Raw genomic sequence first — 57,671 nt, 5'->3', positions numbered from 1 at the left:
TCTATGTTTTTCTATATAATTGTGACTACACTTATTTCTTATTAATCCATGTCATCATTTTGCGCAGTTCTCTACCAACCTGCTCAATTTGATGATTCTCGTCATTCTTAGCCATTGCATTGAACACAGGACGATTTGCTTGATTCTCTAAAATCCAGTTGCGAGCAAATTCTCCCTCTTGGATTTCTTTAAGAACTTTTTTCATTTCCTTACGAGTTTCATCAGTAATAATACGTCTACCAATCATATGGTCGCCATATTGCGCTGTGTCACTGATTGAGTAACGCATACCACTAATTCCTGCTTCATACATTAAGTCTACAATTAGTTTCAACTCATGTAAGCACTCGAAGTAGGCAATCTCTGGTTGATATCCTGCTTCTACTAATGTATCGAATCCAGCCTTTACAAGCTCAGAAGCTCCTCCACAAAGAACAGCTTGCTCACCGAAAAGATCTGTTTCTGTCTCTTCTTTAAATGATGTTTCTAGTACTCCAGCGCGAGTCGCACCAATTCCATTTGCATATGCTAAAGCGATATCTCTAGCTTTACCAGTAGCATCCTGGTGGATAGCAAATAATCCTGGAACTCCTCCACCCTCTGTGTATACACGACGAACTAAGTGGCCTGGTCCTTTAGGAGCTACAAGCATAACATCTACATTACTTGGAGGTACTATTTGACCAAAGTGGATGTTAAATCCGTGTGAGAAAGATAATGTTTTACCTTCTGTTAGGTTCGGAGCAATCTCGTCATTGTAAACCTGTGCTTGTCTTTCATCTGGTAATAGAATTTGGATAAAATCTGCTTTTTGTACAGCTTCAGCTACGCTATATACTTCAAAACCATCAGCAACAGCAGTATCCCATGATTTACCTTTGCGTAAACCAATAATTACTTTAAGACCACTGTCACGAAGATTTTGCGCTTGACCATGCCCTTGACTTCCATAACCAATTACAGCGATTGTTTTTCCTTGAAGACTATCTAAGCTTGCATCATTGTCGTAATACATTTTTACCATTGTTATAAATCCCCCTAATTTTTGCAATTATTTTATTTTCTTACATATATAGCTGATTATGACTGGCTAGTACCGCCACGGAGTAACGATACAACCCCTGTGCGAGCTACTTCTTTAATGCCATAAGGACGTAAAAGCTCAAGCATAGCAGCTATCTTTGGCTCATCACCAACTGCTTGCACTATAAGTGAGTTCCTACTAACATCGACAACACTTGCCCTGAAAGGTTCAATTAGATTTAATACTTCAGGACGAGTACTTGGTGTAACCATGACTTTAATTAGAGCTAGTTCGCGGGTAACATTTGGTTCATTAGTTATGTTTTGAACCTTAATTACATCAATCAGCTTGTGTAGCTGTTTCATTACCTGTTCAACAGTAGGCTCATCACCATCAACTACAATTGTCATCCTCGATAAGCCAGCTTCTTCTGCTGGACCTACTGTAATGCTATCAATATTAAAGCCTCTCCTACTAAATAGACCTGAAATTCGTGTAAGGACACCAGCTTGGTCATTTACAAGTACTGAAATTACGTTCTTCACTTTTTTCATCCTATTCATCTCCCCTCATCATATTTTCAATGGGAGCACCTGGAGGTATAAATGGAAATACATTTTCTGCTTGTTCGACGACGAATTCCATTACGCAAGGACCTTCATATGCTAAGGCTTGCTCTATAACCTGCTCTGCCTCTTCAGGTGTAGTGGCACGGAATGCTTTAATACTGTAAGCTTCAGCCAACTTTACAAAATCTGGATGACCTTTGAAGATTGTTTGTGAGTAACGCTTTTGGAAGAACATTTCTTGCCATTGGCGCACCATACCTAACGCACCATTGTTAAGGATTGCTACCTTTAATGGAATCTGATGCTCAGAAATTGTAGCCAACTCCTGAATATTCATCTGCACACTGCCATCCCCTGTGATGCAAATAGTCTGTCTATCTGGACGTCCAATTTGTGCCCCGATGCAGGCAGGTAAACCATAGCCCATGGTTCCTAGACCACCTGACGAGTAGAACTGTCTACTCTCATCAAATTTATAATATTGAGCTGTCCACATCTGATGCTGACCTACGTCAGTTGCAATTAATGCCTTGCCATCAGTTTTATTATAAAGTGCTTCTATAACAAACTGTGGTCTGAGTTTATTGTCACCAGTTGTGTACTTTACAGGATAATCTTTCTTCCATACCTTAACTTGCTCGACCCATTCAGTAATTGGCAACGGCTCAACAAAATCAGCTAATGCAGCTAATACATGTTTGAGGTCGCCAACGATTGGAATTTGCGTTGGAATATTTTTGCCAATCTCAGCTGGATCAATATCAACATGCACGATTTTAGCATGCTTGGCAAATTCGTCTAGCTTACCCGTAACGCGATCATCAAAGCGGGCACCAAAATTCAATAATAAATCGCACTCATTGATTGCCCAGTTAGCTGGTACGGTTCCATGCATCCCAAGCATCCCTAGAAACAGCTCGTCTGTAGCTGGGTAAGAGCCTAGGCCATTAAATGTAGATGTTACTGGAATTCCGTATGTCTTCGCTACTTTATATAGCTCTTCTGCTGCATCTGAACGAATTAAGCCTCCACCAGTCATGATAAGTGGTTTTTTCGACTCTTTAATAATTTTTGCTAACTTCTTAATTTGTCCTTTATTCGGCATATACGTTGGGTTATAGCTACGAATATAGATTGATTCAGGATACTCAAACTCTGCTAGCTGCACACCTACATCTTTACATAAATCAATTAGTACTGGTCCAGGTCTACCTGTGCTAGCAATATGAAATGCCTCTTTAACAACCCTTGGGATATCCTTTATATGCTTAACTAAATAATTGTGTTTTGTGATTGGCATAGTAATACCTGTAATGTCAGCCTCTTGGAAAGCGTCCGTCCCCAATAAATCTGTACCTACTTGCCCAGTAAAGCATACTAACGGCACTGAATCCATGTACGCTGTTGCAATTCCCGTTACTAGGTTGGTTGCTCCAGGTCCAGATGTAGCTATGCAAACGCCAACCTTCCCGGTTGCCCTTGCATACCCATCTGCTGCATGAATGGCTCCCTGCTCGTGGCGTGCTAAAAAGTGCTTTAGACCACTATCGTATAGTGCATCATACACCTTCATGATTGCACCGCCTGGATAACCAAAAACGTGCTCTACACCTTCCTGCTTCAAGCACTCAATCAGCATTTGGGCGCCGTTCATTTTTTCTTTTGGTTGTTTACCATCTTTATCAATCACTCTCATACACCTCTTCTCATTTATATTCTCTCTATCCCTATCCATTTTTTATTTATATAAGTGTATTTTGCGATTTATTAATCATGCTTTACTTTTGAAAAACTGCTCCTGTATTAGCTGACTGTACTTTCTCAGCATATCTCTTCAGGTAGCCCTTAGTTACTCGAGGTTGTTTCGCGTCAATAGCCTCTTTCTCTGAATCTAGTCGTTCCTTCATCTCTTGCTCTGATATTTGTACATCCAACTTGCGATTTGGAATTTCAATTGCGATAATGTCACCGTTTTTAACGACCGCGATTGGACCATAAGCCTTCGCTTCAGGTGATACGTGACCTATGGATGCTCCGCGGGTTGCCCCTGAAAATCTGCCATCTGTTAACAAAGCAACCTGCTTATCTAATCCCATTCCTGCTAATGCTGAGGTTGGTGTAAGCATCTCACGCATTCCTGGTCCACCCCTAGGACCTTCATAGCGGATAACTACAACATCTCCAGCAACGATTTGTCCTGACATTATAGCTTCTACTGCAGCTTCCTCACCATCGTACACCTTAGCAGGACCTTGGTGAATCAACATTTCTGGTGCAACTGCTCCCTGTTTAACAACAGCTCCATCAGGTGCTAGGTTTCCAAACAATACAGCTATACCACCCGTTTTGCTATATGGGTCAGATGCTGGACGAATGACGTTAGTATCTAAATTTGCAGCATGCTGTAGGTTCTCTGCTAAGCTTTTACCAGTTGCCGTAATTACTGAAGTATCTAGTTTATACTCCAGTTCTTTCATTACTGCTTGGATACCACCAGCGTAGTATAAATCTTCTATGTGCTGGTCCCCTGCTGGACTTAGCTTGCAAAGCTGTGGAGTTTCACTACTTACCTGATTAATTCTTTGTAAATCTATTTCTGCTTCTAATTCATGGGCTATCGCTAATAAATGTAATATAGTATTTGACGAACAGCCTAGGGCCATATCTACAGACAGTGCATTTTCTAACGCTGCTTTTGACATGATATCCTTTGGACGAATATTCTCTTTTAATATTTCCATTATTTTAATGCCTGTATATTTTGCTAAACGCTCTCTGTGGGCAAACACTGCAGGTATTGTACCGCCACCTGGCAGAGCCATCCCAATCGCTTCCGTTAAACAGTTCATTGAGTTTGCAGTAAACATACCTGAACATGATCCACAGCTAGGGCATGCGTTTTCTTCCATTTCATACAAATCAGCTTCTGACATTTTGCCTGCTTTCACTGCTCCAACAGCTTCAAACACATTACTTAGGCTAACAGGCTTATCTTTGAATCTCCCTGCTAGCATAGGTCCTCCGCTGACAAAAATCGATGGTTTATTAATTCTAGCTGCTGCCATTAGCATACCTGGCACAACCTTATCACAGTTCGGTACAAATACGAGTGCATCGAAGTCATGGGCACTTGCCACTATCTCGATACTATCAGCGATTATTTCACGACTTGCTAGGGAATAATGCATCCCTAAATGGTTCATTGCAATCCCGTCACAGACAGCTATCGTAGAGAATTCCATTGGCGTTCCACCAGCCATGCGCACACCAGATTTTACTGCCTCAGATATTTGCTTGAGATGCTTGTGTCCAGGAATAATTTCATTATGGGAGTTTACAATGCCGATTAAGGGTTGCTTTAATTCTTCATCTACATACCCCATAGCCTTAAACAATGAACGATGTGGTGCTCTTTCTACTCCTTGGGTTACCTTATTCGTCATAATTTTCAACTCCATTCATATTTAAAAAATTAATGTTAATTGCGTTATTGTTATATTTTTGTTCCATCTGTATAAGTGATTTTGCGGAACTCTTCTAAGAGCTTTTTCGTTATTGGTCCTGGCTCACCTGAACCAATAACTCTTCCATCTACTTCAATTACAGGTATAACCTCAGCTGCCGTTCCTGTTAAGAACACCTCATCCGCTATATATACATCATGTCTTGTAAATGGCTCTTCTACCATTGGGTAGCCTAGTTCGTTTGCTATATCCATAATGGCTTGTCTTGTAATTCCTTCTAATGCTCCAAGGTAGGTTGGTGGTGTTACAATCTTGCCCTTACGAATAACAAAAATGTTGTCCGCCGAACCCTCAGCTACATATCCTTGATGGTTTAGCATGATTGCCTCACTAACTCCAGCTTGGTTCGCCTCAATTTTGACTAAAACGTTATTTAAGTAATTGAGGGATTTGATTTTTGGATTTAGTGCATCAGGATTATTACGTCTCGTCGGTACTGTAATTGTACGTAAGCCTTTTTCGTATAATTCTTTTGGATAAATACTAATAGAATCAGCTATAACTATGACAGTAGGTTTAGGACACTTAGTTGGACAAAGGCCTAAATCTCCTTTTCCACGGGATACTACTACACGAATGTAGGAGTCTGTCAGGTTGTTTTTGCGGATTGTTTCGCATATAACCTCTTCAAATTTTTCAGGGCTCATCGGAATGTCTAACATAATAGACTTTGCAGAATCATAGAGACGCTCAATGTGTTCCTTCAAACGGAATACATTGCCACCATAGGAGCGAATACCTTCAAAGATTCCGTCTCCATATAAAAATCCATGATCAAAAACCGAGACGCTAGCTTCCTCTTTACTAACATACTGACCATTTAAATAAATTTGAATACTCAACTCCATCTACCTCCAGATTATCATTTGAATGATAAATATATACTTGTTTATTATTGCTTTTAATGTAATAAAAAAACCCCGTCACTGTATACAGGATAAACCTGATAACAGGGACGAAGGCTTTGGTCGCGGTACCACCCTGATTCATCCATACATCACTGATGTATGGATCTCATTCAAACACGTATCGTGTGTTACTCGATCATCCCTACTAAGATAATATTGATTATCTTTTCAGTAGATTGCTATAAGGTGAGTTCACTAATAACTATGTGACCTGTTCTCAACTACCCAGGCTCTCTGTACACTAAAAATCATTAGTTACTTGTCCTAATCATCGCTATTTTTATAAATTCCAAATTTTCTGAATTTATTATGTTTTTCTGTTATTTTATTAAAATATTATAGAAAATTATATTCGACCAAGCCCTATTTCGTCAAGTCATTTATTCAATGTTTTTATTAGTTTCTAAAAGTTACTATGAATATTGTTATAATAAGGATTTTTACTGTTAAAGTGTATATTTGTTCCAACTAGTTTTTATGTTTTAATCTTGTCCGTTTGCAAAATGTTTGCAAATCATATCCTGTCTCATACGTATACGTTTAATTGCTAAATTAGCAGTCCTATCGCTATAGCCTGATACCTGTACCCTGGGTTTGTCATAGCTTTGGGCCCTATAAAATCTAGTTTGATTATCTAGCCACCAGTCCTGGAATGACAAGAATACTGCTCGTAATTTCATTAGCCTGCAAAATACTATGAATTTCTAATACGTGGTAAAAATCCAGCGTCTTTTGGTGAATCATAAAAGACTACTAGTGTCTTATCATAGGCCACAGCTTCAACATTAACACTTTCATCTGCAATGATCTCCCCTAGCTCTCCACTCTCAGTGTCATTGTTGATATTAGCGTCTAGACTTATTGTAAAATGCCCTTCCTGAGCGGCCGCATATTCTCGCTTTGTAATCATATTTATTTCTCTAATTAGTTTCCATCTCACGAGCTGTGCAAGACTGCAGCTTGCAAAGTCCAGAATACTATTTTTGAATAATAGAAAACTAAACCCCTGTTATTATCTAGCAGCTCATCACGTGCGCTTCTGTCTCCTGCTTTCATTTTCTCATATAGTTCCTCATTGCTCATATGCAGCCCCCTTAGCTTGTGCTACTGCCCATATATTTGATATAATTAAGCGACAAATTGAGGAACTTCTTTTAATCTCTGCATGAGCGGGGATTTTTTCTTTTTATGTTATTCCCATTTCAATTGGTATTGTCTTAAGTCATTCAGCATGTATATAAATAAATTAGGGTGCGTACCTTTAATTACTTTTTTTATTGTTTTTGAATTATAAGTAACATTGCAAAATATATTCTTAAACCTCATGTTCTCAAGTGCTTGTAAGACTTCTATCACTTCTCTAAATTTCTCTCTCCTGAATCTAGGATCATTTACATGGTCCATAAAATCAAAAGGCATCTTTATGTCTATGTTATGTTTGTTTGCTAGTCTCTGCATTCTATATCTAATCTCAAGATGGCCGCCTTTGGTGCAATATTGAATAAAATAATACGTACTGTGCTTACTACACTTGCGACATTTAAGCTTGGCGTCTATCATATATAATTTTGCAAACCTTTTACCACATGAAGGACATACTAAAAAAATCTCTCTCCGTATCCTGTTCTTTGAGTCGATATATCTACCCAATATTTTTGGCAATTATATAGAAACTGAATTGATTCACTATTATTTTGTTTTATAAACTCTTTTACTTGTTTAACGTCAATATACATAAAGAGCATCAACCCTAAATAATAAGTGTTTTGTTAGGTGTGCAATTGCACCCTTTTTAGGGAGAAGGTGTTCCCATTCTGGTAATACCTTTATATCTGTTGCACATACCATAGCATTTTTTAACATATGCTAATGGCAAATGTTAGGCTTTGTTAGGTTGCAACGCAACGGAAAAACGTTGCATAGAGTGTTGCATGATTTTTTAACCAAAAACCATAGCATAGTAAGGCTCTCCAGCTTTTGTATATTGCAACCTTTTGCATTTGTGTTCCGTTTGGGAAAATTAATATTAAGGTTGCATTTCAGATGATGGGAGAGTGTTCACAAGCATAAAAAAGGGGTGCATCCTAGTGCATACCTTTGTGATGGTTAAAGCTACTACTTTTTAAATTAGAAGTAACCACCTACCTCCCGTTAAGTTTGTTTTGGAAAAAAAGCACCTTTTAAGGTGCAAGTACATCATAATGTTCATTCCTACATAAGGCTAAAAGAGAAGAAAATAAATATTCTACAAAATTGTCAAAGTCATCAAATAGTTTCATACAATCGTTTTTTGTGACAAATACAGTATAGGTCTCGCCGCTACAATATATCCCTAATTGTTTAAATTTCTCTATATCACTTTCTTTATAAACACCATAATTATGTGCCAATACATTTCTCAATTTTCTCCATTTATCTATGGTTTTATATGAACTATGCTTTTCTATACTAATGCCTGTCGTTTTTTCGAGATAAAAAACCGCTTGATTTATACCATATTTTTTTATATCTTTATAACTTATTCCTAAACCTAACTCTCTCTGAACTACTTCGCATAAAATGTTAATTAAATATTCATATCTACCGTAAATAGTAATTACAAATGCCTCACTTAATCTTGACAATAATTCAGAATCTTCATCTCTCACATATTCAATATCATCTATTTTAGATAAATAATATTTAATAATGTTCTTTTCCCTCTCAATATCATCTTTTACTTCATCATAATATTGCATTATAGCTAACTCAAAGTATTCAACCTCAAAGTACATAGTAGACACCCCCTCTCACTCCCAAATTTCTATGAGAGAAGGCGAATTCCTCTAACAATCGTTCGACAAATTTCGACGTTAATTGGAATCATTCGTTAAAAACAAAAAACACCAACTAGCCGTTAAGCTAATCAGTGTCCTCCAGATGTCTGGCGGGACTTATTTAATATCAAATATGTCAGAAACTCTTATATTTCCTTTAAATTTGTCAATTAAAAAATTATCTAAAAAAGATGCTCCTGCTCCGATAATAGGATCGGTTGCTCCTAATGCTGTCGGTATTGCAAAACGTATTGATTTCTCAATAAAACTTCCTTTGCTTTGCAATGCATCTAAATATGCTTTCCTAATCTCGTTCTCATCAGAATCGCCTAAATTAAATAATAATTCTCTTAAGTTTTTTGCTCTTCCTCTTATTTTCATTACTTTTTTAATATCAATTTGTTTATTTTCGATTAATGCTTTAATATTTGGAATCCCATCAAGATTAATTAAAAAATTAGCTGCTGATGCTGTCTTACCACTTTTGTAATAGATGCTTTTTAATTTTCCTTGAATAACCGCTTCAGTTGATGGGTTACCCCAAATACTTGTAGCGTTACATTCTAAAGAATTGAAGGTAACTACATTGCCTCTTAAAATTGAAAAAATCCTTGCTCCTACCAAAGAGAACAACTCATTTTTTCTTTCGATACTTATATCATCATTAAATTTCATATGTAAATTATTTCCACTATTAAAAACAACTTTATAAATTGCATTTTCTAGTAATTCCTTGATATATAAATCATACATAAAATCATTCATAAGCTTAATGCTTTCAGCAATTATTTGTTTATCGTTAATCTCTTTAATTATATTGCTACTTAATGTAGATTTATCTATTTTATTAAAATTTATAGTTTGCATGTTTTGATGTAAGATACTTCTTAACTCTCTTTTTTGCCTTCGTTTCAAGCCATTACTCTGGAATATATTTTCTAATACTTCATCAATATCAAATTCATATGGTAGAATATCTGGTTTTCCAATTATAAAATCAGCATTTTTTTTATTAGACAGTTTATACGTCACATTTTCTAAAGAAAAAACTATTATATTATTTTTAAGCAAACGCAATAAATTTTCATAATTTAATAACCTTAGCAATTTATCTAAAGCACCTAATCCAGGTTCTAAAGAGATTATAATTCTATCGTAAAAAATAATTGCTTCATACAATTTTACTAAATCGATAGTGATGGCATCAGCAGCTGTTGTTCTTTGAACGTTAAACGTATCAAAATATACTGTTTTATCATATTTCAAAACCCTTCCCCCTCATCAAACTTCACGCGTTTATCTTCTTAAATTTTCTACAACAAATGGAAATTTCCTGCTAGAAAAACAAAAAAGGCTGCCATAATGACAGCCTAGAGTTATCAGATTTTACTCGAACACCTAACTTCCATCCTAATCGGCTTGCCAGAAGATTGTCTGTTGGCCGTAACCAGTGCTAGGATTATCTAAGCGTATAATAGTACAATCCTTGACAATATACACAGCATCATCCAACAAGCTAATATGTCCACTGAAGCACTCTCTAAATTGGCAACTCGCTCTACAGAGGGTTTATGTGTTTTTATTGTTTTATGTTTATTTTGGTTTGTAAAAATGCTGAATTTGTCCACTGCAGAAATACATTTTTGCCATTTTGATGCATATATTGACCTCAAAATGTAGAAAAGACTTCAAATATACTTTTCTGATGCTGCTCTGAATATGATAAATAAACTCGTTCATTTTGTAATTGTTCAAAAGCAGCTTCTATAATGTATTCAGGTGAATATTTATATTATTCTTTTACCATTTATTAGTAACCCGTCATTGGTTTTTTGCAATCTTCTTTCATCATTTTCAAGGCGTTTCAAGGTCGAATAACGTGCTCGCGGGCACTAGCTATAAAGAAAACGACACCCTTGTAGTGTCGTTTCTTTACTGTTAATCATAGTATCATCATATATTTAAACAGGTTTTCTTCGTAATGTGTGGATAGATACTTCGTGTTCACCTATAATTTCATTGATAGACTTATGGTCGTCAAGAATTTGCTTAACATCTCACTAGTTTCTAATACAGCTTGTCTAATAAAAGGTATATCCTCGATATCTTTTTTAGTAGCCATATTCGCTTCGATATAAGTAACACGTGAATTTAGCTTTTGGAGTTCACTAAGAATTAAATCTAGTTTTTCGACCATAATGAAAATCTCCTATATTTTATTAGCTACTTTTTTTCGCTGGGACAAAGGTTAATAATTGATAGCTTCCCAGGTATTGTAATGTTGAGCCTGTTTTCTTAACGTGCGCCAATGCTCTCTGAACACTAGGGTCATCAATATGCCCTTGTAAATCAATAAAAAAGTGATATGAGCCTAGTTGTTTCTTTGTTGGACGGGACTCGATTTTAGTTAAATCAATTTCTTCCTCTGCAAAAGACCGTAGCACTTCATATAAAGCACCTGGATAGTCCTTCCCTAAGGTAACTAATATTGATGTTTTCCAAGGCTCATGAGGTGTAGAAACGTATTCGACAAGCTCATCTCTCTTTTTAGTAACTAAAACAAAACGGGTATTATTATTAGTCCGGTCTTGAATGTTTGCTGCTAGTATATTTAAGTCATAAATTTCTGCTGCCAAAACAGTTCCGATTGCTGCCATTTTCGTGCTTTTTGACTCATGAATCATCTCTGCTGCCTTAGCAGTGCTGTGCACAGTCTCTGTTATAGCGCTAGGCACGAATTCACGCAAAAACTGTCTACATTGTGCGATAGCCTGTGGGTGCGACGCAACAACTTCAACATCGTGTAAAGCAACGCCTTTATTTACAAGTAGGGAGTGAGATACTGGCACGACGACTTCCTTTACAATATATAACTCTACTTGATGCGCTAAGAAGTCTACAGTTAAATTAACTGAGCCTTCAATAGAATTCTCTATCGGTACTACTGCTGCATCAACTTCACCCTCATCGGCTGCAATTAACACATCAGCTATGCTTGGATATGGAATCATTTGATGATTATCTGGCATTAGCTGTTCTGCTGCTTGCTGTGTAAATGTTCCCTTCGGTCCTAGGTAACCTATTTTGTATTCCATATCTCTTTCTCAGTTTCCTTTCCAATTTCCTTTGCACGCTCCCGTGCACTCTCAATAGTTTTCTCTATTATTTCATGCAGGTCATATTTCTCTAATGTTTTTAAGCCAGCTTCGGTAGTTCCATTTGGAGTTGTTACTTGTTTACGCAAAATTGCTGGTTCAGCGTGCAATTCTACGAGCATTTTAGCAGCACCATAAACGGTCTGAACGACTAACTTGCGAACATCTTCTTCATTTAGACCTTGGTTAATTCCTGCCTTCTCTAAACCTTCAATTAAATAGTAGATATAGGCTGGTCCGCTACCACATAAAGCTGTTACTGCATCTATTTGTGACTCCTTAACAACAACTGCTTCGCCAACTGTTTCAAATATGCGCTTTACAGTTAATATTGTTTCGTTCTTTGCGTATTTTCCACCACAGATACCCGTGGCCGATTCGCATATTGCACTTGATGTGTTTGGCATCGTTCGAATAACTTCATTGCTAGACCCTAATATTTGCTCTATGACTGTAGTCGTAACTCCTGCAGCAATAGATATAATTACATGTTCCTTAGTAAGGAAGGGCTTTAAATTTTCACAGGCAGCCTTTACTGTCCACGGCTTAACTGCTAAAAGGATATAGCGGGATTTCTTACATCCATCTTCTAATGAATCTGGGATTTTTATCTCATAATCGTCCTTAAGCTCTAGCAATCTATGCCTGCTATTCTTATTTGTAACGTATATGTGCTTAGAAGGAATGATCCTTGAGTAAACTAAACCTTTTATAATTGCTTCAGCCATTGCTCCAGCTCCAACAAAAAATATGGAGTCTTCTATTTTTTCAATTCTATGTGGCATTAGCTGTCACCTACTTTCTAATTTGTCCTTTTCCATATACTCGGTATTTATAGCTTGTCATTTCAGGTAAGCCCATTGGACCTCTTGCATGAAGTTTTTGTGTGCTAATACCAATTTCGGCGCCAAAGCCGTATTGGAATCCGTCTGTAAAACGAGTTGATGCATTGTGATAAACTGCTGCCGCATCTACGTGGTTTAAAAACTTCGCCGCTACATTGTCATTGTCAGTAATAATGGCTTCGGAATGCCTACTTCCATACGTCTCAATATGCTCAATTGCTTCATCAACTGATTGAACAACCTTTAATGTTACTATATAATCTAAAAACTCTGTGTAGTAGTCTTCATCTGATGCCGCCGAAATTCTAGCATCGAGCTTTTGACTAGTTGGACAGCCTAATATTTTAACCTGTTTCTCCACAAGTGCATCTATAAGCTTTACTAGGCTTCTGTCAGCCCAAGCTTGGTCGACAAGAATCGTTTCAATAGCATTACATACTCCAGGTCTTTGTGTCTTTGCATTAATTGCAATCTCAATTGCCATATCTATATTAGCTTCTTTTTCAATGTATAAGTGACAGTTTCCAACACCAGTCTCAATAACTGGCACTGTTGCCTTTTGTACAACCATTTGGATTAATCCAGCGCCACCCCTAGGAATAACTAGATCTAGGTATTCATTTAACGTTAGCATCTCTTCTACAAGCTTACGATCTGTACCCTCAATATACTGAATGGTATCAGGAGAAATAGCTGTTTCTTGTAAGGCTTCCTTAACGATAGCTACAAGGCATAGATTACTGTGAAATGCATTAGAGCCTCCACGTAATAAAACTGCATTTCCTGTCTTAAGCGCAAGTCCTACTGCATCAATTGTTACGTTCGGACGGGCTTCATAAATCATCCCTATTAAGCCAAAAGGCACTCGAACCTTTTGTAAAACTAAGTCAGATTCAATTTTGTTCTCAAATAACACCTCACCAATTGGATCTTTAAGTTCTACAATTTGCTTTAAGCCTGTTACCATATCAAGAATCCGCGCTTCATTTAAGACAAGTCTATCAATAATAGCTTGTGATGTGCCATTGGCAACAGCTGCATCAATGTCTTTTTTGTTTTCTTGTACTATCTTGTCAATATTTTTCTCAAGTGCTTCTGCTATGGCTAATAGTCCTTGATTTTTGTCTTCAGTGCTAACTACTGCTAGTTTTCTACTTGCCGTTTTTGCCGTCTTCGCCTTCAGTAATAGTTCTGACATAGAATCTCCTCCTAATATTATAAGTTACACTATGAATAAATCGTTTTTATGTACAACGATAACGCCTTTAGGTAGGGTCTCTTCTTTAAGTAACATTCTCAGTTCCCCACTTGATAGACCAGAAATTCCTTTTCCAATTACTAGTCCTTCCTCCGTACAGATTTCTATAACAGAGCCTGCACAGAAATCTCCTGAGATATTTCTTAAACCAGCAAGTAGTAAGCTCTTATTATTCTGATGTATTGCCTGCGTTGCCCCACTATCTATATATATTTTACCTTGTGCTTTACTTGCAAAAGCTAGCCATTGTTTTTTATGTTTCATTGTTTCTTTAGCAGGTAAAAATTTCGTACCTATAAGTTCTTTTTCTATAAATAAGCGCTTTAACACCCAAGGTAGGCTACCGTTTGCGATAGTTACTGTTGCTCCACTTAGGGTAGCTATCCGAGCAGCTTCAATTTTAGTTGCCATCCCTCCAGTACCTGCCTTAGAGCCTGCACCTTTGGCCATTTTCTGAACGCTTTCATCGATTGCTTCAATAATATCAATCTTTTTGGCGTCAGGATTTTCCTTAGGATTATCTGTATATAAACCGTCTATATCTGTTAATAGAAGTAACGCATCTGCTTCTACAACTGCTGTAACTAACGCCGCTAAGCGGTCATTATCGCCAAATTTGATTTCATCGACAGCTACGGTATCGTTTTCATTAACTATTGGTATTATGCCGTTCTGTAATAATGTTTGAAATGTGTTTTTTGCATTAATGTATCTTTTACGATCAGATACATCTTCACTTGTTAACAATATCTGTGCTACATGCAAGCCTTCACACTGAAAAAGTTGCTCGTACCGGTGCATAAGTAGACCTTGCCCTACAGCAGCTGCTGCTTGCTTTTGTGGCAGTGTTAAAGTCTCACGCTCCCAATGTAGTCGTCCTAATCCTGCTGCAACAGCACCTGAAGAAACAAGTACGACTTCAAAACCCTTACGTGTTAAATAGGCTATTTGTGTAGTGAGTTTTTCTAATTGTTCATGATTAATAGTTCCATCTATAGTAATACTACTGCTTCCTACTTTTACAACGACTCTATTCTTCATTGAATCAACTCCGGATATGTGTATAAAGAAAAAGTTTTTCATCCTGATATTTTTTCAAGATGAAAAACAAATCTTATAGATATTTGCAACAGTTTACTTATATTTACTAAAAAAGTCAATCATCAGAACCTAATTACTGGCGAAAAAAACTACTATTATAGAACAACTTCTGCTCCAGTCATGATAGGAACAAGTCGTCTTACGGTGCATCGAATTCCATATTCAGTGAAAACCTGTTGCATAGTAGCTGCCACAGCATCTGAATTATCAATTGTTAAAGCTAGCATAGTAGGTCCTGCTCCACTTAACACGACCCCAATGGCTCCTACTTGTTTTGTTCGTTCTATTAAAGCGTTCATACCTGGAATTAAATCGCTACGGTACGGTTGATGCAAACGATCCTCCATAACCTCTGATAATAGCTCATAATTCTCTGTCAATAAGGACGATACTACTAATGAAGCGCGATTAACATTAAATAAAGCGTCTTGAAATGATACTTGCGTAGGCAAAACTTCCCTTGCTTTCTTTGTAGCTAAGAAAAATTCGGGAATTGCTACGATAGCCTGCAGTTGTGCGCCTGGTTTTATTTTATGATATAGTAAGTGTTCTTTGCCCCAACCAGCAATTACAATTCCACCTATAAGTGCCGGAAGAACGTTATCTGGATGTCCTTCTATCTCTGTTACAAGTTCAGCGAGTTGTTGCTCATTTAAAGGACTGCCTAATAAATTATTGGCTGCTACAACACCACCTACTACTGCCGCAGCGCTACTCCCCAAACCACGGGCAACAGGAATTTCGTTATGCAAGTGCATTCTTAAGCCTTTACACTCCTGACCCGCTTTATCAAATACCATTTTAGCTGCTTGATAGACGATATTAGTCTCATCAGTATCAATATCATTCATACCTACGCCACTAATGGTTATATCTAAGCTGTGATGGAAATCCATTTCAACCGTATTATACATATTTAGTGCCATTCCCATAGTATCAAAGCCTGGGCCTAAATTGGCAGTTGTCGCTGGCACTTTAACCTTAACCATGATTTCTCCTCCAAGTCAAATGTAACCTTTACTTAAAGCTTATAGCTATATCTATCCTAAGATTTTTGGCTATATCTATCCTAAGATCTTCGCAAGCACTGCCTGTTTGTCAGCTTTGATAACCTCTGGCTGGTAATTTGTAACCTTCAATGCAGTGTCAGGGTCTTTAAGACCATTCCCTGTAAGCACACTTACTACGGTAGCGCCTTTAGGAATAGATCCATCCTTCACAGATTGCAGGACACCTGCTAATGATGCAGCTGATCCAGGCTCTGCGAATACGCCCTCTCTTCTAGCCATTAGCTGATATGCTTCAATAATCTGCTCATCTGTTACCATATCAATTTTACCATTAGATTCTTTAGCTGCATTTACTGCTCCGTCCCAGCTAGCTGGATTACCGATACGAATAGCGGTAGCAATAGTTTCAGGTTGTTCAATTATTTGATTTTTCACGATAGCAGCAGCACCTTCTGCCTCAAAGCCATAAACTATAGGTGTCTTAGATGATTTTTGCATCTGGTGATACTCTTTAAAGCCTTTCCAGTAAGCAGTAATGTTACCTGCGTTGCCCACAGGGATTACTAAATAATCAGGAGCATCTCCTAATTGGTCACAGACTTCAAAGGCAGCCGTTTTTTGCCCTTCTATTCTGTATGGATTAACAGAGTTGACCAGGGTAATTGGCTGCTCCTCTGTTATTTCTCGAACTAGCTCTAGTGCCTTATCAAAGTTACCTTCGATGGCAACAACCTCTGCACCGTATATAATTGCTTGCGCAAGCTTGCCTAAAGCTATATTCCCTGATGGAATTAGCACAACACAACGCATTCCCATTCTTGCCGCATATGCTGCTGCCGCTGCCGATGTGTTACCCGTAGAGGCGCACATAATAACTTTGCTACCTTCCTCAGCCGCTTTAGCAACTGCCATAACCATACCTCTATCTTTAAAAGAGCCTGTCGGATTTAAACCTTCATATTTAAAATGCAATTCAATTCCTAGCTCTTCAGACAAGTTTTTTGCATATATTAAAGGAGTGTTACCTTCATATAATGTAACTTCTGGTGTGTTCTCATTTACTGGTAAGTACTCTTTGTACTTTTTAATAATGCCTTCCCATTTCACGGCTTAGTTGCCTCCCTCTTCTACTCTTACGATATTATACACTTGTATTACCTTAGCCAAGCTGTTAATTTCATCAGTAGCTGCTTTTAAGTCCTGATGACGAACGGCATGGGTTACTAAAACTACTTCCGCTTCTCCTTGCTCGCACTCATCACATCCAGAGCTTTGGCCTCCACGTTGGATAATAGATTCAACACTTACATGATGCTCTCCTAGGATACGAGTGATACCTGCTAATACCCCTGGCTCGTCTTTAGCTAACAGACGAATATAGCTCTTAGATACAACATCGTTGACATCTTTAATGTTCTTCTCATTATAACATGTGCAACCAATACGACCATTAGAGCCACTACGGATGTTACGTATTACCTCAACAACATCGCCCATTACAGCGCTTGCAGTTGGTAGCTCACCTGCTCCGCGTCCATAAAACATCGCATCACCTAAAGCTTTACCTTTAACAAACACAGCGTTATATACACCATTAACTGCTGCTAAAGGATGGTCATTTGGAATAAATGTCGGATGCACACGAACTTCAATTTGACCATTATCTTCTCTTTTAGCTACCCCTAACAATTTAATACTATATCCTAAATCCTTCGCATAGGAAATATCTCTAGCAGAAATTTTTGTAATTCCACTAACACTTACATCGTCAAACGTTACTCGCGAACTAAAGGCTATTGAAGCTAGTATTGCTGTTTTTCTTGCTGCATCGTAGCCTTCCACATCAGAAGTCGGATCTGCCTCTGCATATCCAAGCTCTTGAGCTTCTGCTAATACATCAGCAAAATCTGCCCCCTCCTGGGACATCTTGCTTAAAATATAGTTTGTTGTACCATTTAAGATTCCCATAACCTCTGTAATCTCATCCGCTGCCAGGCTCTCTTTAACTGCACGGACAATTGGAATCGCACCAGCGACAGCAGCCTCATACATTAAATCTTTCTTTTGTTCATCAGCTACTTCAAACAGTTCCTGACCTGAAACAGCTAATAAATCCTTATTCGCTGTCACAACATGCTTACCGTTTTGTAAAGCTTTTATTATTAGGTCCTTCGTATCTTCTAACCCACCCATAACCTCAACAACTATTTGAACATCAGGGTTTTCTACTACTTCCTGTGGGTTGTCAGTGAATACAGCTTGCGGAAGCTCTATGTCCCTCTTTTTATTTATGTTTTTAACGGCTACCTTAATAATTTCAATTGCATAGCCTGTTTTTTTGTTTAATTCCTCTTGATTATCAAAAATCATCTTCGCAACACCTGTACCGACAGTACCTAATCCTAATAAACCAACCTTTATTGTTTCCATAAGAAAAACCACTCCTCTAATTAAAATCTAATTTTGATACTATTGTTAATGCTAATTGATATTTTGCTCATTATGCCCAACTACTTGTGCTTTTTTTACACCTTTAAGGTTAATTAACTGCTCTAAAAACGAAGGAATATCTATATCCATCGATTTCGTTTCCATTGTCAGTGTTACAATCGCTAGTCCTTGTAGCGGTAGTGTCTGGTTGATTGTTAGAACATTTCCCTGATGCTTTGCTACAGTCTGCAATACATTAGATAGGACACCGAATTCGTGAATCAGTTCCATAGTAATGGTAACAATTCGCTCGCGCGACGCTTCATAGAACGGTAGGATACCATCTTTATATTTGTAAAAAACACTGCGACTAATTCCTACTGCCTCAACGGCTTCTGTTACTGTAGCAACCTCACCTTTACTTAAAAGCTCTTTAGCTCTTGCTGTCTTAACGATTACCTCTGGTAGAATGTCTGCTTCTACGAGATAGTATGTGTTTTGTTTTGCCATAGCGAACCACCTTTGTGTCCTTGTATGAAGAACAAGCGTCTTTGCATGATAGACATTATAACACGATAAAAATAAAGGTCAATAGTTAATTACGTATTTTAAAAAACATTTTACAAATTTGACGAATTATCTATATAAATGTACATTAAAAACATAGCTAGCAACTGGATATAACATTATGTAATAACAAATCAAACACTATAACTAGCAGAGTAGTTATTTATAGTAGAGATAGGAGATTATTTAGATGAAGATAGGTGCTCACGTATCATTTGCAAAAGGTTTTCACGGCGCTATTAAAGAGGCGGTTGCTATGAACGCAAGCGCGTGCCAGTTTTTCACACGCAGCCCAAGGGGCGGTAAAGCGAAGGAGTTAGTTGATGCAGACATATCTAAGGGACAAGCTTTAGCTTTGGAAAATGGTATCCATACATTAGTTATTCATACACCCTACATAATAAACTTGGCGGCTCCCGTTGAGGCAACCTTTACAGCAGCAAAAGAAATCCTGAGCTTAGACATAGAGCGGGCAGAAAAGCTAGGAGTTCCATTTGTTGTTGTTCATACTGGCTCTCACGCTGGCAGCGGAGTTGAAGCTGGGATAAAAAGAACTGCACAAGCATTAAATGAGATTTTAACAGGCGAGGAACAAACAACGATTCTCCTTGAGATGATGGCAGGCCAAGGCTCTGAGCTTGGCTCTAGCTTTGAGCAAGTTGAAGAAATTCTAAGTCTTGTAGAACACTCTGACAAAATCGGTGTCTGTGGCGATACCTGCCATATGTATAGTGCTGGTTTTGACTTAGTAAACAATCTTGAAACTATATTAGATGATTTTGATGCTCGAATCGGGTTAGACAGATTAAAGGTATTTCACCTTAACGATGCAAAAATGCCACTTGGCAGTAAGAGAGATCGGCACGCAGATATTGGCTACGGAACAATGGGCGGACAATTTTTCAAAGATTTCGTAAGAAACAAGCGCCTGCAGGATGTCGCTTTTATTTTAGAGACACCTACAGGCGTATACAAGGAAGAGATTGCTTATATTCGTGATGAAGCAGACTTGCCAGTTATAGAAAAATTATAACTATAATATTTTTTGCTTTCGCATTTTGATTTCAAGAACTAACCATAAGATTAAGGGTATTAATAATTGAAATGGGAGCGCATAATATTTATATATTTCTGTCGCCCAGCTAAACATTTCAATTGTATTATTATAAATAATGACTGCAAAGCTCATCATTAATAGACCCGTAGGAAAAACAAATATTTTATTATCATTTATATTAAACAAGGCCGCAATGCCTCTTGTAGCAACAAGTAAGCAGATACTAATCTTTATCAGACCACATGCTATACATATTATTGCTGTCAGAACTTCAATTCTTTGTAGAAACGTACCAACCTCGATTAGTCTTGCAGCAGTGTGTGCTGGAAAATAGTATAAAGACGCGGCCGAACCTAATACTAAAACATTTTTAACAGATGATAGTAAAATCATACTACCAGCTATGAGCAAACTATAAAGATATACCTTACGCAATCCAACTTTACCATTTATTTTATCAAAAACCATTATAAATAAAACTGTTTCCGCAAAAGGAAATGCAAAAACAGTAGAAGTATTGCTTATAACTGGCATTATTCCGTATTCAAAAGTAGGCCTTATATAGATTGGATTCATAATAGGGATTGATAGCATGATTACTAATAGTGAAACCAAGAGTAATATTGGGAAAAATAAAACAGTCCATCTTCCTATTACTTCGATTCCGCTTTTTACAAAATATATTGTAACAATCGTCATCAATGTTAACGTGAAAATTTGCGGTGTTTCTGGAAATGATACAATTTGAATATATTCAGAAAAGTTTCTTAAAACTAGTCCTCCTAAATGAAAGGCATACCAGGTGTATAACATAATTATGAACTTACCGAAAAATGTTCCAAATACGATTTTTGATATAGTAAATAGGTTTTCCCCTGGGTAAAATTCAAGGATTCGAGCATACATAATAAGCACTGGTATCACTAATAACATAGACAGTATGATTACAATCCAAATATCTTGTTCAGCGCCCCCACCAACCCCAAAAATAATAGCACTACCTGTAATAAACATTACGATTGTAAAGATTGCTTGTTTACTATTTACTGTCTCTAACATTGGCTCACCTTATTTAAAATAATTATAGACCAAAAATCATTACGATAAATCTTTCAAGCGGTTCTGCTGGGCTAGGTATTGCTATTCCAAAGCTTATAAGCATTATTAATGTTATACCTATACTCCAAACAGTTAGATATATCCCCATCTCTTTCCATCGTTTGTTTCCATACAATGGAGGTAATTCAAAAATTGCAATTACGATATATAGAAATACAAAACCGAATGCCTGTGCCATGCTAGTCTCCCACTTGAATTGATTTTTTACTTAAAGCCGTATTAATTATTTCTAAATCAACTTCTACATTTACAGATAAATTTCTGAATTCTTCCTCCCAGTTTTCAATATCTCGCCATACCTTATGGTTTTTTGTTTTTACTAAATTACCGAATCCAAAAACATCTGCACCATAGTCTGCTTGAATCATTTTTATCAAATCGACTATATCTTGTTCTAACTTTTTATTCGCTTCCCTCTTTACGGCCTCTAACATTTCCTCGTCTATTTCTCTATATTCCCTACTAACCTCTGCTAAAGCAACCTGACCCGATACATCAATTTGAATTTCCAACTGACCATTATATTCAGGTGTCAATTTAGTACCTGTTTCTAATATTTCCAATGCAATATTTGTATCTGCTTGACCTTCAATATTTTCTATAATAATCAGACCTCCATCTATTTGATCTGTAATAAACAGAAAAGTTTTTGTTTGGTTCTCATCTAAATATCCCACTAAGATATCTTGTTTAAAAATTGCAGTTCCCTGAATTATTGAAAAATCTCTTTTGTTAAAATGTTCAGTCTGTATTACTGGCAGGGTAGCAGAAATTCCTTCACTAACTATATTATTAATTAGTTGATGAAAGCTAACTTTAGGTGCTTTTGCTAAGTTAGATTGGGACTCTAACATGCTTTCTATCTCATACGAGTGGATACCTGTAAATATCCTTTCATGCTTCAATATTTTACTAGCTGTCGAATCTTTGGCAATTAATACCTTTGTTGAGATTCTTGGTTCTGCATCTCGCATTAAAAAATCAAGTGTATGCACAATTCCCTTCTCAGCTACCTTTTCACTTATAATTACAATATCCATGTGTGGAAAATATAACTTCTTAGGGAATATCATTATCATATTCCTGACAGAATCAAATATTGTTTCACCTTCCATTTCCAGTATTTTCGATTCTGGATCCATCTCCTCTTGTTCTTTAGGTATAACAATTTTTACAGTAATAAGATAGTTTTTATTTTCCCCTTCATCAATAGCCAGCCCAGTTATTATCCCTAGCTCATCTATATCCTTATAGTTCCAACAGCCTGTAAGCAGTATGACCATACAAACTATAATAAGCTTTTTAACAGCTATTAATTTTATCATTTCGGATTTACCCTCCCAGCATTTTGCCTTTTTTTATTTCTTATGGCTATAAATTCTGGACGATTTTTCATAAACCACCACGGCATCCTAACTGCAGTGTCTTGTAAATTCTTTAAATCCATAATATTTATGTTTGTCATATAAGGCACCCCAAATGATCGCAAATTTAGTAAATGAATAAGTACAGCAGCTAACCCAAAAACAAAGCCGTACATCCCTAATAATGAGGAAACAAAAATAAGAAATACACGCAAAAGAATCATCGAGCCAGTAAGTGCTGGAAGCATAAGCCCCGTAATCCCAGACATTGCTATGACTATTACCATTGGAGCACTTACGAACCTAGCTTCAACTGCTGCCTGACCAAGCACTAAGGCACCAACGATGCTCATAGCTTGTCCAATATAGGTAGGCATTCGTGTGCCAGTTTCTCGCAATACTTCAAAGGCAAACAACAACAGCAATGCTTCCAGAATCGCCGGGAATGGTATACCCTGCCTAGCATTAAAAATATTTAATAGTAATGGTGTTGGAATCATTTCTTGATGGTATGTCGTAATTGCAATATAGAGTGCTGGTAGCGCAAAACTTATAAAATAAGCGGCTATTCTCATAAGCCTATTAAAGGACGAGTAATAGAAATTTTTATAATAGTCATCAGGTGATTGAAAATATTCAATAAACAAATGTGGTATTGTCAATGCCACTGGTGTTCCATCTACTAATAAAGCTATCCTTCCTTCTAAAATTTTAGCAGCAACTACATCGGGCCGCTCAGTTGTTCCAATCGTCTTATATGGAGATAAGGGTTCGTCTTTAATTAGCTCTTGTATATAACCTGAATCAAATATTCCATCTATTTCAATATCCTGCAAGCGTTTTCTTAGCTCTATTAATATTCCTTCATTTACGATACCTTTAACATAACATAGTGCAACTTTTGTTTTTGTTTGTAATCCTATTTCATCAAATTCAAACTTTAAGTTTGGTGTTTGTAACTTACGCTTTACCATCGACACATTTATCATTATTGCTTCTGTAAACCCTTCTTTAGGGCCTCTTAGTGTCTTTTCTGCTTCTGGTTCTTCTATACTTCTAGATTTCCAACCTTGTGTATCTATAATCAAAGCTTCGTTTGAGCCTTCTAATAACAATACTGTGTTTCCACATACTACAGCCTGTGTAAGTTTGTCGATATTCGAAGATACTTTCACATCATTAGCAACTATCACTCTGTTAGCTAACTGCTCAATAATAGTCTCTTGACTGTCAATATAAATTTGTTTGGATTCTGTTAATGGAGTTATTATATTATCGATAATGAATTGATTATCTACCATTGACTCAGTATAAATTAACTGGGCTTTTATGCTGAAAATCGTTGAATTTTCTGTTTCGTTTTCAATATAGCGATATCTTATTGTTTCATCATTAGAAAATATTTCTTTAAAATAATTAATGTTAATAAATAAACTATTGGAAATATATTTTTTTGCAAATTTAAGTTTTCTAGTTACCTTCATAAAAAACCACCTTAAGCAAGTAATGCTCTCAGTGGTAATATTTACTCATTTTTCTTTTTTATACAGCGTTAATTCTGCAACTGGATTGGCGGGAAGATGTTAGGGGCCTTCGGTCTGACTCCACTTCCCTCACCAGATCCCTCACCAATTGGTATGCCGCGACCATCATAGAAGAATTGTGGCACTTCCCCTATGTACAATGAATATGCAATTGGCAATCTAGTTTCAATGACCGTCTCTTTCGTATCAAAAGGAATAACAATCTTCACCATAGCCCTTATATCTATATAAATGACGTGTAATGTTTGGTTTATTCCAGCATCTTCAAAGCTCCATTTAACATCTGAAAAAGCAGCCCCTTGCGGAACTATTGTTATCGGAATCGTTGGCCCATACTGCGATAATATTGCTGAGTTGAATGCCATACCTAATGGCAAGCGAATAACTTCTCTTTCTATCATATTTAAAGTGTTTTGCACACGAATTGTAGTTGACGATGAAATCCTTGATACTTCTGTGAAGTTTAATTGCGCAAATGACACCCTACCTTGATTATCAATCTGTATATCTAAAAGTCTTTGATAATCAGTCTCTTCAGCAATTTTTTTACTTATAGCGTCATTAATTGCTTCAGTTGCTATTTTCTTTGCTCGTATTTCAGCTATGGAAATTAGATTTGGACGTAAATTTGTTTCTACATAATAAAATGCAGTTATAGCAAAATACATCGTAATTACTAAAAAAACAAATACTATTATAGAACGTCTTTTTGTTTTAGATAAACGAAAAAAGGGCATGCTCCAAACACCTCGCTTACAAAATTCTATGCGAAAAGTTTGGAAAACTACCCTGCTTGTTTCAATTAATATTATTTAATTTTGCAAAAAGTATTAGCGTGTTCTATTTCTCCTCGTAATCTATCATTACTTTCCCCTATCTATCATTGCCATTCCACCATATACTGTTTAAAATATGCTAAAAGCTGTAATACTGGTATTGATATATAGCTAAATCAAAAAACCCGTCACTCCAAATTATTTGTCTTTTGTCGCTATCTATAAATTATGTTATAATGAAATATGATTTTTTGCAAATTCGCAAGCCATTATATATAGGTTTATTTTGCTTTATAGAAGAGAGGAGTTCCTACATGACTGAAAGAAAGTCACCTGCACTTAGTGCAGAACGAAAAAAACAATTAAAAAAGGTTGGGAAATTATTTTGGAGTGGCTTTAAGCTATTTCTAGTATTTGCTATTATTATAGGTTTCTTTGCTGGGGGTGCCGTCACTGGTTATGTTGCTTCTTTAGTGAATGGTATGCCTACTCCATCACAACAGGAAATTAGAGAACAAGTAAATGCTGGATGGCAGGTAGGCTTTGCCTACTTTGATGACAACACTGAAATAGGTCAGTTGCGTGCTGAAGAAAACCGCAGAACTGTAACCTTAGATGAAATCTCACCTTATTTAATTGATGCATTTATTGCTACTGAAGATCGAGATTTCTTCAATCACCCTGGTGTAAATTTCACTGCAGCCGTTCGTGCTGTAAAACAAAATGTTCAGGCTGGTACGATTGTTAGTGGTTTTAGTACAATTACACAACAGCTTGCACGTAATACTTTTCTAACCCATCAACAATCAATGGAAAGAAAGGTGCGTGAGGTGTTCCTTGCATTACGCATGGAACGCGCTTTAACGAAAGAAGAAATCTTAACAGCCTATTTAAATAAAATATATTTTGGTAGGGATGCCAATGGTTCAAATATTTATGGCGTTGAAGCCGCTTCTACTGCATTCTTTGGCATTGAGTCAACTGACTTAAATTTAGCACAGGCTGCTATTATAGCTGGCTTACCACAAAATCCGCATGGACATAATTTATATCGCAACTTAGATAGTGCTATTAGTCGACAGCAGCGAGTTTTAAACTATATGCTGATTAATAATTTTATTACGCAGTCAGAATATGCTGAAGCTTTAGAGTACAATATAGAAGAAAATTTAGTAAGGCCGCAGCTGCGCGCCTATTCTAAATATCCATTCTTAATGATGGATATTGAAGATCGAGCTGCAGAGGCATTGGTGGAGTCAGGTTTGTACGATAATAGAAATGACGCACATTACGCAATACTTAGTAGTGGTGTCCATATTTATACAACGATTCAGCCTGAGATGCAAACAATAGTAGACTCAATTATTAGTAATCCTGAAAACTTCCGTGCAAACATTGATTATAATCACCCGATTACAGGTGAATTAATTGAGGATGCGTTACAAGAAGTAGGAGTAACTGTGCTTGATCCAAAAACAGGCGCTATCTGGGCCATGGGTGGAGGTCGTGATTTTAATCGAAGCCAAACAAACCATACCAGAGTTACCCGTCAGCCAGGATCATCTATTAAAACTTTAGCCGTATTTGCACCAGCCATTGAAAAGAAAATTTTAATGCCTGGAACTATTATCGATGATGTGCCATTTGTTCGCCCTGACCCATCATCTAGAACGGGAGAGTACTTCCCACAAAACTGGGATCGTAAATTCCACGGGTTAACAACTGCAAGGGTTGCCCTGCAATGGTCTTATAACATTCCTGCATTAAAGGTATTCGAACAGCTATCTCCACAGGTAGGAATGGGCTACGTTGAACAACTAGGAATAAACACAATAACAAATGGTGATAGACATCAGTTAGCATCAGCTATAGGCGGTATGGAGCGAGGCGTTACAGTAGAAGAGATGACTGGTGCTTATGCTACTTTCGCTAATAAAGGTGTGCATAATCAGCCGTATATGATTAGAAAAATCACAGACATTAACGGCAATGTAATCTACGAGCATCAACTTGATCCAACACCTGTGTTCTCTGAACAAACGACTTACATTGTCAATGACATGCTACGTACCGTAGTAAGAAGTGGTACTGGTGGTCGAGTCGGTTCTATGTTTGGTAGCAGGGACATTGTAGGTAAAACAGGTACTACGAACGAAACAAGAGATTCCTGGTTCCTAGGCTATACGCCAGATATAGCTGCAGGTGTATTTATCGGCTATGATATTCCAACGCCAATGCCTAGCAGTGAGGGTTCACGTTCGACGATAATATTTAACCTTGTAATGAAAGATATAATAGAAAAGTTTCCTGAGCGTTTTCCTGCAAGCAGTCGCTTCCAGGAGCCAGATAATATCGTTCGCGCATATATTTCCACAAAGTCTGGCAAGCTTGCAACCCAAGAATCTCAAGAAGCAGGCTGGTCAATGACAGATATATTCGTAAGGGGAACCGAACCAATTGAGTATTGTGATGTAGTAGTTAAAGCTGAATATGTGGAGGTAGATGGTAAGAAGTATTTACCTAGCCCTTATACTCCAGCTGATCAAATAAAGACTGGATATTTTATTAAGCGACCTGTACCGTATGAATTACCAGATAATAACTCAATCTATAGACCTTTAGATGCTGATTTAGAGCTACCAACGGAAATAGATCCTTTGCATAGCCCTGATTTAATGCCACCTGTATTACCTTCAGGGTTACGTATATCAGAACATTCGCCGTCATCTGTAACATTACGATGGCCGCCAAGTACAGATCCTGATTTACAGGGGTACATTCTAGAGCGTAGCAATTCAGCAATGGGTGTCTTTACTCCAGTTCACGATGGTATTTTAACTAGTACATCCTTTGTAGACCAATTAGTCTCTGATACAGTAACGTATTACTATCGTTTAAAAGCGATAGATGACCAAGATAGGGAGTCTGCACCGAGTAATGTTGTTAGCATTCGTCCTGGAGTTAACCCTCCTAGCGTACCTACTAATCCAACAATAACTGAATCACCATTGGGTATAACAATATCTTGGGACAAAAACAGTTCTGTTGACAAGATTTTCCGATACAAAATATACCGTGCTAACTCGGAGTCAGGACCATTCGAATTTATCGGAGCAACTCCTGACAGCCGTTACACTGATGTTTCTGCTGAGGTTACTGGACTTTATTGGTATTACGTAACTGCTGAGAACGATAGCGGTGAGTCTGCAAGGTCTAGAACACTAACACTAGTAAAGCCAGATACGACTCCACCTGAGCAACAACCAGAGAATGGTAACGAAGATAACGGTAGTACTGGTAACAATGGGAATAACGGCAGCAACGGTAACAATAATAATATAGAAGAACCAGAGCAAAGCGAAACTACACCAAATGATTAAAGTCGATATGCAATAACAAATTATATACTATTATAGAAGGCCAAGAAGATTAAATACTCTCCTTGGCCTTCTGTTTGATTTTCATTAAAGTTTATTTATCCATTAATGATTCCCTCTAAGGTGGAATAAATCAGTTCTTGTTTTTTATATATCGCCTGCGCCTCTTCTATGGATACCGCAGTGAAATATACATGCTGCAAATGGCGTAGCTGAGCAACCTTAGGCAGGTCTGCTGAAATTACGCAAGCAATTTTTGCGTATCCCCCTGTTGTTTGACTATCCACGCCGAGAATAACAGGTTGACCGTTCGCAGGAACTTGAATCGCACCATACGCTACGGCATCTGTTATTATTTCTTGCCCGCCAGCTTGATGGGGGGATGCCTTAAATTCAAGAGGCTTTCCTTGAAGTCGTATTCCCATTCTATCGATATCTTTTGTCACTTGATAGCTATTTGATAATAAAGCTTGCACGCTTTCTTCTGCGAAATATTGTTGCTGAGGACCAAGTATTACTCGCAATTCCACATCTTGAATATTTATGTTAGGTCTTAATTTATAAGATAACGAGTGATAATTACGCTCCTGATAGTTAAAAGCTTTCTTAAAACTATTATTACTTGCTTTGCTATTATTACTTGATCTATAGCATATTTTATCACCGACCTGTAGTCGCTTCCCAGCTAATCCGCCTAGTTTAGCTTTCGTGTAAGTAGCTACACTCCCTAAAACTTGTGGTACTTGAAAACCACCTTTCACTGCTAAATATGCTCGACAACCCTGTTTTGCTTGACTAAAAGTCAATATGTCTTCGGCTTGTATTTTTATCCGTTGCCAAAGCTTTGCTGGTTTTTCATTTATCATAGCCCGAAAATCTGCCCCTGTTATCACTATCTCAGTTGGTTGGGAAAAGCTAATTGTTGGGCCTACCATTGTAATTTCGATACTAGGGTCATTTCGATAGTTCCCTAATAATAGGTTCCCAATCGTATATGAGTAATTGTCCATAGCTCCACTCACAGGTACACCCTTAGACCGATAACCATATCGACCATTATCCTGCAGGGTGTCATATAATCCTGCTTTTTCTATAGTTGCTGTAGCGCATACATCGACACTTTGATTATTCATGACTGCAATTTCCTATTGCCTGAATCTTTACTCCTGCATTTATCAGGCCCATATTCAAGGATTTAGCAAATATAACTGCATCACGATTGTCACTATGTATACAGATTGTATCTGCTTTCAGAGTCTGATTTTCTATAATTGCTTTACATTGTAGAATTGCCGCTTCTGCATCTACTATGATTGCATTCTTCTCAGTCCTAGGTGTAAGCGTTCCATCAGCATTATAGGTTCTATCGGCGAATATTTCATTCCCAACCCTTAATCCATTCTCTTCAGCTGTACTAATTAGGATACTATTAGCTAGGCCAAAAATAATGCTCTCTGGTGTCGTATCATACACAGCTTCGACAATTGCCTTAGCAACTGCCTTATCTACTGCCGCTAGGTTATAAAGTGCACCATGAGGCTTCACATGCTGTAAGCTTGCACCTAACGCTTTAGTCATAGCTTGGGTAGCACCAATTTGATAGACTAGCATATTATATATTTCTCTGGGTGTCATAGGTATATGTCTGCGTCCAAATCCGATTAGGTCTGGATATCCTGGGTGTGCACCAATTGCTACATTATTTTCTAATGCCTTAGTGATTGTTTGTGCCATCACATTGTAGTCTCCTGCATGGAACCCACAGGCGATATTTGCTGAGGTTATATACGGAAAAATTTCATCGTCGTTGCCAAATGAATAGATTCCATAGCTTTCTCCCATATCACAATTAATGTCTATGCTGCTCATGCTCTACCCTCCCATGAATTTCTTCATACTCATCCCTATCAATTGACTTGAATATCAGCATATCGCCAGCATTGAGCAAAAAGGGTGTATCGCTTGCTGGATTAAAGATTTTCAAAGGGGTATGCCCAATTATTCTCCAGCCACCTGGACTGTCAACTGAATAGATACCCGTTTGTTGATTAGCTATACCAACGGAGCCTGCTTTCACATTCAACCTTGGTTCAGCAAGTCTTGGTGTTGCAATCTTCTCAGACATTTCACCAAGGTAAGGAAATCCAGGTGTAAAACCAATTATATATACTAAGTATACAGGCTCTGCATGGATTTCTATCACCTGCTCAGCTGTAAGCCCATTAGTGTAAGCTACATCTTCTAAGTCGGGGCCATGCTCACCACCATATAGTACAGGGATTTCTATCACTCTATCGGAAACTTTAAATGTATCTTTAGCATTAGATAAATCTTTAACATTAAGTATATCTATAGTTTCTGTTAAATTAGTAAAAGTAGAAAAATGCTGCCTCTCTAGCTCTTTGCAAATGCACACTAGCCCCTCATAAGATATAAGCAAAGGCCTATAGAAGACAGTTAGTGTGTTGTATCCAGGCACAGACTCTATAATAAATTTGTGTCCTTGAGCTTCTAATATGTCAAGGAAGCTACGAATCTTGATTATAGTTGCTCTGTTAATTTCTTTAGAAAATTCAATTCGCAGGCCACTATCACCTAATGGCTGATAGCTTAACATAACGTAATCACCGTTACTCCCATACCACCTTCATTAGCTGCTCCAAATCGAGTGGCCTTCACCCTTGGGTGATGTTTAAGATAATCCTGTACCCCTGCACGAAGTGCCCCCGTGCCTTTACCATGGATAATCGATACCTCGTGTAAACCAGCTAGAATCACCTTATCGATATATTGCTCTATTTCATAGATAGCTTCATCAATTGTTTTACCCCTTAGGTCAAGCTCCATTTTGACATTTTCATGCTCTTTTTGAAGTCTGACAATTTGCTTACTCTGGACAATCGGTTTCCCCTTGATTTTTTCTAAGTCGTCTCTTTTTAATGTTACTTTCATAATTCCAACTTGGACAAGGTACTCCGTGTCTGATACCTTTTTAAGAATATTACCCTTCTGTCGAAGCGATTTAACCTGTACTTCATCACCTAGTTCTAATTTCACTAATTGTTTAGCACGTAAAGCAGCGTTATCATTGGCGTCTTTGCTCCCTAGGTTCAGTTCGTCAAGGCCCTCAAGCTGCTTCTTTTTTTCTATTAACAGATGATCTTTAACTGCTGTAGACTGTTGTTTTTGCATTTCTCTTAGCTCATTAATCATGTCTTCTGCTGCTTGTTTTGCTTTAGCAACCTCTACCTTTGCCCGTTGCTCAAGCTGCTTAATTTTCTTATCCTTCTCAATTGCAAATTTTTCAAATTCTTTCTCGAGTAAGCTGCGTTCTTCTTCTAATTCCTGGACTTGAGCTTTTATCTTCTTTTTCTCCTGCTCTAAACCTCTGCGTTGCTCTTCTAAATCGTCTAATAATGCGTTAACATCCTGCTGCTCACGACTTAAGAAGCCTTCCGCTAATTTAATATGTCGATCGCTAAGGCCTAATCGTCTTGCTATTGCTAATGCGTTACTTTTGCCTGGAACACCAATTAAAAGCCGATAGGTCGGACGCAAGGACTGAATGTCAAACTCAACGCTTGCATTTATCATTTGCGGCATATCGAAGGCAAAGTTTTTCAATTCACTGTAGTGGGTTGTCGCAATTGTAGTAACTCTTTGCTTATGAAGGTCTGTAAGAATAGCCATTGCTAGTGCTGCCCCTTCTTGTGGGTCTGTACCAGCACCTAACTCGTCTAGCAATACTAAGCTTTTAGGCGTAGCTACCTTTAATATATAAATAATATTTGTCATGTGCCCTGAGAAGGTTGATAGACTTTGTTCGATGCTTTGCTCGTCACCGACATCAGCATATACACCGTCAAATATAGAAAACTCACATTCTTCCTCTGTTGTAGGCTGAACTCCAGAACTCACAAGTAGTGATAAGAGTCCAACCGTCTTAAGTGTTACGGTTTTACCCCCTGTATTTGGACCAGTAATAACAATCGACCTATATTCCTTACCTAATGAAATATCTACTGGCACAACTTCTTTATCAGGTAATAATGGATGCCTTACTTTAATTGCGTTAATAATTCCTTTATCATTAAGCTTTGGAAATACCCCTCGTCGATCATTTGCATAGATAGCCCTTGCAAAAACGAAATCTAGTTCCATAAGATTATTAATATTTGTGATAATTTCCTGTGCATATACGGCAACCTTATCCGTTAATTCCTTCAAGATACGGTCAACTTCATTTTTCTCTTTAACCTCAAGCTCGCGCTGCTGATTATTCAAAGCTACAACCGCCTGAGGCTCGATAAACAAAGTAGCTCCACTGGAGGATTGATCGTGGACAATCCCACCAAACACACCACGGTATTCTTGTTTAACAGGAATTACATAACGATCGTTACGGGTTGTAATAATTAAATCCTGTAGCATTTTTTGGTGATTTGAATTGCGAATTATATCCTCTAGCTTTTGCCGAGCTCTGCTTCTGACAGTATGAATCTGTCTGCGTATTTGTAATAATATTGTAGATGCCGTATCCTTCACTTGACCATTATCGTCGATGCAAGCGTCTATGTCTTTTTCTAGCTGTGGATGTGCCTGCAATTGCTCATAATAGGGATACAGTGCTGTCTTATCCGCTTGCACAAGCTTAGCATGATTCTTCCAATAGTCCTGGAAAAAGTTAATCAGTAAACGTGTTCCCCTTAACGTGCTACTAATATTTAATAGTTCCTCTTCATTTAAAACACCTTGAATATTGGCTCTATGTAGTGGCGCACGGATATCACGAATACCACCAAAGGATATTGGCCCTTTAGTATTAAGAATTGCTTTCGCTTCCTTCGTTTCTTGCTGTAAGCGGATTGCAACATCAAGTTTGTTTGTTGGGGCCATTTGTTCCGCCCGTTCTTTACCCAGACTTGTTTGTGCACGTTCTGCTATGAGTTGGATGACCTTTTTATATTCTAGTATTTCTAAATCCTTTGTTCGCATGTGTTTCCCCCTATTTTACACCACGTTGCCAATGTCCCTTTGTAATGTTTTCCCCATATTCTTTCGTAAGCTGCAGATGCATATTCCTTAATTTGTCACTGATTGCATCTGAGGCTCCCGTCTGCTTACTGTCATTGAAGACAATTCTAAATGCTTCAGCATATGTCTCTATTACTCTTAATTGTTTAGCTTCCTCTATGAAATCTCGACTTATATCTACAATGTAGCCACTGTGTTTATGCTTTTTAAGTATAGCTAATTCCTGCAGCAGGGTTGTTACCTGTGAGTTATATATTTCTACCTGGCCAAATTCATTTTCGATTGTTGGTAAATTGTAGCCTTTCCTATCTACCAAGATTTCATATTTATTGCGTTTGTTGTGTTTTTCACTAGCAGTTGAATTCTTACAGCTCTCAGATAGCAAGGAATGTTCACTTATCATTAGACGATACCTACTATGAATGTATACTTCTCCCAGCCTTCTAAACTCATTCAATTGTTGCTGATTTAGCTCCACTGACAAATTAATCGCTAGCGGATTTGTACCCATCAGCTCGCGATAAGCAAGCTTATTGAATACATTCATGCCCACATCATATACAATACTTATTTTGGGGTCAATTGTTAGTATTAGCTCCCGTTGACCAATTTGATTTACAACAAATCCTGTAACCCCAGCATTTACTGCCTGTTTTATTTGCATCCTTGCTTGCTCCAACTGCTGCTCTTTTACCATTGCAGTTATTACATAATACACTGGAATTGCGCCAGCTTTTTGAACTGCTTTTTTAAGGTTTTCTATTGTGCCAACAAAATATATCCGCTGATACTGTTTCGAAACGCTTCCCGCTATGTTCGGGTCACCTATTTTAGCAATTAATGCTGGTTCATACTTTAATGCAGGCTCATAACCCCAATTTATGCTAGTCTCACTATAACTATCAGTAAGCCCGTTATTAGAAATCTCTTGTAAGTCCTGAAACTTATAGGGTGTTCTGTCAATCCTTTGAACTGTGCACTTATCAACTGCTAGTCTTCTTAAATCGTTTAGAACACTGCTTGGAAGCATTACTCCAGGCTCTACATCCGTCTGTAGCTCCCTCAATATAAACTCTGTATTACCTAAACGTTGCAGCTGTTTTGCAATAGCTTCCTCGGTAATTGGATGCTTATGTGCCTTCTCAATAGTATAGTCAGTGGTTACTTCCCCTTTATTATTATCTTCATCTGCATATTCTAGGCAGGGTGACTGGCCTGCTTTAGCGATTAATTTGAAGTCGATTGCTATTTTAGGTGGCTGATCAGACTCCACTATTTCCTGGGAAAGTTTTTTATCAAAACTCTTATAGATAACGTCGCCTTTAGTGATTGTTTGTTTGCCAGCTACTTTGTTTTTTATTTCCCACTCACTTAATGGTAGCTCGACTTTAGTACCTGCCTTAGCCTCGGTCGTTTGCATCCCGTTAACTATCATATCAGTTACGGTAAAACCAAAGCCATCACCTTCCTTGGACTCTATATAGACGCCATCTCCTATGCTTAAATGCTCTTCAAGCCAAATAGTTAATATGCGCTGTTTCCTGTTAAATGCCTGTATTTGTCCAATTGGTATCCCTTTGTTATTATGGCGATCCAAGCTAATTAACTCTGCGCCTAAGTCACCTGTTAAATACCCTGGAGAAAATTCACGGTTAAAGATTTGTCTAATACCCTTTGATAAGCCGTCTACAGCTTCCGCAATATTGTTTGGCTGGGTATTTTGCGACAGTTTATTCAAAATTTCTCGATATGCCTTAACAGTGTAAAACACATAATCACGGTTTTTTAAGCGTCCCTCAATTTTCAATGTATGAACACCTGTGTTAACTAATTCCGAGAGCTGAGGCATGCCAAACATATCCTTCGGACTTAACAGCGTTCCAGACTTGCTGTCTAATTGGTAAGGAAGACGGCATGGCTGCGCACACTGACCCCGATTCCCACTACGCCCACCAATCAGGCTACTCATTAAGCATTGTCCGGAGTAGCTAAAGCATTGTGCACCATGTACAAACGTTTCAATTTGGATATCTGGATGTGCAGCTACAATATCAGCTATTTCACTTATTGTTAGCTCCCTTGCTAAAACCACTCTGCAAAATCCTAGGACTTTTAATGCTTGTACTCCATAACGATTAGATACAGTTAACTGCGTGCTAGCATGTAAAGGTAGCTCTGGTAATAGCTCCCGAACAACTTTCGCTACGCCTAAGTCCTGTACTATGACCGCATCTGGTGCCATTGCGGCAAGCTCCTCTATATAACGCCTTAGCTTTTTAAGCTCATCATCTCTGACCAATGTATTGATTGCAACAAATACTTTTCGGTTATAAAAATGAGCATAAGTAATGCCTGCTTGCATTTCTTCATATGTAAAATTTTTTGCCCCTGCACGGGCACTAAATGCCGGCCCGCCTACATATATGGCATCAGCCCCTGCATGGACAGCCGTTTTCAAAATATCTAACGACCCTGCTGGGGCTAATAGTTCAACGTTTTCCATATAACCTCTCCTATTTACTACTCAGTTTAATACTATTTGCTGTTTCGTTTAATCCTGTTTACTGTATCGTTTAGCGTGCAAATATTCTAGCAGCTCTTGCTTGCTTTTCGTATTTAATATATCCTTTGCCTCAAGTCCTGCTCTTCTAGCAACCGCTACTCCTAATTCCATATCATGAAGGGCCTCCTTATCATGGGCATCGGTGTTTATACTTATTAGTAAACCATATTCCTTAGCTGCTTTTCTAGCATTTTCTGCATTTAAGTCTAACCGATCAGGGCTTGAATTGATTTCTAGGCATGTTTTTGTGTTTTGAGCTTTTTTAAATATTCTATCTAAGTCAATATCGTATCCTGCTCTACGGGCAATTAACCTACCAGTTGGATGTGCTAGAATGTCAACATACGTACTATCTAAAGCTGCTAAAAATTTATCTGTCTGCCGCTCCTTATCCTGCTGAAACCCAGTGTGAATGGAAGCAACCACAAGCTCGACTTTTTCTAAAAATTCTTCATCAAAGTCTAAGGATGTATCTGTTAAAATATCCATCTCTGTGCCTGTAAGTATTTGGAATTGCTTGTCAAATTGTTTGTTTAGATTTTGTATTTCTCGCTTTTGCTGATTCCACTTTTCAACCGTAAGCCCCTTAGCTATTTTTAAGGATTGTGAGTGGTCAGTAATTGCAATATACTCATACCCTAATTCCATTGCCTTTTTAGCCATTTCCTCAATCGAATGGATTCCATCGCTATAATGGGAATGCATATGTAAATCCCCTTTAATATCTGATAGCTGGACTAAATTCGGCAGCTTATTATCTGCAATTGCATCCAAGAAGGGTAGCTCTCTAATCTCCGGCTCTACATATGGCAATTCCAGCGCCTGTAATAATTCTTGTTCTGAGGTCCAAGCTTGATTTAAATCTACATTCTTCTGTTTGGCAGTTTTGTTTATAAATTCCAAGTATGACCTAGAACCTGTTTGCTCGTGTAAAGTATAAATATAGCTCTCTGGTTTTGCAAGCTTAAATCTAACGGGCAGATATATATTATATTCCATGTGCAATGTCAAGCTGGACTTATCCTCTGTTAACAGCTTATGTATATTAGGCAGCTTCTTAATAGCTTCAACTGTCGCTTGGACATCATCACAGCTTATTACTATGTCTAATTGATTAATGGTATCCTTCATTCTTCGTACATCACCAGCAGTTGATATGTTGTTTATGAGTGATTGTTCTTTAAACGCCTCAACAATTGATTTAGCTAAAGGCAGCACAGAATCAAGTGTAAATTCCGTTGGTGGCTTTGTTAGATGCTCGATTCCAGCTGCAACCCTCATTTCAAATTTAGCTCCAATGCCTGGTATTTTACGAACCTTGCGTGCCTTCACAGCCGCAGCTAATTCCTTTAACGAGGTTATTCCTAGGTGTTTATTTAATAAGCGAATCGATTTTGGTCCTACACCATTTATTTTTAACATAGTTAAAAAGTCATCATGTGTATCTGCGCGTAATTTTTCATATTTGCTAATTCTACCAGTTTCTATATATTCCTCTACCATAGCTAGAATTTTTGATCCAATGCCAGGTAAGCTTGCCCGTTTATTTTTTGGTAGCTCCCGAATTGACCCTGTTAGTCCTTCTATTGTAGAGGCAGCCTTTTTATAAGCAATCGCCTGAAAATCTTTACCACCCTGTAGCTCTGTTAAGATTGCGATTTGCCTTAAGTACCACGCAATTACATAATTGTCCAAAAGAATCACCCCATTAGCCTAATTCATCTTTAATTTATTACTTTAGTTCATTTTACTAGTATGCTCTACAAAAAAACAAAAAACACCTGTAATTAGGTGTTATAATTCACTTTCTAAGCTTAAAAACAGCTCTACTAGCTTAGGGTCAAACTGTATGCCCTTTTGCTTATTTATCTCTTCTAGTGCTATTTCCTTAGACATTGCTTTACGGTAAGGTCGATTACTTGTCATCGCGTCGTAAGCATCAGCTATAGCTAAAATTCTACATTCCAATGGGATCTGCTCATATTTATTGCCTAGTGGATATCCTTCTCCATTCCACCATTCATGATGCTGTAAGATTAGACCAGCAATATGCTGTAATTCTGATGCAGATCTGGCAATTTTTTGCCCAATCTCACTGTGTGTTTTCATGACCTCTAGCTCTTTTCCCGTTAGTGGACCTGGTTTAAAGAGAATTTCATCAGGTATTCCTACCTTGCCAATATCATGGAATCTAGCAAATAGTCGTAAATCAGTAATTTTCGATTCTGGTAATTGTAGCTTTTTGCCCATCAATACAGCTAGCTCTTCCATACGTTCCATATGTTTCTCAGTTTCGAAATCACGTACTTCTAATGCTTTAATAAGCATTTGTACTATTCCACTTCTAGTGCTTTGCGCCTTATGGAGTTTTTCACGATACATATGATTATCTGCTTTTCGATAGGTTTCTATAATCGTATCTTCTCCACTACTATAATGATAGCCAATTGAAAGACTAATAGGCAGCTTATCATGTTCATCATTATAAGTCTCCATGGCATCACATATCGACTCAATAGAGTGTTTAAATGCATCTAAGGAAATTTTGTGCATTAAAATTGCAAACTCGTCTCCTCCAACCCTTGCTACAGTTGCACAAGTAGGTAAGCTAGCTTTCAATAGCTTACCTACTTGCTGTAATAGCATATCTCCAGCCTCATGACCTAAGGAATCATTAATCATCTTTAATCCATCAATATCACATACCACTATACCGACTGGGTATGCAGCTATAGATTCTAATATGTGCATTTGCTTCTCTAGATGAATACGATTATTCAGTCCTGTTAATGGGTCATGATGACTAAGGTAGCGAAGCTCATTCTCCAAATTTTTTCTTCCTGTAATATCTCTACCAACAAACATAATCGTACTAATTTTATTACTTGCGTCGTGCTCTGGTATGAATTGCCAATCAATCCATCTGTCATTCGCAGTTTGTATTTCTTCATTTATTGGCTTTTGATTTCCCATAACCTTAGCCATAGCATTTTCCGATTCTGCTGACGGAATTAAGGAACTGATATCTTTAATTTCTTTTCCAGCTAGTGTTTCTATGATATTTTTAAAATATAGTTCTGCAGCCTTATTAGCGTAATTTATAATACCTTCATGTGTTATTCTGAGAATATAATCAAGTGAATTTTCTGCTAGTTTTCTGAAGTTTCTTTCTTTTATTTGAAGGTTTCTTTCAGCTTCTCGCTTTAAACGACGAACCTTTGCTTCCTGTAATTCTCTTTTTATCACTGGCGCTAGCCTAGTGGTATTTTCCTTCATTACATAGTCATGGGCTCCAGCCTTCATTAATGCAACAGCCTGCTCTTCACCGATTGTCCCAGAGACAACTATGAATGGCAAATCATAGCCTAACTCCTGTAAGGTTTGCAAGGCAGACATAGCATCAAAATCAGGCATAGCATAGTCACATATAATTAAGTCCCAAAAAGCACCTGTTAGTTGCTCTATCATATCTTCTTCGGTTTGTATACGAGTATATATTAAATCGATCCCCGCTTTTTTCAACGCCCTAGTTACAAGTATTGCATCATCTTCTAAGTCTTCAATATATAGAACCCTTAATGCATTTGCCATCTTCCAATCTCCTCTACTAGCCTTCGGATGGTAATCTATTTATATTAAGCCAATAGGCCCCAAGGCTTTTAACTGTACTTGTAAAATCACTGAAATCAATCGGTTTGTTAACATAGCTATTTGCCCCTAGTTGATAGCTACGGGTTATATCTGCATCTTCCTTAGATGACGAGAGAATAACAATGGGAATATTATTTAATCCACTTTTGCTACGCACATAACTTAAAACATCCATACCACCCATAACAGGCAAATTGAGGTCAAGGAATACTACATCTATTCTGTCTTCGCTTTCAATCGCCTTAATAGCCTCAGCTCCATCTCTTGCAATAATTATTTTGTCAATAATATTGTTCTTTCTTAGAGCTCTGACCATTAATACTTCTTCATCTGGGTTATCTTCGACTAAGAGAATTGTTTTATAAGCCATCTTCTTCCCCCTTACACACATCATCGTCCAAGTAGTGATCTAAAGTAAAGTAAAAAGTTGTTCCAGCACCAACATTGCTTTCAGCCCAAATGTTGCCTCCATGTCTTACAATAATTCGTCTAACAGTAGCAAGACCAATTCCAGTTCCCTGAAATTCGTTATCCTTATGTAGTCGCTGAAATGGCGTAAATAACCTATCATAGTATTTCATATTAAAACCTACACCATTATCTTTGATGTAATAGATGGTGGTGTCATTTTTAATTACCGTTCCAAACTCTATAATAGATATCGGCTTATCCTGAGAATATTTTAGCGCATTTTCCACTAAATTATCTATTGCTATTTTAAGAAGCTGGAAATCCCCATTACAGTATATATCCTCTGCAACATTAATTTGTAATTTATCATCTCTATGCATTGCATCCTGGAATCTCTTAAAGCTTTTTGTTACAAGCTTACTCAAATCAATCACTTCGTATTTCATATCTATTCTTGTAGATCTTGATAACAAGAGCAGGTTATCAATTAGATTACCCATATGCTGTGTGGCTTTCATTATTCTGCCTAGATAGTCTTTACCCTCATCATCCACTACGTCACTATAATCTTCGTATATAGCTTGACTAAAGCCGTTAATCGTTCTTAACGGTGCCCGCAAATCATGAGAGACTGAGTAGCTAAAGGCTTCCAGCTCTTTGTTAGCTGCTTCTAGCTGTGCCGTCCTTTGTCGGACCTTCCGCTCTAGCTCAACATTTAATTTCCGTATTTTTATCTCTGCTTCTATATGCTTTGATATATCCCTTGCAACGGCGATTATATAATAGGTATCCTCCCATTCTACAAGCTTTAATTTAATTTCAACTGGATGCTTTTTTTGCTGCTTATCAGTTAAAGCCGTTAATAAAGTAATCCTATATTCATCATTATTATCTAGTGTATTATTGAATATTTTATCTATCGCTTGTTCAATCCATTTCGAAACATGGGTGCCCGCGAATTCATTAATAGGTAATTGTATGAATTCGTCACGAGTATAACCAAGAAAATGACATGCAAACTCATTAACATCCTCTATAGTCATATCTGGCACTTTCATAAAGAATATTAAATCATTACTTTGATTTAATATAGCCTTGAATTTCTCAAGCTCTTTAAGTCGACGCTGTAGCTCTGGGTAGTAGCTTTTTTGAATAGATACTTCCCCTAGTCCTATCAGTTTTTCTCTCAAACCCTGGGTGCCCGCCTCTGTTCTATTATCTTGTTCAAATAGATTACAATGCTTTTTCATAGATTACCTCTATATCTTTTATATTGGCTTTCCTTGGATTTGTGTGTAAGCAAGGATCTAAACTAGCCTTCCTTGCAAGATGTGGTATATCTTCTTTCTTTACACCTAATTCACTAAGTCTTCTATTTAATCCAACGCTACTTTTTAGTGTTTCAATGGATTCGATAAGCTGCTGCTTAATCTGTTCATTATCTATATTATCTGTCCTTATTCCAATAGCGTTAGCTATATCATTGTACCTTGTTGGAGCCGCATCATAATTATATTCAATTACTCTCGGTAATAGGATTGCATTACATTCACCATGTGGTAAATCTAGAAATCCACCTAAACTGTGTGCCATTGCATGAACTGCCCCAAGTATAGCATTTGAAAAAGCTAATCCTGCTTGCAAGCTTCCATACATTGTTTTCCCTCTTAATGTAATATCCTGTGGAGTAGCAACTGTATCAGATAGGTTATGATATATATAACGAATTGCTTCTAACGCATGTAAATCAGTTATGGGAGAGCTTGCATTTGAGACATAAGCTTCGATTGCATGGGTAAACGCATCCATACATGTACAAGCTGTAAGATAAGGAGATAATGTAAGTAGTGTTTGTGGATCTATTAAAGCAACGTCTGGTACTACCGTTTTACTTACAATGGCGATTTTAACTTGATTGCTAGTATCTGTAATAATGGCAAACTGCGATACATCCGCCGAAGCACCCGATGTAGTCGGTATGCATACTAGTGGCGGAATAGGCAAAGTAACATTATCCACACCCTCATAATCCAAAATGTGCCCACCATTTGAAGCAACGATACCTATACCCTTTGCACAATCAATTGGGCTGCCGCCACCAACAGCAATAATTGCTTCGCATTTTTCTTGTATGTATATGTTAGCCCCATCCATTACTTCCTGCTCGCGCGGATTCTCTGACACATCCGAAAAAATTTCATAGCTGATACCTAAGCCTTCTAGCGTATTTACCACGTCGCCAAAAATTGTAGTCCCTAAAACACCTGAGTCAGTAACTAATAGCACACGCTTAGCACCAAAGTTTTTAGCATATTGACCTGCCAGTCTCCGAGCTCCTACTCCAAATATAAACTCTGGGGCAACAAACTTTCTTAATTCTAACCCATTAACGAAAGACATTCTTAACACCTCCGCCAACCATATATTTGAACTACCATTAATCACTATTAAATAATTACTATTTACTATTTTTATTTGGTTATATTATATCATATACCCTAGATTGGAACACCTATAAATAAAGAAAATACAATTCACGTGAAAAAAGCTACCCAAAAGGTAGCTTTCACATTATATAATTCTATTTAATAAAACATTCCTGATAAAACAATTGCATTCCTGTTTAAATAATTGCTTCTTGTAGCAAGCTTATTATTTTTTCTCTAACAAAGCCGAATTCCGCCATTACATATTGACTAATTATAGATTGCTCTATAATGTTCTGGATTGCTTCAATCGGTAGCATTGCTCCTATATTAACTGCTATTACTGTAATTATCATAAACTCAGCAAAGCTTAACATAAGACCCAAAATACGATTGAATGTGTTTAGAACTGGTAACCGACAGACTACATCTAGTGTCCGCGCAAATACCATCAGTCCTATTCTTGAGCCTATAAATAATAAAGCAAAGGCAATCGCCGTAGCTGCCATTTCATTAACTGATACACCCAAAGGAATTGGCAACGAAAACATTTCATGCAATTCTTGCATGTTAAAGAACGGTCGTATGATTTTTGCTACTATTGGATAAAACATGTATGCTATCGCAACAGCCGCTATGACACTAATTAAGCTAATAAACTGCAGAATAAATCCTCTACGATAGCCTCTATTGACGGCCACTATAAGAAAGATAATAATAAGTAAATCAATGAAATGCATAACTCACCCACTTTTTCTCTGAGCTTGATTATCCTTCTTGCTTTTCAATCAATTTCAATAATTCATCATATTCCTCTTTAAGTCTAAAGTATTCATCCGCAATGTTTACAGCTGTTAAAACAGCCACCTTGCGTCCATCTAATCTTGGGTTACTCTCAGATAATTGATTCATTTTATCGTCTACATAACCTGCAACTAGACGCATATGGTTTGAAGAAGCTGTCCCTTTAAGTGTGTAATGCTGACCAAAAATTTCGATTGTGATTTTGTTTTTATCGGACATAATGTTCCCTCCTAGATACATTATTCCTCTTATTCGAGTTATATTACCAAGATTCCTTCCTGTGAAAAGAAATTATTTTCTAAGCTCAGCCTGCCATTTCGACTCTAATTCAGCTAATATACTGTCAATTGATACCTGAACTTCCTCATCAGTCAAAGTCTTTTCTCGATTTCTGTAGGTAAGGGAGAAAGCAAGACTCTTCTTACCTGCTTCGATACCTTTACCTGCATAAACATCAAACAGTTGAATATCGATTAGCAAGTCTCCCCCAGACTTCTTAATAGTATCCATTATATCAGACGCATTCGTTTCCTCGGCTATAACCATTGCAATATCCCTTTTTATCGCAGGATAGCGCGGAAGACTCTGGTATTGTATTTTGAAATTAGCGTGCTCTAACAGCTTTTCATAATCAAGCTCAAAGTAATAAGTCTTTGGCAAGTTAAATTGCTTAATTACTTTAGGATGCAACTGGCCTATATACCCAACTTCTTCACCATTAATCTCGATAACTGCCGTTTGTCCTGGATGAAGTGCTGGCTTTGTAACAGGTCTATAACTAATTCCAGACTGATTTAGCCCAAGATAGCTAAATAGCTGCTCTAGAACTCCTTTAACATAGTAAAAGTCAACTGCTTGTGTTTGATTTGACCAATGGAGACCATTAATATTGCCGTAAGCGATCCCCGCTACAGTAATCTTCTCCTCTGGAAGCTCCTTAAGTGGTAGCTCTTTCGGCCTAAACACCTTGCCAAGTTCAAACAGTTTAATTGCCTCGTTTTTATGATTACTATTATACTGTGCTAGCTCTAGCATCGAAGGCAGCATTGTAGTGCGCAAGTGACTACGTTCTTCTGATAGTGGCATCTTTAACGGAATCATCTTCTGATATATATCATCGTTTAGCTCTAGCTCCGTAACTCTATTTGGATTGATAAAGCTGTAAGAAACGGCTTCATACCAGCCCGCTGAAATCAAGCAATCACGAACTCGCCTGCGAGCTTGCTGTTCATCCGTTAAACGTCCCTGTGTAGACTGTCCAATTGGCAGCGTAGTAGGAATGTTCTCATAACCGTATAGACGGGCTACTTCCTCTGATAAATCTTCTGCTATCGTTATATCTCTGCGTCTAGTAGGTACACTGACTAGCAGCTCGTCTCCCTGCTCTTTCACTGTAAATTGCAAACGATTAAATATTTCTATCATCTGCTCTTTAGTGAGTTCTGTACCAACACGTTGGTTAATGCGATTAACTTCTATTGCAACAGGGCTATTCTGAACCTCTCCAGGGCTAGAATCAACTATCCCCTGTACAATCTCTCCTCCTCCTAATTGCGCCATTAATACAGCAGCGCGGTCTACAGCTTCTGTCACTATGTTAGGGTCTGTGCCCTTTTCGAAGCGAATACTTGCTTCTGTACGTAACCCAAATGCCGTAGATGTTTTCCTGACGCTAACAGAATTAAAGCATGCAGATTCTATAAAGATATTCTTAGTTTCAGACGTTACCTCAGAATCATAACCACCCATTACACCAGCTATTGCAATTGCTTCTTTATCATCAGCTATTACCAGCATATCTTCTGTTAGCTTGCGCTCAATTTCATCTAATGTTTTAATCATTTCATTAGCTTTTGCACGTCTAACAACCACTTTTTGATTAGCTAGGCGGTCGTAGTCAAAGGCATGTAGAGGCTGCCCATACTCTAGTAGGATTAGATTAGTAATATCAACGATATTGTTAATAGATCTTATCCCTGCAGCCTGCAGTCTATTCCTTAACCACATTGGCGAAGGTCCAATAGTAACACCCTTCACAATCCGGCCAGCATAACGCGGGCATAACTCTGAGTCTTGAACGTCAAGTGTAATCAGTTTATCTATATGCTCCTGCTCTAACTCAGTCATTTCCACTTGCGGCTTTTTAACCTGTTTGTTAAGTAACGCTGCCATTTCATAGGCGACTCCACGCATACTTAAACAGTCAGAGCGATTTGGCGTCAAATCTAATTCAAGAACCGTATCATCTAAATTAAATATAGGTCGCACATCACTACCTAATGGATAATTTTCAGGCAGCACGTAAATACCGTCTTGAAGTTCCTTAGGTATATATTTATTTTCTAATCCAAGCTCTTGTCCAGAGCAAATCATTCCCTGTGACTCAACACCCCTGAGCTTTGATTTTTTTATTTTAAAATTTCCTGGCAGCACAGCTCCTACCTTTGCCACTGGCACTAACTGATCTTTTGCAACATTTGCCGCCCCACATACGATTTGTAGCGGCTCAGACTCCCCTACATCTACCGTACAAACACGGAGCTTATCCGCATTAGGATGCTGTTCTGCCTTTAGCACTTTACCTACTACCACACCTTGTACACCCTGATCAAGTTTATCTATACTGTCTACTTCAATTCCAGCATTTGTTAATTTGTCGGCAACAATCTCTGGAGTGACATCAGTAAGATCAATCCATTCACTTAGCCATTTGTATGATACATTCATTGTCTAATCCTCCTATGCCCTTCTTTGAAATTGATGAAGAAATCTAACGTCATTCATATAAAATTGACGAATATCTTCTATTCCGTATTTAAGCATTGCAATACGCTCTATACCCATACCAAAAGCAAAGCCACTATATTTATTAGAGTCATACCCAGACATCTCTAACACCTTCGGGTGCACCATACCAGAGCCTAGTATTTCTAACCAGCCTGTTTGCTTACAAACTCTACATCCGCTGCCCTCACAGATTATACAGGATACATCTACTTCAGCACTCGGTTCAGTGAACGGGAAGAAGCTAGGACGCAAACGAATTTCCTGCTGGTCACCAAACATTTGCCTAGCAAAAGTCAATAACGTTCCTTTTAAATCGCTCATACGAATATTTTCGTCAATTACTAAGCCCTCAGCCTGCATAAAAACATGGGAGTGCGTAGCATCATCGTCGTCACGGCGATAAACACGCCCTGGACAAATAATTTTCACTGGAACCTCTGGACGTTTATGCTCCATAGTTCTTACCTGTACTGGTGAAGTGTGAGTTCTCATTAATAGCTCTTCAGTAATATAAAAGGAGTCCTGCATATCTCGAGCAGGATGATTCTTCGGTAGATTTAAAGCTTCGAAATTATAATAATCCTGTTCAACTTCTGGCCCTTCTGCCACTTCATAGCCTAAACCAATAAAAATATCTTCGATATCTCTGGCAACTAAGGTTAAAGGATGCTGACATCCAAGAGCAACTGGTCTACCAGGAAGAGTCACATCAATCGATTCCTGCTCAAGTTGTTTTTCCTCGGCTTTTTGCTCTAGTTCAGAAAATTTTAATTGAAATTTATTTTCCAAAAGCTCACGAACTTCATTTGCCACCTGACCTATAATAGGACGCTCCTCCGGAGACAGCTGACCCATGTTCCTAAGAATTGATGTTAACTCACCTTTTTTACCTAAAATTTTAACCTTTAAATCCTGTATGTCTTTTTGCTCCTGTAGCTTCTCAAGCTGCTTGCTAGCAACTTCCTTTAACTCCATCAACTTTTCACGCATAGCTTGTAATATCTGCTGCTTTCATTGCACCGAGCAGATATTGTTCACCTCTCTTTCAGTAGTCACATTCTTATAAACCAAAAAAAGCCTTCACCCCAAATAAAGGGACGAAGGCTCGCGTTACCACCCTAATTGGAAACATTATTAATATTGTTTCCCAGCTTCATTAATATAACGGCTTCAGCCGACTATCCATACTTTAGTTCCGGATAGGAGTCTTCGGAGGGAATTTCAGCAAATCATACGCAAGGTCATTTTCAGTAAATATGACCCTTCCTGTATACGACAATAAACTTACTCGCTCCTGCATCACTTGTTTAAATATTTAATTATATAAAGCTAAAGTTTGAACATTATTATACATTGCTACGATTGGTTTTGCAAGCCCCACTGCCGTACAATATCAAATGCAATAATGCCTGCAGCAACAGATACATTTAACGACTCTGCTGAGCCTGGCATGGGAATTGATACAAAGGAGTCAACGTTCTGCTTTATTCCATCCGACAGACCACTACCTTCATTGCCTAAGACAATTGCAAGCTTAGCCTCCGACATATCCATGCTACTATGTAAATCAAAATAAGATACTCCTGATAAATCTGCTGCCAGCAACTGGTATTGCTGTTCCTTTAAAATCTTAGCAGCAGTAATAATTTCTAATTCTAAAACTGGTACGTGAAATATACTTCCCATTGCTGAACGTATTACCTTATCATTAAAAGTATCTACTGTGCCAGCTCCTAATATCACTGCCTCTGCACCTACAGCATCAGCAGTTCTTATAATGGTACCGACATTTCCAGGATCTTGAATTCCATCTAACAGGAAGATTAATTGATATTTTTTAGTAGCTTGCTTATCGCGTAATTCTAATACCTGTGCTATGTCCAAATCCACCTTTTCTATGACCGCTAGGCAGCCCTGTGGCGATTGCACCGTTGAAATATTAGAAAAGACCTTGTCGGTAACCGTATAAACCGGAATTTTTTCTATATCACTTATAATAAGATTCTGAAAAGCAAAAGAGTCACTAACATATAATTCTTTGACTTTATAATAATTTGCAAGTTTGTTACGTTTTAGTGCCTCAAGGATTATCTTTTCGCCTTCTATTATAAATGATGCTTCTTGCTTACGATATTTCCTTTGCTTTAACTTATTAATGTATTTAATTCGCGGGTTATCTAGCGACTGGATACTCTTAGTCACTATCATCAGCCATTTTCCCTTCAAATACTTTCAAGTCTTCCTTATGCCCTACCACAACTAAAACATCATCCTCTTGAACTACATCGGTCGCCATTGGGGCTACATTAATTTTATTCTTGCCCGATTTTATAGCCATAATATTTATTCCATATTTAGCTCTAATATTTAGCTCTATGAGCGATTTCCCAACCATTGATTTTGTTGCGACAAACTCTAAAATACTATACTCTGGCGACAGCTCTATGAAATCAATAATATTTGGCGATAAAAGATTGTGTGCCACACGGGCACCCATATCACGCTCCGGGAATACAACCCTATCTACACCAATCTTCTCTAACACCTTACCATGAAGGTCATTTTGAGCTTTTACTACGATATGCTTTACGCCCATCTCTTTTACTATTAACGATGCCATAATACTAGCCTGTATATCTTGTCCAATGGCTACTACCACAACAGAGAAATTACGAATTCCTAAAGCTTTTAATGCCTTTTCGTCCGTCGAATCTGCTTGCACAGCCTGTGATACAGCATTAGAATAAGCTTGTACCTTATCTTCGTTAATATCTATTGCTAAAACTTCATGTCCCATATTGTATAAACTCGTTGCGATACTACCACCAAAGCGGCCTAGGCCTAGTACTGCATATTGTTTTTGTTTCACTTAATTCACTCCAAATAAATAGTGCCCTTATTTACACTGCATTTGCTCTCTATGATATGTTCTCTCTTTCAATAATAGCTATAAAGGCTTTTACTACGTCTGTTTCTGTAAACATACCTGCTACCTGGTCACCATCCATTACAGGCAACCCACTATATTTGTATTTTTTCATTAATTTCAAAGCATCTAACAACGACGTATCGTTATTAACGGTAACGAGATTTTTTGACATTACCCACTCAACTGGTGTCTCAGGATACCTTGAAGGCTGTCGCAATGCCCCTTCAATATCTTTTCTAACTACAATTCCTACTAACTTCCCAGCTTCAATAACTAGTAGATGACGAAATCTCTCACGCTCCATTATGTCTAAACACTCTTTTAAGGATGTGCTAGGTTCAACCGTTACTGCAGGTGTATTACGAAATTCACTTACTAACAACATACTTACACACACCTCTTCCCAATATATGCTATGTATTCATTATCATCATAACTAAAATGTATATAGATTGCAACTGACTTTAAGACCGTTACAAACGAAAAAACCTTGCTATTTAAACAAGGTTTTCTATATTCAGTACTTATGCGTTGATTTTTTGTTTAGCTACATTTGCTAACTCAGCAAATCCAGCTTTATCATTTACTGCAAGATCAGCTAGCATTTTACGGTTAACTTCAACTCCAGCTGATTTTAATCCGTGGATTAAGTTACTGTAGCTTAAACCGTTAGTACGCGCTGCTGCATTAATACGTGTAATCCATAGCTTACGGAAATCACGCTTTTTCTGACGACGATCACGGTAAGCAAACATTAGTGATTTCATCACCTGTTGCTTAGCTGTTCTAAATAATGTATGTTTAGACCCGAAATATCCACGAGCCAATTTTAGTACCTTTTTACGTCTTTGACGTGTTGTATATCCGCCTTTTACTCTTGGCATGACAAGACCTCCTACTTATATTTCAATAATTGTAATTGTTGTTATTTTAGATATGTGTAATTAATTGTGCAATGCGTCTTTGGTCACCTTTAGAAACAAGTCCACCCTTACGCAGCTTACGTTTTTGATCTTGGCTCTTGTTACTAAACATATGGCTTGTATACGCGCTACCACGCTTTAACTTGCCACTCCCAGTTCTCTTTAAACGCTTTGCTAAACCACGATGTGTTTTCATTTTAGGCATTTTCCATATCCTCCTACTATTTCTCGTTTGATGGAGTTAAAATCATTAGCATACTGCGACCTTCCATCTTAGGTGTTCGCTCCATAGTAGCTATATCCTTAACATTTTCATAAAGCTTCATTAAAACGTCTTTTCCTAAACCACTATGAGCGATTTGACGACCTCTGAAACGAATCGAAGCCTTTACTTTATCGCCCTTCTCTAGGAACTTCCGAGCGTTACGAAGCTTAGTCTGAAAATCATTTTCTTCAATATTAGTACTTAGGCGAATTTCTTTAACACTAATAACTTTTTGATTCTTACGAGCTTCTTTTTCTTTTTTTGCTTGTTCGTAGCGAAACTTACCGTAGTCCATAATTCGACATACTGGTGGATTAGCAGTTGGAGCTACATTCACTAAATCCAAGTTTCTTTCCACTGCTTTCTGCAACGCTTCTCGTATAGGGATAATTCCTAATTGTTCACCCTCAACATCGATTAAGCGTACTTCCCTTGCTTTAATTCCTTCGTTGACTAATAAATCTTTGCTAATAAGTTACACCTCCTGATTAATATACTTCACCTTTGTCGACAAATCTTGTCAGGCTTATTTAACACGACAAATAAAAAAGTGCGAATGAAATCATCCGCACTAACTCTAACCATAGGTATTGTATACACTCAATCGGTTGTAGTTATACCCGTCAACACTTGCGTCAATCAGGTGAGAAGCGGATGCTCCTTCTTGTCATTAGGTAATACTATCAGGTATCTTAGCAAATGTCAAGGGTATATTCTTAATTGTGTAATTATTCTTTAATTCCTTCATGAATTTTCAGCGGAGGTGCATTTAAAAAGCAATAGGAATCATTTATTCTAGAAAAACGAATCTCAATTCCTTCCCTTAGGTAGCGATTCTTTTGGAAAAAAGTTTGATATGTCAAAAATTTACCACCAGGTTTTAAGCAATTATATGTGGATTCAATAATGATATCTCTAATATCCTTAGTTAAAAAGCTGAATGGTATCCCTGAGATAATATAATCAGCTTCAGTTAAGCCTAGTTCAGCAAGTGCTTCATTGACAACCTCGGCACTATCATGATATATAGTAACACGACTATCTTTTATTTCTTTTTTTAAATGGTCTACAAAATCATTATTTCTTTCGATAAGAATAAGTTTGGAATCTTTAGTCATGTTATCTAATATGTATGTACTAAATACACCTAGTCCAGGACCGTATTCGACAATTACATTGTCTTTGCTAAAATCAATCTTTTTACAGACATCCTTTACTCCATAGATGGAAGTCGGAGTAATGGATGCGATGTACTTATCTTTTACCATATTCTTAATGTACGTAATAGTTCCCAAGGTTTATACCCCTTTCATTTGTATTAACTTTATTTCCTTTAAATCTAATAATATGCAACTTCATTGGCTATAATATTTCCATGGAAAGGAGAATTGCAAAAATGTCATGGTCTACATTAAACGAAAAAGCAACATTTCTATATAAATTTATAAAAAAACCAAAACAAATTGGCAGCATTACTCCAAGCTCAAGATATCTTGTCAGAAAGATGCTCGAGACTGTTGATTTCAATAAAACAAACTCAGTTGTAGAGCTTGGCGCAGGAACAGGTGTAATTACACAGGAAATATATAATTCTAAAAAATCAGATACAGATTTTTATATCTTTGAATATGACGACGAAATGCGTGCAGTATTAAAGAATATTTACAAAACTGCAGCATATTGTAAAGATGCTTACGAATTAAAAGACACATTATCCAGCTATGGTGCCTCTGAAGTTGATTGTATAATATCTTGTTTACCCTTAGCAACCTTTTCTGAAACGGGTAGGCAGGCAATCATGGAGCAAGTAATTGAATCCTTGAGTGACGATGGCATCTTTGTTGCCTATCAATACTCCCTACAGATGAAACAACTACTTAGCAAGAACTTTTCCAAGGTAACAATTCAGTTTGTACCGTTAAATATACCGCCTGCATTTATTTATATATGCCAGAAATAAACATAAAGAAACAACCTTATAATAATTCGAGGTTGTTTCTTTATTTCTACTATATATTCTATTTATATTCCTTAATATCATCAATTATTTTATCTGCAAAGCTGTCAAATTTCTCAAATCCTAAGTCTTCACCACGAAATCTAACTGCAACACCAGCATCTTCGATTTCCTTATCACCTACAACTAATATATACGGAACCTTTTGCATTTGCCCTTCGCGTATTTTAAAGCCAATTTTCTCGTTGCGCTCATCAGTCGTTACACGAATACCTTTATCTTTTAACTTTTCTGCAATTGTTATAGCATACTCATTATGAACTGAAGATACTGGTATAATTCTCACTTGCTCAGGAGCAAGCCAAACTGGAAACGCGCCTGCGTAATGTTCTACTAGCAATGCCATAAAGCGCTCCATAGATCCATAAATAACGCGGTGCAAGGTTACAGGACGATGCTTTTGATTATCTTCCCCGATATATGTTAAGTCGAATTTTTCAGGCAATTGGAAATCTAGTTGTACAGTACCACATTGCCATGTACGCTTCAGACTATCCTTCACGTGGAAGTCAATCTTCGGACCATAAAAAGCTCCATCACCTTCGTTGACCTTATAATCCATACCACGCTTTTCAAGTACATTCCTTAAGGCATTAATAGCCTTATCCCATAGCTCGTCTGAGCCCATAGATTTTTCTGGTCTTGTAGACAATTCCACATGGTATTCAAAACCAAATATTTTGTAGAACCTATCTACTAAAGATATTACCCCATTAACTTCCTCTTCAATTTGCTCTGGAAGCACAAACAGATGAGCATCATCCTGAGTAAAGCAACGCACCCTTAATAATCCATTTAAAGCTCCAGATAACTCATGGCGATGCACAAGCCCTAGCTCACCTAACCTAATTGGTAAGTCGCGATAGCTACGTAGCTTTGTCTTATAAACAATCATACCTCCAGGACAATTCATTGGCTTAAGTGCAAAATCCGTATTATCAACCTTTGTAAAGTACATATTTTCTTGGTAATGATCCCAGTGCCCAGATTGTTCCCAAAGTTTTTGATTTAGAATAATCGGAGTTTTAATCTCATCGTAGCCAGCTTTAGCGTGCTCATGACGCCAAAAGTTTTCTAGCTGATTACGTAAAATCATACCCTTAGGATGGTAAAACGGCATTCCAGGAGCATCCTCTGAAAAACTAAACAAATCAAGTTCACGACCTAGTTTTCTGTGGTCACGCTTTTTCGCCTCTTCTAAAAAGTGTAAATACTCTGCCAAATCTTCTTTCTTTGGAAAAGCAACACCATAGATACGAGTAAGCATTTCATTATCTGAGCTTCCGCGCCAATATGCACCAGCAACACTTAAGAGTTTAATGTTTTTGAGCTTCCCTGTAGACTCAAGGTGTGGCCCAGAGCATAAGTCAGTAAATTCACCTTGATGGTAGATAGAAATTTCTACATCGTCAGGTAATTCAGAGATTAGTTCTTCTTTCATGTACTCGCCAGCAGATTTAAAGCGCTCAATGGCTTCATCTCGACTTAAAACTTCGCGACAAATTTTATGATCTTCCTTAATCACACGGTTAATTTCCTGCTCTATCTTCGGCAATTCTTCAATACTAACAGGCTCATCTAAAGAAATATCATAGTAGAAGCCATTTTCAATATCTGGCCCTATTCCAAATTTTGCATTAGGGTATAGTCGCTTCACCGCCTGTGCTAATATATGGGCCGCACTGTGACGATAGATTTTCAACCCTTCAGGAGAATCTATCGTAATGATTTCCACTTCGCTATCCTCAGTAACAGGAGTTATTAAATCAACATTTTTGTCATTCACTTTACCTGCAATAGCTTTCTTCTTCAAACCTGGACTTATTGCACCTGCTATTTCTTTAATTGTTACTCCTGATTCAAGCTCCTTTATAGACCCATCCTTAAGTGTAATTTTGACCATATCAAAAACCTCCTTGTTTAAGTAAAAAAGTATAATAAAAAACACTACTCCCCTAAATACTGGGGCGAAGTGTTCGCGGTTCCACCCAATGTTTTATTGTATTAATAGAGTTACCTATTAACACAAGCTCATTGTAATTAAGTATCGCTAATTAAACGCTTAAGTTTCCTTAAGAAATATCCAGGTGGTATTCTAATAGCAATTCACAGATAAACTCTCAGCTATGTTTATCCTCTCTTATCTGATTCTACATATTAGAACTTGTCCTGTTATAATATAAGTATGCCGTTATTACTGAGTCATTATACTACATCCATAAGGCATATGCAATTAAAAATTCTGATACGTTAAAAACTCTGATACATATGTAAAAAGCATTGGTTTTACAACCAATGCTTTTGGTGCCGAGGACCGGACTTGAACCGGTACGAGATTTGAGCCTCGCAGGATTTTAAGTCCTGTGTGTCTGCCAATTCCACCACCCCGGCATGGTATGGTATAAATGGAGGCGGCACTCAGAATCGAACTGAGGATAAGAGATTTGCAGTCTCCTGCCTTACCACTTGGCTATGCCGCCAAATCATGGAGCGGAAGACGGGATTCGAACCCGCGACCCTCGCCTTGGCAAGGCGATACTCTACCACTGAGCCACTTCCGCAAAATATGGTGGCTTGGGACGGAATCGAACCGCCGACACGTGGATTTTCAGTCCACTGCTCTACCGACTGAGCTACCAAGCCAAAACTAATATTAAAATGGCGGAGCTGACGGGATTCGAACCCGCGATCTCCTGCGTGACAGGCAGGCATGTTAGGCCTCTACACCACAGCTCCTAATGGTGGACGATGACGGGATCGAACCGCCGACCCCCTGCTTGTAAGGCAGGTGCTCTCCCAGCTGAGCTAATCGTCCATTTCTTAGCGACAAGATTTATTGTATCATATCCAAACCCCATCGTCAACAGATAATTTGTATTTCCATTATTTTTTAGTCTATTTTTTAGGGACAAGGATTATTATACTAAGAATATATTAGGAATGCAATGGTTTTTAGTGGAAATTATATTGTTTGACTCTACTGTGTACAAGCCATGTATCCTGAACTTCTGTCAGTAAAAAATATGGTACCTCTTCATCTATTTCTTGCTGCAGCTTATTGTATAAAGTTGTAATGACTTCTGTAGTTTCGACAGCTTCAGTTTGAAGGAAATAGGGGGTTAAGTTGGTTTCTTGTAGCTGCTCATCGTACTTACTAACAAAGCCTGTAACGTTATAGCCATTATTTTCAGTTAATTGACTAGCACTCCACCATTGGCTCTGGTAAGGCATAGTCGAATATGCGCCAACGCTAATAAAGAGATCAAAATCCCTATCTACATACAACTCACGGATATAGCTGTCTAAGGCTACGGGACGCTTATTAACCCCAACGCCCAATTGTTCGAGTGATTGAGCAACGACGTTTGCCATCCTTTCAATAGACGCCATTCCTTCTATATACACTAAATCTAACATTCGTTTAGACTGGCCAAAATCATTTTGCAATTCATATTCATATTCATTTTCAATTCCATTTTTACTTGCTGTAAGAACTGCCTCTCTTAATCTTTGTCTTAGATTTTTATCTAGGTAGTCTTTATCAAAATTGAAGCCAAGGTAGTAAAACATAGTTCCCGCTTCAGTTTTAACGCTGTAATTAGGGAGTTCCCCTATATATTCAGTTGCAAATTTGGAGTTTGTATAAAAGATATCAACTTCTTCAGTATATAGTGCATTAAGCAATTGTTCAGGGTTATATGTGCGCCAAATATATTCACTTTTTTGTCCTGTATCCCCATTTGTTTTAACTAAATGAATTTCGTTATTTTGTAATTTAGAAGCTCGGTACTCACCAGATCCAAGTAAAATCTCTTGGAACAGCTTACTAGCATTATCGTCATTTAGCTCACCATATACATGCTTCGGGATAATCGGATATGTAAATATTAATATGTTTTCTACATCTATAATGTCAAAGGAAAATACAATTTGCTTATCATTTATTACTTCTATACCAGTAATAGAATCCGCTACTCTGGACATATAGCTTGTAGCACCATTAATATGCAGTAGAATATTATGAAACTGGACAATCTCACTATTACGATAAAGTAACTCATAAGTATGAACAACATCATCTGCAGTTATTGGCTGACCATCATGCCAACTCCGATCATCCAGAGAAATTGTCGCTTGGTTATAATCTTGGTTAAACTCTACACTCCCTAAACTAGCAGAGAAGCCCTTCTCCTTATCTAACTGTAATATCCCATCAAAAACTAAGTGCTCGAATCTGTGCTGATTATTATTGAACGAAGGTAGATTAAATGGAAAAAAATCCTTTTTAGTAGGATTCTCTAAGGTAGCAACTATATATGGACCATGATATTGCTCTTTAGAATTATCAATTTCTTGCCCTTCTGGTCTTCTTAAATCAGTATTGCACGAAGCCAATATGCTAACAATTAGCACTAGATATATAATTCTAACAGAAACAGATTTAATAAACATAAAATCCTCCAATATATTCATACATTAGAGGATAGTATTTACTTTAACAACTGTTTTAATTCGTCTAGGAAGGCACTAGTGTTTTCAAATTCTTTATAAACAGATGCAAAGCGGATATATGCAACTTCATCAATATGCTTTATCTTTTCTAAAACTCGGTCACCAACTTCTGCAGATGGAAATTCACTTCTGACATCATTTTGAAACTCCCGTTCAATTGTATCTACAACTTCCTCCCAGGTTTCAATTGGAACATTCCTCTTTACACCTGCCCGCATTAATCCTCGGATGAGCTTTTGGCGATTAAACTCTTCACGGCTGCCATCCTTTTTAACAACAATTATCGGCTTCTGCTCAATAATCTCAAAACTGGTAAATCTTTTAGTACATTGTTCACACTCTCGTCTGCGACGAATTTGTCTACCATCATTAATCGGCCTTGAATCAAGCACTCGGGTTCGCATCGATTCGCAAAATGGACATCGCATAAAATCACACCTTTAATATTATATTCATTATTATATCATAACACTTGTATAGTTATATTTTTTTTAATAAAATATAATTGTGCTTTACGTCGTTGAATTGGGAGGCAAGACAGTGAGATTAGTTGCAACTAGTAACTTAGAAGATGGATATGTAATAGCAAAAAATATCCTCAATGACAACGGACAAATTTTATTAAGTAGCGGTGTTTCTTTAACCAATTCTTTGATACGTAGATTAGAGCAAATCAATATTCCTTATGTATATATAGAAGACGGTCGTACCGACGATATACTTGTCGAGGACATAGTATCTGAAGAGACAAGGCGCAAAGCGCTTAGTAAAGTGCATACAACAATGACAACTCTATTTGATTCACAAAAAAGCAAATCAAAATTAGCTAGCCCGACATTGGCAAAAGAATTCAATAAGCTATTCGACGATATTATTAAAGATTTGCAATCTAATAAACATGTTAT

The 57,671-nt window shown here is 37.5% G+C and carries 52 protein-coding genes, 6 tRNA genes and 3 other annotated features (1 of these 61 only partly in view); of the genes, 4 read left to right on the top strand and 54 right to left on the bottom strand.

From position 1 onward, the window contains the following. Nucleotides 1-31: 31 nt before the first annotated feature. The 19 genes from ilvC to BHF68_RS14825 all read right to left on the bottom strand — a co-directional run bounded on the left by ilvC (nt 32) and on the right by BHF68_RS14825 (nt 19,150). Nucleotides 32-1,024: a ketol-acid reductoisomerase gene (ilvC, locus tag BHF68_RS14910; protein WP_069644465.1), complete on the bottom strand. Its 993-nt coding sequence runs from the start codon at nt 1,022-1,024 to the stop codon at nt 32-34. Nucleotides 1,025-1,080: 56 nt separating this feature from the next. After that, entirely contained in the window at nt 1,081-1,578 is a 498-nt protein-coding gene (gene ilvN, locus BHF68_RS14905) for an acetolactate synthase small subunit (protein ID WP_069644464.1), read from the bottom strand. 1 nt (nt 1,579) lies between these two features. Beyond that, nucleotides 1,580-3,289: a biosynthetic-type acetolactate synthase large subunit gene (gene ilvB / locus BHF68_RS14900; RefSeq protein WP_069644463.1), complete on the bottom strand. Its 1,710-nt coding sequence runs from the start codon at nt 3,287-3,289 to the stop codon at nt 1,580-1,582. Nucleotides 3,290-3,371: 82 nt separating this feature from the next. Next, complete coding sequence (gene ilvD, locus BHF68_RS14895) at nt 3,372-5,039, bottom strand: dihydroxy-acid dehydratase (protein WP_069644484.1); 1,668 nt, start codon at nt 5,037-5,039, stop codon at nt 3,372-3,374. Between the two features lie 47 nt (nt 5,040-5,086). Further along, complete coding sequence (gene ilvE, locus BHF68_RS14890) at nt 5,087-5,959, bottom strand: branched-chain-amino-acid transaminase (RefSeq protein WP_069644483.1); 873 nt, start codon at nt 5,957-5,959, stop codon at nt 5,087-5,089. A 106-nt stretch (nt 5,960-6,065) separates the two neighbouring features. Then, nucleotides 6,066-6,306, bottom strand: a binding site (T-box leader). A gap of 413 nt (nt 6,307-6,719) precedes the next feature. Continuing rightward, nucleotides 6,720-6,935 (bottom strand): hypothetical protein, encoded by a 216-nt coding sequence (locus BHF68_RS14885; protein ID WP_069644462.1) that lies wholly within the window; start codon nt 6,933-6,935, stop codon nt 6,720-6,722. Between the two features lie 26 nt (nt 6,936-6,961). Next, nucleotides 6,962-7,108, bottom strand: coding sequence for a hypothetical protein (locus BHF68_RS15465; protein ID WP_176719954.1), 147 nt, complete (start codon nt 7,106-7,108; stop codon nt 6,962-6,964). A gap of 1,097 nt (nt 7,109-8,205) precedes the next feature. After that, the gene (locus BHF68_RS14875; RefSeq protein ID WP_069644460.1) at nt 8,206-8,799 is read right to left on the bottom strand and encodes a hypothetical protein; all 594 of its coding nucleotides are present in this window, start codon (nt 8,797-8,799) and stop codon (nt 8,206-8,208) included. Between the two features lie 159 nt (nt 8,800-8,958). Then, entirely contained in the window at nt 8,959-10,107 is a 1,149-nt protein-coding gene (locus BHF68_RS14870; RefSeq protein WP_069644459.1) for a hypothetical protein, read from the bottom strand. A 144-nt stretch (nt 10,108-10,251) separates the two neighbouring features. Next, a complete protein-coding gene (locus tag BHF68_RS15890; RefSeq protein ID WP_367114270.1) occupies nt 10,252-10,353 on the bottom strand; it encodes a DUF3954 domain-containing protein in 102 nt (33 codons plus the stop codon). A gap of 496 nt (nt 10,354-10,849) precedes the next feature. Continuing rightward, a complete protein-coding gene (locus BHF68_RS14865; protein WP_069644458.1) occupies nt 10,850-11,038 on the bottom strand; it encodes a hypothetical protein in 189 nt (62 codons plus the stop codon). A 22-nt stretch (nt 11,039-11,060) separates the two neighbouring features. Then, nucleotides 11,061-11,936 carry a prephenate dehydratase gene (pheA, locus tag BHF68_RS14860; protein ID WP_069644457.1) on the bottom strand — a complete coding sequence of 292 codons (876 nt, stop codon included), beginning with the start codon at nt 11,934-11,936 and terminating at the stop codon, nt 11,061-11,063. Continuing rightward, entirely contained in the window at nt 11,921-12,781 is an 861-nt protein-coding gene (gene proC / locus BHF68_RS14855) for a pyrroline-5-carboxylate reductase (RefSeq protein WP_069644456.1), read from the bottom strand. The genes pheA and proC overlap by 16 nt, the downstream gene beginning before the upstream one ends. Nucleotides 12,782-12,791: 10 nt before the next feature. Beyond that, nucleotides 12,792-14,039 carry a glutamate-5-semialdehyde dehydrogenase gene (locus BHF68_RS14850; RefSeq protein WP_069644455.1) on the bottom strand — a complete coding sequence of 416 codons (1,248 nt, stop codon included), beginning with the start codon at nt 14,037-14,039 and terminating at the stop codon, nt 12,792-12,794. A gap of 24 nt (nt 14,040-14,063) precedes the next feature. Then, nucleotides 14,064-15,140 (bottom strand): glutamate 5-kinase, encoded by a 1,077-nt coding sequence (gene proB / locus BHF68_RS14845; RefSeq protein WP_069644454.1) that lies wholly within the window; start codon nt 15,138-15,140, stop codon nt 14,064-14,066. Nucleotides 15,141-15,295: 155 nt separating this feature from the next. Further along, complete coding sequence (gene thrB, locus BHF68_RS14840; protein WP_069644453.1) at nt 15,296-16,189, bottom strand: homoserine kinase; 894 nt, start codon at nt 16,187-16,189, stop codon at nt 15,296-15,298. Between the two features lie 75 nt (nt 16,190-16,264). Then, nucleotides 16,265-17,317: a threonine synthase gene (gene thrC, locus BHF68_RS14835; RefSeq protein ID WP_069644452.1), complete on the bottom strand. Its 1,053-nt coding sequence runs from the start codon at nt 17,315-17,317 to the stop codon at nt 16,265-16,267. Between the two features lie 3 nt (nt 17,318-17,320). Next, nucleotides 17,321-18,640: a homoserine dehydrogenase gene (locus tag BHF68_RS14830; protein ID WP_069644451.1), complete on the bottom strand. Its 1,320-nt coding sequence runs from the start codon at nt 18,638-18,640 to the stop codon at nt 17,321-17,323. A 51-nt stretch (nt 18,641-18,691) separates the two neighbouring features. Continuing rightward, nucleotides 18,692-19,150 carry an ACT domain-containing protein gene (locus BHF68_RS14825; RefSeq protein WP_069644450.1) on the bottom strand — a complete coding sequence of 153 codons (459 nt, stop codon included), beginning with the start codon at nt 19,148-19,150 and terminating at the stop codon, nt 18,692-18,694. A 247-nt stretch (nt 19,151-19,397) separates the two neighbouring features. Between BHF68_RS14825 and BHF68_RS14820 the strand changes: the two genes are divergently transcribed. Then, the gene (locus BHF68_RS14820; protein WP_069644449.1) at nt 19,398-20,240 is read left to right on the top strand and encodes a deoxyribonuclease IV; all 843 of its coding nucleotides are present in this window, start codon (nt 19,398-19,400) and stop codon (nt 20,238-20,240) included. Here the strand turns inward: BHF68_RS14820 and BHF68_RS14815 are convergent, their stop codons facing one another. The 5 genes from BHF68_RS14815 to yunB form a co-directional block, all read right to left on the bottom strand. Beyond that, nucleotides 20,241-21,323: a GerAB/ArcD/ProY family transporter gene (locus tag BHF68_RS14815; protein WP_069644448.1), complete on the bottom strand. Its 1,083-nt coding sequence runs from the start codon at nt 21,321-21,323 to the stop codon at nt 20,241-20,243. Nucleotides 21,324-21,345: 22 nt separating this feature from the next. Further along, on the bottom strand, nt 21,346-21,561 hold the full coding sequence (locus tag BHF68_RS14810; protein ID WP_069644447.1) for a hypothetical protein: 216 nt from the start codon (nt 21,559-21,561) through the stop codon (nt 21,346-21,348). Nucleotide 21,562: 1 nt separating this feature from the next. After that, on the bottom strand, nt 21,563-22,708 hold the full coding sequence (locus BHF68_RS14805; RefSeq protein WP_069644446.1) for a Ger(x)C family spore germination protein: 1,146 nt from the start codon (nt 22,706-22,708) through the stop codon (nt 21,563-21,565). Further along, entirely contained in the window at nt 22,705-24,231 is a 1,527-nt protein-coding gene (locus tag BHF68_RS14800) for a spore germination protein (protein WP_069644445.1), read from the bottom strand. Before BHF68_RS14800 ends, BHF68_RS14805 begins: the two co-directional genes overlap by 4 nt. Before the next feature lie 68 nt (nt 24,232-24,299). Next, complete coding sequence (yunB, locus tag BHF68_RS14795) at nt 24,300-25,028, bottom strand: sporulation protein YunB (protein WP_069644444.1); 729 nt, start codon at nt 25,026-25,028, stop codon at nt 24,300-24,302. 353 nt (nt 25,029-25,381) lie between these two features. On the opposite strand from yunB, the gene BHF68_RS14790 reads away from it, so the two are divergent. Beyond that, nucleotides 25,382-28,447, top strand: a complete 3,066-nt coding sequence (locus BHF68_RS14790; protein WP_069644443.1) for a transglycosylase domain-containing protein — start codon at nt 25,382-25,384, stop codon at nt 28,445-28,447. A gap of 95 nt (nt 28,448-28,542) precedes the next feature. Here the strand turns inward: BHF68_RS14790 and BHF68_RS14785 are convergent, their stop codons facing one another. The 21 genes from BHF68_RS14785 to BHF68_RS14685 all read right to left on the bottom strand — a co-directional run bounded on the left by BHF68_RS14785 (nt 28,543) and on the right by BHF68_RS14685 (nt 51,532). Next, a complete protein-coding gene (locus tag BHF68_RS14785; protein WP_069644442.1) occupies nt 28,543-29,577 on the bottom strand; it encodes a 5-oxoprolinase subunit C family protein in 1,035 nt (344 codons plus the stop codon). Beyond that, a complete protein-coding gene (locus BHF68_RS14780; RefSeq protein WP_069644441.1) occupies nt 29,570-30,313 on the bottom strand; it encodes a LamB/YcsF family protein in 744 nt (247 codons plus the stop codon). Before BHF68_RS14780 ends, BHF68_RS14785 begins: the two co-directional genes overlap by 8 nt. Next, a complete protein-coding gene (gene pxpB / locus BHF68_RS14775) occupies nt 30,294-31,061 on the bottom strand; it encodes a 5-oxoprolinase subunit PxpB (RefSeq protein WP_069644440.1) in 768 nt (255 codons plus the stop codon). The genes BHF68_RS14780 and pxpB overlap by 20 nt, the downstream gene beginning before the upstream one ends. Next, nucleotides 31,055-33,439 (bottom strand): endonuclease MutS2, encoded by a 2,385-nt coding sequence (locus tag BHF68_RS14770; protein WP_069644439.1) that lies wholly within the window; start codon nt 33,437-33,439, stop codon nt 31,055-31,057. Before BHF68_RS14770 ends, pxpB begins: the two co-directional genes overlap by 7 nt. 10 nt (nt 33,440-33,449) lie before the next feature. Then, nucleotides 33,450-35,981 carry a U32 family peptidase gene (locus tag BHF68_RS14765; protein ID WP_069644438.1) on the bottom strand — a complete coding sequence of 844 codons (2,532 nt, stop codon included), beginning with the start codon at nt 35,979-35,981 and terminating at the stop codon, nt 33,450-33,452. Between the two features lie 48 nt (nt 35,982-36,029). Further along, the gene (gene polX / locus BHF68_RS14760) at nt 36,030-37,736 is read right to left on the bottom strand and encodes a DNA polymerase/3'-5' exonuclease PolX (protein ID WP_069644437.1); all 1,707 of its coding nucleotides are present in this window, start codon (nt 37,734-37,736) and stop codon (nt 36,030-36,032) included. A 99-nt stretch (nt 37,737-37,835) separates the two neighbouring features. Further along, nucleotides 37,836-39,632, bottom strand: a complete 1,797-nt coding sequence (locus BHF68_RS14755; protein ID WP_069644436.1) for a bifunctional diguanylate cyclase/phosphohydrolase — start codon at nt 39,630-39,632, stop codon at nt 37,836-37,838. A 16-nt stretch (nt 39,633-39,648) separates the two neighbouring features. Next, nucleotides 39,649-40,062 (bottom strand): response regulator, encoded by a 414-nt coding sequence (locus BHF68_RS14750; RefSeq protein WP_069644435.1) that lies wholly within the window; start codon nt 40,060-40,062, stop codon nt 39,649-39,651. Then, nucleotides 40,052-41,353: a sensor histidine kinase gene (locus tag BHF68_RS14745; RefSeq protein WP_069644434.1), complete on the bottom strand. Its 1,302-nt coding sequence runs from the start codon at nt 41,351-41,353 to the stop codon at nt 40,052-40,054. Before BHF68_RS14745 ends, BHF68_RS14750 begins: the two co-directional genes overlap by 11 nt. Continuing rightward, nucleotides 41,337-42,503 carry an alcohol dehydrogenase-like regulatory protein ErcA gene (gene ercA / locus BHF68_RS14740; protein ID WP_069644433.1) on the bottom strand — a complete coding sequence of 389 codons (1,167 nt, stop codon included), beginning with the start codon at nt 42,501-42,503 and terminating at the stop codon, nt 41,337-41,339. Before ercA ends, BHF68_RS14745 begins: the two co-directional genes overlap by 17 nt. Before the next feature lie 223 nt (nt 42,504-42,726). Next, nucleotides 42,727-43,269, bottom strand: a complete 543-nt coding sequence (locus BHF68_RS14735) for a CvpA family protein (RefSeq protein WP_069644432.1) — start codon at nt 43,267-43,269, stop codon at nt 42,727-42,729. A 28-nt stretch (nt 43,270-43,297) separates the two neighbouring features. Further along, nucleotides 43,298-43,552, bottom strand: coding sequence for a cell division protein ZapA (gene zapA / locus BHF68_RS14730; RefSeq protein ID WP_069644431.1), 255 nt, complete (start codon nt 43,550-43,552; stop codon nt 43,298-43,300). A gap of 72 nt (nt 43,553-43,624) precedes the next feature. Then, entirely contained in the window at nt 43,625-46,060 is a 2,436-nt protein-coding gene (gene pheT / locus BHF68_RS14725) for a phenylalanine--tRNA ligase subunit beta (RefSeq protein ID WP_069644430.1), read from the bottom strand. 12 nt (nt 46,061-46,072) lie between these two features. Beyond that, on the bottom strand, nt 46,073-47,110 hold the full coding sequence (pheS, locus tag BHF68_RS14720; protein WP_069644429.1) for a phenylalanine--tRNA ligase subunit alpha: 1,038 nt from the start codon (nt 47,108-47,110) through the stop codon (nt 46,073-46,075). A 100-nt stretch (nt 47,111-47,210) separates the two neighbouring features. Beyond that, nucleotides 47,211-47,429: a binding site (T-box leader), on the bottom strand. Nucleotides 47,430-47,476: 47 nt separating this feature from the next. After that, on the bottom strand, nt 47,477-48,328 hold the full coding sequence (locus BHF68_RS14715) for a TrmH family RNA methyltransferase (RefSeq protein WP_069644428.1): 852 nt from the start codon (nt 48,326-48,328) through the stop codon (nt 47,477-47,479). Then, nucleotides 48,315-48,989 carry a potassium channel family protein gene (locus BHF68_RS14710; protein ID WP_069644427.1) on the bottom strand — a complete coding sequence of 225 codons (675 nt, stop codon included), beginning with the start codon at nt 48,987-48,989 and terminating at the stop codon, nt 48,315-48,317. Before BHF68_RS14710 ends, BHF68_RS14715 begins: the two co-directional genes overlap by 14 nt. 49 nt (nt 48,990-49,038) lie before the next feature. After that, nucleotides 49,039-49,434 (bottom strand): CBS domain-containing protein, encoded by a 396-nt coding sequence (locus BHF68_RS14705; protein ID WP_069644426.1) that lies wholly within the window; start codon nt 49,432-49,434, stop codon nt 49,039-49,041. 139 nt (nt 49,435-49,573) lie between these two features. Continuing rightward, nucleotides 49,574-49,933, bottom strand: a complete 360-nt coding sequence (gene rplT, locus BHF68_RS14700) for a 50S ribosomal protein L20 (RefSeq protein ID WP_069644425.1) — start codon at nt 49,931-49,933, stop codon at nt 49,574-49,576. Between the two features lie 46 nt (nt 49,934-49,979). Then, nucleotides 49,980-50,177 carry a 50S ribosomal protein L35 gene (rpmI, locus tag BHF68_RS14695; RefSeq protein WP_069644424.1) on the bottom strand — a complete coding sequence of 66 codons (198 nt, stop codon included), beginning with the start codon at nt 50,175-50,177 and terminating at the stop codon, nt 49,980-49,982. 16 nt (nt 50,178-50,193) lie between these two features. After that, nucleotides 50,194-50,709, bottom strand: a complete 516-nt coding sequence (gene infC / locus BHF68_RS14690) for a translation initiation factor IF-3 (protein WP_069644423.1) — start codon at nt 50,707-50,709, stop codon at nt 50,194-50,196. A gap of 66 nt (nt 50,710-50,775) precedes the next feature. Then, nucleotides 50,776-50,909 (bottom strand) — a sequence feature (ribosomal protein L20 leader region). Nucleotides 50,910-50,965: 56 nt separating this feature from the next. Continuing rightward, nucleotides 50,966-51,532, bottom strand: coding sequence for a class I SAM-dependent methyltransferase (locus tag BHF68_RS14685; protein ID WP_069644422.1), 567 nt, complete (start codon nt 51,530-51,532; stop codon nt 50,966-50,968). Between the two features lie 101 nt (nt 51,533-51,633). Between BHF68_RS14685 and BHF68_RS14680 the strand changes: the two genes are divergently transcribed. Further along, nucleotides 51,634-52,197, top strand: a complete 564-nt coding sequence (locus BHF68_RS14680) for a class I SAM-dependent methyltransferase (protein WP_069644421.1) — start codon at nt 51,634-51,636, stop codon at nt 52,195-52,197. Nucleotides 52,198-52,255: 58 nt separating this feature from the next. Here the strand turns inward: BHF68_RS14680 and thrS are convergent, their stop codons facing one another. The 9 genes from thrS to nrdR all read right to left on the bottom strand — a co-directional run bounded on the left by thrS (nt 52,256) and on the right by nrdR (nt 57,194). Beyond that, a complete protein-coding gene (gene thrS / locus BHF68_RS14675; protein ID WP_069644420.1) occupies nt 52,256-54,157 on the bottom strand; it encodes a threonine--tRNA ligase in 1,902 nt (633 codons plus the stop codon). A 399-nt stretch (nt 54,158-54,556) separates the two neighbouring features. Continuing rightward, nucleotides 54,557-54,645: transfer RNA gene (locus BHF68_RS14670), tRNA-Leu, on the bottom strand. A 15-nt stretch (nt 54,646-54,660) separates the two neighbouring features. After that, nucleotides 54,661-54,734 (bottom strand) — tRNA-Cys (locus tag BHF68_RS14665). A 6-nt stretch (nt 54,735-54,740) separates the two neighbouring features. Further along, a tRNA-Gly gene (locus BHF68_RS14660) sits at nt 54,741-54,815 on the bottom strand. Nucleotides 54,816-54,821: 6 nt separating this feature from the next. After that, nucleotides 54,822-54,897, bottom strand: a tRNA-Phe gene (locus BHF68_RS14655). Nucleotides 54,898-54,913: 16 nt separating this feature from the next. Continuing rightward, nucleotides 54,914-54,990: transfer RNA gene (locus BHF68_RS14650), tRNA-Asp, on the bottom strand. Nucleotides 54,991-54,993: 3 nt separating this feature from the next. Further along, nucleotides 54,994-55,069: transfer RNA gene (locus BHF68_RS14645), tRNA-Val, on the bottom strand. A gap of 137 nt (nt 55,070-55,206) precedes the next feature. After that, a complete protein-coding gene (locus tag BHF68_RS14640) occupies nt 55,207-56,706 on the bottom strand; it encodes an ABC transporter substrate-binding protein (protein WP_069644419.1) in 1,500 nt (499 codons plus the stop codon). A 38-nt stretch (nt 56,707-56,744) separates the two neighbouring features. After that, nucleotides 56,745-57,194 carry a transcriptional regulator NrdR gene (gene nrdR, locus BHF68_RS14635; RefSeq protein WP_069644418.1) on the bottom strand — a complete coding sequence of 150 codons (450 nt, stop codon included), beginning with the start codon at nt 57,192-57,194 and terminating at the stop codon, nt 56,745-56,747. A 112-nt stretch (nt 57,195-57,306) separates the two neighbouring features. Between nrdR and BHF68_RS14630 the strand changes: the two genes are divergently transcribed. Next, nucleotides 57,307-57,671: the 5' portion of an HD-GYP domain-containing protein gene (locus BHF68_RS14630; RefSeq protein ID WP_069644417.1), read on the top strand. The gene runs 724 nt beyond the window's last position; the window shows 365 of its 1,089 coding nt (coding positions 1-365); the start codon lies at nt 57,307-57,309; the stop codon falls past the right edge of the window.

The organism is Desulfuribacillus alkaliarsenatis, assembly GCF_001730225.1.
In the GTDB taxonomy this organism is placed as follows: Bacteria; Bacillota; Bacilli; order Desulfuribacillales; family Desulfuribacillaceae; genus Desulfuribacillus; species Desulfuribacillus alkaliarsenatis.
This window is presented reverse-complemented; position numbering and strand designations above follow the sequence as displayed.

What these genes read in the sequence shown, in the direction of transcription:
- ilvC (WP_069644465.1), bottom strand. Translation starts at nt 1,024, where the DNA reads ATGGTAAAAATGTATTACGACAATGATGCAAGCTTAGATAGTCTTCAA.
- ilvN (WP_069644464.1), bottom strand. Translation starts at nt 1,578, where the DNA reads ATGAAAAAAGTGAAGAACGTAATTTCAGTACTTGTAAATGACCAAGCT.
- ilvB (WP_069644463.1), bottom strand. Translation starts at nt 3,289, where the DNA reads ATGAGAGTGATTGATAAAGATGGTAAACAACCAAAAGAAAAAATGAAC.
- BHF68_RS14885 (WP_069644462.1), bottom strand. Translation starts at nt 6,935, where the DNA reads ATGATTACAAAGCGAGAATATGCGGCCGCTCAGGAAGGGCATTTTACA.
- BHF68_RS15465 (WP_176719954.1), bottom strand. Translation starts at nt 7,108, where the DNA reads ATGAGCAATGAGGAACTATATGAGAAAATGAAAGCAGGAGACAGAAGC.
- BHF68_RS14875 (WP_069644460.1), bottom strand. Translation starts at nt 8,799, where the DNA reads ATGTACTTTGAGGTTGAATACTTTGAGTTAGCTATAATGCAATATTAT.
- BHF68_RS14865 (WP_069644458.1), bottom strand. Translation starts at nt 11,038, where the DNA reads ATGGTCGAAAAACTAGATTTAATTCTTAGTGAACTCCAAAAGCTAAAT.
- pheA (WP_069644457.1), bottom strand. Translation starts at nt 11,936, where the DNA reads ATGGAATACAAAATAGGTTACCTAGGACCGAAGGGAACATTTACACAG.
- proC (WP_069644456.1), bottom strand. Translation starts at nt 12,781, where the DNA reads ATGCCACATAGAATTGAAAAAATAGAAGACTCCATATTTTTTGTTGGA.
- BHF68_RS14850 (WP_069644455.1), bottom strand. Translation starts at nt 14,039, where the DNA reads ATGTCAGAACTATTACTGAAGGCGAAGACGGCAAAAACGGCAAGTAGA.
- proB (WP_069644454.1), bottom strand. Translation starts at nt 15,140, where the DNA reads ATGAAGAATAGAGTCGTTGTAAAAGTAGGAAGCAGTAGTATTACTATA.
- thrB (WP_069644453.1), bottom strand. Translation starts at nt 16,189, where the DNA reads ATGGTTAAGGTTAAAGTGCCAGCGACAACTGCCAATTTAGGCCCAGGC.
- BHF68_RS14830 (WP_069644451.1), bottom strand. Translation starts at nt 18,640, where the DNA reads ATGGAAACAATAAAGGTTGGTTTATTAGGATTAGGTACTGTCGGTACA.
- BHF68_RS14825 (WP_069644450.1), bottom strand. Translation starts at nt 19,150, where the DNA reads ATGGCAAAACAAAACACATACTATCTCGTAGAAGCAGACATTCTACCA.
- BHF68_RS14820 (WP_069644449.1), top strand. Translation starts at nt 19,398, where the DNA reads ATGAAGATAGGTGCTCACGTATCATTTGCAAAAGGTTTTCACGGCGCT.
- BHF68_RS14815 (WP_069644448.1), bottom strand. Translation starts at nt 21,323, where the DNA reads ATGTTAGAGACAGTAAATAGTAAACAAGCAATCTTTACAATCGTAATG.
- BHF68_RS14810 (WP_069644447.1), bottom strand. Translation starts at nt 21,561, where the DNA reads ATGGCACAGGCATTCGGTTTTGTATTTCTATATATCGTAATTGCAATT.
- BHF68_RS14805 (WP_069644446.1), bottom strand. Translation starts at nt 22,708, where the DNA reads ATGATAAAATTAATAGCTGTTAAAAAGCTTATTATAGTTTGTATGGTC.
- BHF68_RS14800 (WP_069644445.1), bottom strand. Translation starts at nt 24,231, where the DNA reads ATGAAGGTAACTAGAAAACTTAAATTTGCAAAAAAATATATTTCCAAT.
- yunB (WP_069644444.1), bottom strand. Translation starts at nt 25,028, where the DNA reads ATGCCCTTTTTTCGTTTATCTAAAACAAAAAGACGTTCTATAATAGTA.
- BHF68_RS14790 (WP_069644443.1), top strand. Translation starts at nt 25,382, where the DNA reads ATGACTGAAAGAAAGTCACCTGCACTTAGTGCAGAACGAAAAAAACAA.
- BHF68_RS14785 (WP_069644442.1), bottom strand. Translation starts at nt 29,577, where the DNA reads ATGAATAATCAAAGTGTCGATGTATGCGCTACAGCAACTATAGAAAAA.
- BHF68_RS14780 (WP_069644441.1), bottom strand. Translation starts at nt 30,313, where the DNA reads ATGAGCAGCATAGACATTAATTGTGATATGGGAGAAAGCTATGGAATC.
- pxpB (WP_069644440.1), bottom strand. Translation starts at nt 31,061, where the DNA reads ATGTTAAGCTATCAGCCATTAGGTGATAGTGGCCTGCGAATTGAATTT.
- BHF68_RS14770 (WP_069644439.1), bottom strand. Translation starts at nt 33,439, where the DNA reads ATGCGAACAAAGGATTTAGAAATACTAGAATATAAAAAGGTCATCCAA.
- BHF68_RS14765 (WP_069644438.1), bottom strand. Translation starts at nt 35,981, where the DNA reads ATGGAAAACGTTGAACTATTAGCCCCAGCAGGGTCGTTAGATATTTTG.
- BHF68_RS14755 (WP_069644436.1), bottom strand. Translation starts at nt 39,632, where the DNA reads ATGGCAAATGCATTAAGGGTTCTATATATTGAAGACTTAGAAGATGAT.
- BHF68_RS14750 (WP_069644435.1), bottom strand. Translation starts at nt 40,062, where the DNA reads ATGGCTTATAAAACAATTCTCTTAGTCGAAGATAACCCAGATGAAGAA.
- BHF68_RS14745 (WP_069644434.1), bottom strand. Translation starts at nt 41,353, where the DNA reads ATGAAAAAGCATTGTAATCTATTTGAACAAGATAATAGAACAGAGGCG.
- ercA (WP_069644433.1), bottom strand. Translation starts at nt 42,503, where the DNA reads ATGTCTTTCGTTAATGGGTTAGAATTAAGAAAGTTTGTTGCCCCAGAG.
- BHF68_RS14735 (WP_069644432.1), bottom strand. Translation starts at nt 43,269, where the DNA reads ATGCATTTCATTGATTTACTTATTATTATCTTTCTTATAGTGGCCGTC.
- zapA (WP_069644431.1), bottom strand. Translation starts at nt 43,552, where the DNA reads ATGTCCGATAAAAACAAAATCACAATCGAAATTTTTGGTCAGCATTAC.
- pheT (WP_069644430.1), bottom strand. Translation starts at nt 46,060, where the DNA reads ATGAATGTATCATACAAATGGCTAAGTGAATGGATTGATCTTACTGAT.
- pheS (WP_069644429.1), bottom strand. Translation starts at nt 47,110, where the DNA reads ATGCGTGAAAAGTTGATGGAGTTAAAGGAAGTTGCTAGCAAGCAGCTT.
- BHF68_RS14715 (WP_069644428.1), bottom strand. Translation starts at nt 48,328, where the DNA reads ATGATAGTGACTAAGAGTATCCAGTCGCTAGATAACCCGCGAATTAAA.
- BHF68_RS14705 (WP_069644426.1), bottom strand. Translation starts at nt 49,434, where the DNA reads ATGTTGTTAGTAAGTGAATTTCGTAATACACCTGCAGTAACGGTTGAA.
- rplT (WP_069644425.1), bottom strand. Translation starts at nt 49,933, where the DNA reads ATGCCAAGAGTAAAAGGCGGATATACAACACGTCAAAGACGTAAAAAG.
- rpmI (WP_069644424.1), bottom strand. Translation starts at nt 50,177, where the DNA reads ATGCCTAAAATGAAAACACATCGTGGTTTAGCAAAGCGTTTAAAGAGA.
- BHF68_RS14680 (WP_069644421.1), top strand. Translation starts at nt 51,634, where the DNA reads ATGTCATGGTCTACATTAAACGAAAAAGCAACATTTCTATATAAATTT.
- thrS (WP_069644420.1), bottom strand. Translation starts at nt 54,157, where the DNA reads ATGGTCAAAATTACACTTAAGGATGGGTCTATAAAGGAGCTTGAATCA.
- BHF68_RS14640 (WP_069644419.1), bottom strand. Translation starts at nt 56,706, where the DNA reads ATGTTTATTAAATCTGTTTCTGTTAGAATTATATATCTAGTGCTAATT.
- nrdR (WP_069644418.1), bottom strand. Translation starts at nt 57,194, where the DNA reads ATGCGATGTCCATTTTGCGAATCGATGCGAACCCGAGTGCTTGATTCA.